At 49.9% G+C, this 56,891-nt stretch carries 41 protein-coding genes (1 of these 41 cut by a window edge); 36 read left to right on the top strand and 5 right to left on the bottom strand.

The window, feature by feature from the left end:
- Nucleotides 1-460 precede the first annotated feature (460 nt).
- Nucleotides 461-1,207 (bottom strand): SDR family oxidoreductase, encoded by a 747-nt coding sequence (locus NLX73_RS15830; RefSeq protein WP_254326645.1) that lies wholly within the window; start codon nt 1,205-1,207, stop codon nt 461-463.
- A gap of 182 nt (nt 1,208-1,389) precedes the next feature.
- On the opposite strand from NLX73_RS15830, the gene NLX73_RS15825 reads away from it, so the two are divergent.
- Nucleotides 1,390-1,935 (top strand): TetR/AcrR family transcriptional regulator, encoded by a 546-nt coding sequence (locus tag NLX73_RS15825; protein WP_254326644.1) that lies wholly within the window; start codon nt 1,390-1,392, stop codon nt 1,933-1,935.
- 437 nt (nt 1,936-2,372) lie between these two features.
- On the opposite strand, the gene NLX73_RS15815 is transcribed toward NLX73_RS15825, so the two are convergent.
- Complete coding sequence (locus NLX73_RS15815) at nt 2,373-2,831, bottom strand: hypothetical protein (RefSeq protein ID WP_254326643.1); 459 nt, start codon at nt 2,829-2,831, stop codon at nt 2,373-2,375.
- A gap of 423 nt (nt 2,832-3,254) precedes the next feature.
- Here NLX73_RS15815 and NLX73_RS15810 point away from each other — a divergent pair, with 423 nt between their 5' ends.
- Nucleotides 3,255-3,719 carry a phage tail protein gene (locus NLX73_RS15810; RefSeq protein ID WP_254326642.1) on the top strand — a complete coding sequence of 155 codons (465 nt, stop codon included), beginning with the start codon at nt 3,255-3,257 and terminating at the stop codon, nt 3,717-3,719.
- Between the two features lie 457 nt (nt 3,720-4,176).
- Here the strand turns inward: NLX73_RS15810 and NLX73_RS15805 are convergent, their stop codons facing one another.
- On the bottom strand, nt 4,177-5,007 hold the full coding sequence (locus NLX73_RS15805; RefSeq protein WP_254326666.1) for an SDR family oxidoreductase: 831 nt from the start codon (nt 5,005-5,007) through the stop codon (nt 4,177-4,179).
- Nucleotides 5,008-5,053: 46 nt separating this feature from the next.
- Nucleotides 5,054-5,806, bottom strand: coding sequence for an SDR family oxidoreductase (locus NLX73_RS15800; RefSeq protein ID WP_254326641.1), 753 nt, complete (start codon nt 5,804-5,806; stop codon nt 5,054-5,056).
- Nucleotides 5,807-5,951: 145 nt separating this feature from the next.
- On the opposite strand from NLX73_RS15800, the gene NLX73_RS15795 reads away from it, so the two are divergent.
- Together NLX73_RS15795 and NLX73_RS15790 are read left to right on the top strand one after the other, a co-directional pair.
- The gene (locus NLX73_RS15795) at nt 5,952-6,629 is read left to right on the top strand and encodes a TetR/AcrR family transcriptional regulator (RefSeq protein ID WP_254326640.1); all 678 of its coding nucleotides are present in this window, start codon (nt 5,952-5,954) and stop codon (nt 6,627-6,629) included.
- Nucleotides 6,630-7,036: 407 nt separating this feature from the next.
- Entirely contained in the window at nt 7,037-8,308 is a 1,272-nt protein-coding gene (locus NLX73_RS15790) for a collagen-like protein (RefSeq protein ID WP_483311704.1), read from the top strand.
- A gap of 245 nt (nt 8,309-8,553) precedes the next feature.
- Here NLX73_RS15790 and NLX73_RS15785 read toward each other — a convergent pair whose 3' ends face one another.
- On the bottom strand, nt 8,554-9,405 hold the full coding sequence (locus tag NLX73_RS15785; RefSeq protein ID WP_254326639.1) for an aldo/keto reductase: 852 nt from the start codon (nt 9,403-9,405) through the stop codon (nt 8,554-8,556).
- Nucleotides 9,406-10,130: 725 nt separating this feature from the next.
- Between NLX73_RS15785 and NLX73_RS15780 the strand changes: the two genes are divergently transcribed.
- The 32 genes from NLX73_RS15780 to NLX73_RS15625 form a co-directional block, all read left to right on the top strand.
- Complete coding sequence (locus NLX73_RS15780; RefSeq protein WP_254326638.1) at nt 10,131-14,159, top strand: DUF5695 domain-containing protein; 4,029 nt, start codon at nt 10,131-10,133, stop codon at nt 14,157-14,159.
- 135 nt (nt 14,160-14,294) lie between these two features.
- On the top strand, nt 14,295-15,593 hold the full coding sequence (melA, locus tag NLX73_RS15775) for an alpha-glucosidase/alpha-galactosidase (protein ID WP_254326637.1): 1,299 nt from the start codon (nt 14,295-14,297) through the stop codon (nt 15,591-15,593).
- 13 nt (nt 15,594-15,606) lie between these two features.
- Entirely contained in the window at nt 15,607-17,433 is a 1,827-nt protein-coding gene (locus tag NLX73_RS15770; RefSeq protein WP_254326636.1) for a cache domain-containing sensor histidine kinase, read from the top strand.
- A gap of 16 nt (nt 17,434-17,449) precedes the next feature.
- Entirely contained in the window at nt 17,450-19,042 is a 1,593-nt protein-coding gene (locus NLX73_RS15765) for a response regulator (RefSeq protein ID WP_254326635.1), read from the top strand.
- A 123-nt stretch (nt 19,043-19,165) separates the two neighbouring features.
- Nucleotides 19,166-20,521: an ABC transporter substrate-binding protein gene (locus NLX73_RS15760; RefSeq protein ID WP_254326634.1), complete on the top strand. Its 1,356-nt coding sequence runs from the start codon at nt 19,166-19,168 to the stop codon at nt 20,519-20,521.
- A gap of 33 nt (nt 20,522-20,554) precedes the next feature.
- On the top strand, nt 20,555-21,460 hold the full coding sequence (locus NLX73_RS15755) for a carbohydrate ABC transporter permease (protein WP_235307454.1): 906 nt from the start codon (nt 20,555-20,557) through the stop codon (nt 21,458-21,460).
- Complete coding sequence (locus NLX73_RS15750) at nt 21,457-22,383, top strand: carbohydrate ABC transporter permease (RefSeq protein ID WP_190298712.1); 927 nt, start codon at nt 21,457-21,459, stop codon at nt 22,381-22,383. The genes NLX73_RS15755 and NLX73_RS15750 overlap by 4 nt, the downstream gene beginning before the upstream one ends.
- A gap of 165 nt (nt 22,384-22,548) precedes the next feature.
- Nucleotides 22,549-23,658 (top strand): M24 family metallopeptidase, encoded by a 1,110-nt coding sequence (locus NLX73_RS15745; protein ID WP_254326633.1) that lies wholly within the window; start codon nt 22,549-22,551, stop codon nt 23,656-23,658.
- A 67-nt stretch (nt 23,659-23,725) separates the two neighbouring features.
- Complete coding sequence (locus NLX73_RS15740) at nt 23,726-25,252, top strand: Ig domain-containing protein (RefSeq protein WP_254326632.1); 1,527 nt, start codon at nt 23,726-23,728, stop codon at nt 25,250-25,252.
- 47 nt (nt 25,253-25,299) lie between these two features.
- Entirely contained in the window at nt 25,300-26,508 is a 1,209-nt protein-coding gene (locus NLX73_RS15735; protein ID WP_254326631.1) for an NAD(P)/FAD-dependent oxidoreductase, read from the top strand.
- A complete protein-coding gene (locus NLX73_RS15730) occupies nt 26,505-27,506 on the top strand; it encodes a proline racemase family protein (protein ID WP_254326630.1) in 1,002 nt (333 codons plus the stop codon). The genes NLX73_RS15735 and NLX73_RS15730 overlap by 4 nt, the downstream gene beginning before the upstream one ends.
- Before the next feature lie 63 nt (nt 27,507-27,569).
- Nucleotides 27,570-28,457: a dihydrodipicolinate synthase family protein gene (locus NLX73_RS15725; protein WP_254326629.1), complete on the top strand. Its 888-nt coding sequence runs from the start codon at nt 27,570-27,572 to the stop codon at nt 28,455-28,457.
- Nucleotides 28,458-28,472: 15 nt separating this feature from the next.
- The gene (locus tag NLX73_RS15720; protein ID WP_254326628.1) at nt 28,473-29,909 is read left to right on the top strand and encodes an aldehyde dehydrogenase family protein; all 1,437 of its coding nucleotides are present in this window, start codon (nt 28,473-28,475) and stop codon (nt 29,907-29,909) included.
- A complete protein-coding gene (locus tag NLX73_RS15715; RefSeq protein WP_254326627.1) occupies nt 29,902-30,216 on the top strand; it encodes a (2Fe-2S)-binding protein in 315 nt (104 codons plus the stop codon). The genes NLX73_RS15720 and NLX73_RS15715 overlap by 8 nt, the downstream gene beginning before the upstream one ends.
- A complete protein-coding gene (locus NLX73_RS15710; protein WP_023987257.1) occupies nt 30,213-30,548 on the top strand; it encodes a (2Fe-2S)-binding protein in 336 nt (111 codons plus the stop codon). Before NLX73_RS15715 ends, NLX73_RS15710 begins: the two co-directional genes overlap by 4 nt.
- Nucleotides 30,545-31,768, top strand: a complete 1,224-nt coding sequence (locus NLX73_RS15705) for an NAD(P)/FAD-dependent oxidoreductase (protein WP_254326626.1) — start codon at nt 30,545-30,547, stop codon at nt 31,766-31,768. Before NLX73_RS15710 ends, NLX73_RS15705 begins: the two co-directional genes overlap by 4 nt.
- Nucleotides 31,769-31,853: 85 nt before the next feature.
- Nucleotides 31,854-34,154 carry a glycoside hydrolase family 127 protein gene (locus NLX73_RS15700; protein ID WP_254326664.1) on the top strand — a complete coding sequence of 767 codons (2,301 nt, stop codon included), beginning with the start codon at nt 31,854-31,856 and terminating at the stop codon, nt 34,152-34,154.
- A 436-nt stretch (nt 34,155-34,590) separates the two neighbouring features.
- Complete coding sequence (locus tag NLX73_RS15695; RefSeq protein WP_250267575.1) at nt 34,591-35,532, top strand: copper amine oxidase N-terminal domain-containing protein; 942 nt, start codon at nt 34,591-34,593, stop codon at nt 35,530-35,532.
- Nucleotides 35,533-35,537: 5 nt separating this feature from the next.
- Nucleotides 35,538-38,774 carry a DUF5704 domain-containing protein gene (locus tag NLX73_RS15690; protein ID WP_254326625.1) on the top strand — a complete coding sequence of 1,079 codons (3,237 nt, stop codon included), beginning with the start codon at nt 35,538-35,540 and terminating at the stop codon, nt 38,772-38,774.
- A 373-nt stretch (nt 38,775-39,147) separates the two neighbouring features.
- Nucleotides 39,148-41,619, top strand: a complete 2,472-nt coding sequence (locus NLX73_RS15685) for a rhamnogalacturonan lyase (protein ID WP_254326624.1) — start codon at nt 39,148-39,150, stop codon at nt 41,617-41,619.
- A gap of 313 nt (nt 41,620-41,932) precedes the next feature.
- Nucleotides 41,933-43,432: a nitrogenase cofactor biosynthesis protein NifB gene (nifB, locus tag NLX73_RS15680; protein ID WP_254326623.1), complete on the top strand. Its 1,500-nt coding sequence runs from the start codon at nt 41,933-41,935 to the stop codon at nt 43,430-43,432.
- A 6-nt stretch (nt 43,433-43,438) separates the two neighbouring features.
- Nucleotides 43,439-44,305, top strand: a complete 867-nt coding sequence (gene nifH, locus NLX73_RS15675) for a nitrogenase iron protein (RefSeq protein WP_061831012.1) — start codon at nt 43,439-43,441, stop codon at nt 44,303-44,305.
- A gap of 88 nt (nt 44,306-44,393) precedes the next feature.
- Entirely contained in the window at nt 44,394-45,842 is a 1,449-nt protein-coding gene (gene nifD / locus NLX73_RS15670; protein WP_254326622.1) for a nitrogenase molybdenum-iron protein alpha chain, read from the top strand.
- A complete protein-coding gene (gene nifK / locus NLX73_RS15665; protein WP_254326621.1) occupies nt 45,839-47,368 on the top strand; it encodes a nitrogenase molybdenum-iron protein subunit beta in 1,530 nt (509 codons plus the stop codon). The genes nifD and nifK overlap by 4 nt, the downstream gene beginning before the upstream one ends.
- 79 nt (nt 47,369-47,447) lie before the next feature.
- Nucleotides 47,448-48,809 (top strand): nitrogenase iron-molybdenum cofactor biosynthesis protein NifE, encoded by a 1,362-nt coding sequence (gene nifE / locus NLX73_RS15660; protein WP_069291235.1) that lies wholly within the window; start codon nt 47,448-47,450, stop codon nt 48,807-48,809.
- Nucleotides 48,799-50,106 (top strand): nitrogenase iron-molybdenum cofactor biosynthesis protein NifN, encoded by a 1,308-nt coding sequence (gene nifN / locus NLX73_RS15655; protein ID WP_254326620.1) that lies wholly within the window; start codon nt 48,799-48,801, stop codon nt 50,104-50,106. Before nifE ends, nifN begins: the two co-directional genes overlap by 11 nt.
- Nucleotides 50,103-50,492 carry a NifB/NifX family molybdenum-iron cluster-binding protein gene (locus tag NLX73_RS15650; protein WP_069291237.1) on the top strand — a complete coding sequence of 130 codons (390 nt, stop codon included), beginning with the start codon at nt 50,103-50,105 and terminating at the stop codon, nt 50,490-50,492. Before nifN ends, NLX73_RS15650 begins: the two co-directional genes overlap by 4 nt.
- 103 nt (nt 50,493-50,595) lie before the next feature.
- Nucleotides 50,596-51,360: a HesA/MoeB/ThiF family protein gene (locus tag NLX73_RS15645; RefSeq protein WP_254326619.1), complete on the top strand. Its 765-nt coding sequence runs from the start codon at nt 50,596-50,598 to the stop codon at nt 51,358-51,360.
- On the top strand, nt 51,338-52,474 hold the full coding sequence (locus NLX73_RS15640; protein ID WP_254326618.1) for a homocitrate synthase/isopropylmalate synthase family protein: 1,137 nt from the start codon (nt 51,338-51,340) through the stop codon (nt 52,472-52,474). The genes NLX73_RS15645 and NLX73_RS15640 overlap by 23 nt, the downstream gene beginning before the upstream one ends.
- A 241-nt stretch (nt 52,475-52,715) precedes the next feature.
- Nucleotides 52,716-54,452 (top strand): ABC transporter ATP-binding protein, encoded by a 1,737-nt coding sequence (locus NLX73_RS15635; protein WP_254326663.1) that lies wholly within the window; start codon nt 52,716-52,718, stop codon nt 54,450-54,452.
- On the top strand, nt 54,433-56,271 hold the full coding sequence (locus NLX73_RS15630) for an ABC transporter ATP-binding protein (protein WP_250259226.1): 1,839 nt from the start codon (nt 54,433-54,435) through the stop codon (nt 56,269-56,271). The genes NLX73_RS15635 and NLX73_RS15630 overlap by 20 nt, the downstream gene beginning before the upstream one ends.
- 186 nt (nt 56,272-56,457) lie before the next feature.
- Nucleotides 56,458-56,891, top strand: the 5' portion of a protein-coding gene (locus tag NLX73_RS15625; RefSeq protein WP_250259225.1) for a DJ-1/PfpI family protein. Its footprint extends 223 nt past the window's final position; only the first 434 of its 657 coding nucleotides appear in the window; the start codon lies at nt 56,458-56,460; its stop codon lies beyond the right edge, outside the window.

The following is a 56,891-nucleotide window of genomic DNA, read 5'->3' as shown; positions in this document are numbered from 1 at the left end:
GCGCGCGACTCAAAATCGTGAGGGAAACCGTGGAGGTTCGAGTCCTCTCACCGGCATCTATTTCGGGATGTAGCTCAATGGTAAAACTCAGCCTTCCAAGCTGGTAGCGTGGGTCCGATTCCCATTACCCGCTTTATATAAATGAAAAAGGAGAGATGGCTTATTTTTATGCCATCTCTCCTTTTTTACTTTTAAACTATTTCTATCGACATCACAAGCAGTAGAAACCCCAAGGCAATCTCCTCCGTTCTTTTGCGTTATTAACATGCACTATGGATAGGGCGTACAACTAACGAGGAACGATAGTTAAATAACACACAATGTTGAGCAGGCGCTTCAAGTCTGCTCTTTTTATAAACTAAAGGGCAGGTTAGTTTTAAGTTTACTTCACCAACTCAACACAGAAAGCGCAAAAGTCTGTCGGGAAACTCGACAGACTTTTGCGCTTTAGAAGATGAATTTACCAAGGTTGACTTGTTGGTCCAATTGTAAACTCATTAACGTTCGTATCTTCTGGCTGATCAATCGCGAACGCAACAACATTGGCAACACGATCAGGTGAAATACTATGTTGTTCATACAATGCAGTTGCACCTTTTAAAGTATTCTTATCCGTGATGGTAGTCAACAATTCTGTATTTATTGCTGCTGGATAAATAGTTGCTGTACGGATGTTTGTACCTTCTTGGGCAGATTCCATGCGTAATACTTCCATTAAACTGCGAACAGCCCACTTTGTTGCGCTATAAACCGCAGTGCCCGGATAAGACTTAAGCCCAGCTACCGACGAAGTAGTGATGATATGTCCAGACTTTTGCGATGTGAATGTTGGCAATACTGCTGCGATACCATTCAATACACCTTTAATATTAACGTCGACCATGCTGTTCCATTCGTCAGTTTTTAATGCGGAAAGTGGTGAATTAGGCATTAGTCCAGCGTTCAAGAAGATTGCATCGACACCACCAAAAGTGTCTTTAGCTATTTGAACAAGTTGCTGATTATCATCTGGATTAACAACGTCTGTGACGCGATACGCCGCTTGACCACCTTTTGATTTGATTTCTTCAGCCAATTTTACTAAACGATCTTCACGTCTTGAACCCAGTACAACTTTTGCGCCTTTCTGTGATAACAACTTAGCTGTAGCTTCCCCAATTCCTGAACTTGCACCTGTAATTATAACCACTTTATTTTCAATTGCCATTTCGTTTTCCATCCCTCCATATATGTTAAACCACTATTGATGCATTCTCAACATCTGTCTATAATTTATACAACAGAGATAAATAATTCAAGGCACGCGGCTCGTTAATTTAGTCTGTTTTGTTGTTTAGACAACAATTCATCAAAAATTGTCGACTAACTGAAGAGAGGCATGGTAATGACATGGCTAAAGTGGATAGAAGAATTGTTAGAACTCAAGATGCAATAAAAAAAGCATTTCTTGAATTAATGTCAGAAAAAAATTTCGATAGCATTACCATTCAAGATATTGCTGACAGGGCAAATATTAACCGTGCAACTGTTTATCTTCATTACTTGGATAAATTTGATCTATTGGATAAGATCATAGAAGAACATATCAATAACATGGTTAACCTATGTGAGTTGGAAGCTGATATGAATTGGATTGAATCGACTGTACACTGCATGGAATATCTTGAAAGGCATTATTTGTTTTTTTCGACGATGTTGGCGAGTGAAGGTGCTCCGTATTTTCGCAAAAGGTTTGTTCAACATAATATCGAAGAGTTCAAAAAAGATGTGGATATAACAAAAGGCAAAAATTTTGGTCAAAGCGAAGATGTAATTGTGGAATTTGTTGCAAATGCATATGTAGGCGTTGTGGAATGGTGGTTAAAAAATGGCATGCCTTATCCAACGAAAGAAATGGCAGAAAAAGTAGGGGATTTGTTAGAGAGAATTTTATAGACTTGTCAATAAAAAATTTGTATGTGAAGGGATCGCTTCTTAAGCTAACGAGTAACGTTAGTTAAATAAAGAACAGCGGTAGTCTAGGACTTTCTCCTTTTTCAGTCCAAGGCTACCGCTATTTCTATATTCAATCCAGTCTAATACTATTTTTTTATCAGACACACCGGCTTTCAGAACGGCATCAGAGGTGGGGAACTCCAATAAGGTTTTCAACGACACCGCAGAATGAAGATCCCCGATAAACACCCTTGTATTCAGGAGACATCTGATCCAATGCGGCTTGGAACTGCAGCTTAATTTGAATATATAGACCGGTAAACGCGTCATGCTGTCGCGTTAAGTTTCAAAGATTCAAGCAACTGAACGCCCCTTGTTTTATAATGCTCAAAGTCTTCTTTGTAGAACTAGGATCATCATCGGTTGTCGTGTAAAAGTTATGAACGGTTGACCTTGGCTTCAAAACGCTTTTCCAACTCGTCCCAGTTGGGTGTAGGGACCCGGGTCTGTTCCTTCCAAAGGTGAAACACGCAGCTCAAAGCTACGATTTCCCCTACGGATCCGTCAACCAGCCGGCTGATCGGCATCCTATGATAAATTTTCATAAAAAGGCGCATCAACGCGGGTCGTTTGTGGATTAGTGAAGCTTGCGCGGCCGGCGTTAGTGGATACCGTAAGGCCTCTAACACGCGAAAGCCTTCGTCCATAGCCGCGATCATCTGCCGCAACAACTTGTCGTCCCCGGCGATTTTTTCCATTTGGCGCTCGTGTATAACCGTTATAAAGTTTAGCGCAATTACAGGCACGATATAATTCTTCAACCGTGCATCTATATTTTCATGATAGATAGGTATCGTACTTATTTGGTTTACATATGCGGGTACGCCCCCTTCCATGCAGAGGGTCTTCCCAAACAAACATGGACTAACGGCCACCATCATGTATGCAAATGTCTTGGCTTGTGAATCTGAACCTCCTTAATGGAGTAGAGGGCACAGGCCGAGAGTTTTTTGTTAGGACATACTCTGACTCCTTAATTTCCCGACCTAGAGGAACTATAGGCAGCATCGTATTATCTCGCTGGTCGAATATTTAAAGCGGTGTTTGTGAATACCAGTCTATATGAACACTATTTAACAAACTAACAAATTCGCCATTCAAAATCTTCTCTTGAATCAATTTTGGTATACTATGTGGTAGATAAAAGAATTAATTTGAAGTCTAGCTAAGTGTGTTTCTACAACAACTTGAGAAATGAATTTGATTTTGGTGAAATGCGGAAGCTGTTAGGGCGTAAAGAGAGAAGAGGAGGAATGGAAATGTCGTATCTCGTTGATTTTAAAGATGTATCTACGGTTGGTTTGGAGTCTTCACCTGTAGCAGAAGCGCTTGCTGGTTTACGTGCTAATGAGGCCCGTTATTTTATGAACAAATACAAGCATGAGTTTACGGTTGTACCAGCTAGCCAAAGCCAGGAGAGCCTTGATTATGTGAACCGAATTTTGAGAGAAGAACGTGATATTGCGTTTGCGGCTAAACCTTTAGAAACGTCGCGTTTTCAAGTGGAAAATATCCAATTTACCTACGTTTTTTATGAGGATGGTCTTGCAATCAACGTCATGTATACGGTGGATGACCCTAAGAAGCGGGCCGTTGGTTTTAAGCTTTCTGAGGGGATGGAGGTACCAAAGGAGCTAGAAGGGAAGTTTAAGTTTGCTAGACAGAAGTCTAAACTAGCTGGAACAATTCGGGGTTCGTTTTTTGTAATTAAAGGACAATATTAAAGTAAGCAAAAGCGCAAATGGAGGAATCCAGCCCCTTATTCTCTTTACAAAAAAATGTGAAATTAAAGCAAGGGCTATCCCGCAAAAGGATGGCCCTTTTTTGAAAGAATGATGAAAAGCTACCGCTTATCGTATGATTATCAAACAGGAAGATCGCGGGTAGTCTCTGATAAGGAGACTATTTTTTTGAAAACTTGCCCCCTCAGCCAACGCGGCGAACCATACCATAAGTGAAGATGAAAAATTTTCTTGTGGGAAGTGACCTAACAATACGATTAGCCAGAATAGTTTGCTGCGAATGAAGGTAACAACATTTAGTGTGGTATGCACTTGTGTTGATCTTGTTTTAATATCCAAACTTCTATTTCATACATGTTGTTGTTAGTCCATGTCTTGCTTCGCTTTTCTCAAGTGCTTTATTAAGCGGCCCATGATCGATTCTCGATCTCGTCTCCAATCAGTCGTTGAAGTAGTGAGACTGTTCGAGGTCGTGGATCAGTGCAGGTTGCACAGGCCGCCATCCCAGAAGTTCCTGAGTTGCAACGCTTGATCTCGGGATATCGAGCGCTGCAAGTGTGCTGAGGAAGCCGAAGTGGGTGTCTGCTTCTTCACGTGAAATGCTGACTACAGGCACGTTCAGGTGTTTACCGATAACACTTGCGATGTCGCGAAATGGTACGCCTTCATCTGCGACCCCATTTAGTCGTGAACCAGCGGGTGCCTTTTCTAACGCAAGGCGGTATAGATATGCGGCGTCAAGGCGGTGCACAGCCGGCCAGCGGTTGCTCCCCTCTTCCACATAGGCTGAGAAACCCTTCGTTTTGGCAATGTTGATCAGTCTCGGCACAAATCCTGTGTCACCCTCACCGTGTACCGAAGGGCAAAGCTCTACGATCGATGTCCGCACTCCGCGCTCAGCCAGCAATAACATTACGTTTTCTGCTGCCACTCCATTGGCGTGCGTGGTGATCACGAACGGCTTCCCGGACCCTTCCAGCGCCGCCCCCATCGCTTCGACGGCGTGCAGATCTGCTGTGAGTGCCCTGGCGAAGTTCGAGAAGTCGTGATTGAATGCCAGATGAATAATGCCATCCGCAGCAGCCGCACCACTACGAAGGCTGTCGAGATCGTCAATGTCACCGCGGTGCACTTCGGCCCCGGCCTCTTTTAGTTTCGCAGCGCTATTGTCTGAGCGCACAAGACCGACGACCTGATGACCCGCATCAATGAGTTCACGGACGACAGCGGAACCGATGTAACCTGTTGCTCCTGTTACGAAAACACGCATCATGAAATCCCCCTTAAGCTACTAACCATTAATGTATAAATTATAATTACCACGCGATGGGTCCATCCTCATCTGAGAACGTTCCTGTTGGACCGTCCGCACCAATCATCGCAAGCCGGACTGCTTCACGCGCCCCTTGTTCAACACTACGAGTGCCAGCAAAATTATTGAGCGCGGTCGATGTAAAACCTGGACAGGCCGCATTGACCTTGATGTTTGTCGATTCAAGCGCAAAGGCAAAGGCAAGTGTCACCGCATGAACAGCCGATTTTGATGCCGAATAGGCCCCAAACATCGCACGATGTGAGTTTTCCGGAATGGAATTCCAGCTAAGGGAGCCGCCGGTGCTGCCCATGTTGACGATGCGTGCTGCCGGAGCCTCACGTAAAAGTGGCAACATGGCCTGGGTGACAGCAATGACACCAAAAACATTAGTTTCATAAACCGAACGAATGTCTTCGAGCGAAGCAACGGTCAAAAGACCGCTCGTCGCGCCACTGCTCGGAAACGGATCGTCCGGTTTACCTGCGTGTGATATGGCCGCATTGTTCACAAGTACATCGAGACGACCAAATTCGTTCCGAATACACTCTGCTGCAGCAACAATGGAGTCCTGATTGGTAACGTCGAGCTGGAGAGCGTGCGCATCCGAACCGATGCTTTTGGAGGCAGTTTCTCCATTCTCGAGGCTGCGTGATCCAACGAGCACGGTGAAGCCGTGTTCCGCTAGATCCTTCGCAATCTGTAAACCTATTCCTTTATTGGCACCGGTGATCAAGGCTACGGGTTTGTCCTGCATGGTCGTAATCTCCTTTTTGGTATGGGGCACCATCTATATATTTCCCGTTGGATGTGGGATAATGGTATTAAATCACACAAAAACGAAACTGTAAAGTTCCGGAACTAATTAGTTTCTAAATATATATTTAAAAGGAGCTAAGTTTATGAGTAAAATAAAAAAGGAAATGTCTGAGAGGGGCGAATTATCTGAGGTTGTGGCAGAAAAGCCTGCGCAAACATTGGGCCGCAAGAGAGATCACACGCGGGATGATAAAATCCTCGAGGCGGCAATCGCCATCCTCGCCGATACGAGTTTCGATGGTATGACAATGGACATGGTCGCGGCTCGAGCAAAGGCTGGGAAGGCGACGGTTTACCGCCGCTGGTCTTCCAAGGCGGAGTTAGTCCGAGACGCCTTGGCATGGATGAATCGAAATCATCTTGAGCTCGAAAGCTTGCCTGATACAGGAACCTTGCGCGAAGATCTCCTCGTGCTTTTGAAGCCGCAATCGATCGCGGAAGAAGAACGCAAATTTCGAGTCCTAGCGGGCCTAGGCTCCTTTTTGCAGCATCCGGAATTTGCCGAAGCAGGAACAGCCGGGATTTTCGAGCCATGGGTTGTTGTAAACCGCGAGCTTATGAACCGAGCCGTCGTCCGCGGTGAAATTCCTGCTCACGCGGACATTGAGATGGCTTGCCAGGTCATTACTTCAATGGCTTCTTTTCGTGGACTCATCCAGCGCAAACCGTTCGACAAGTCTTTCTTCACAGCGCTAATCGATGGTATTCTACTGCCTGCACTCAAAAACCCGCGAACAGCTCCAAATATCATGGACCGATGATGACCAGGCGCTTACCAGAAGAATCTACAAGGTGGATCAATGATGTGAGCAGGATTGGTTTCAGGATAGTGAGCCTAGGAGAAAAATATTACGGAGTCGAACGCTTTGTTGTATTATCACAGAAATGATTCAATTAACGGGAACGATACTTGAATTTAGAACAGGGAGCACACTGCCACTGTGAGGTACAAAAAAAGAACCAAATGTGATTTTGGTTGACGCAGTGAAGGACGATTTAAATTATGTAATTATACTGAAAGAGTGGTGTGGTTTGTGGTATAACATCACCTACTTAACACCCAATATTCTAAAAATGGATTTTAGTCTAGCGAATAACCGGCTATTCGTCCATGCCTAAAATAAACAACTCGCGTACACTGAACCATATTTATAGGGAGGTGTCGTTGTTGAGTTGTCCGGATAAAAAAAAACGTGCAAAAAGAAAACCACAAATGTTTGCCATCCAAAAGAAAAGAAAAAAGAAGCTGTTGAGTTTTCTGGATAAAAAAAAATCGTGCAAAAAGAAAACCGCAATTGTTTGCCATCCAAAAGGAAAAAAAAAGAAACGACGTCTTCTAGTTATTAAAAAAATAGTGCGGGTACCGTGTCCCCCACCTAAAGGTCAGCAATTACTTCAAGGACTTGCGGGAGCAATTGCAGAAGCTGGACCTCAAGGACTTGTAGGAGCACTTGGCCCCCAAGGATTGGCAGGGCTTGCAGGAGCGATAGGCGCACTTGGTCCCGAAGGACTTGCAGGAGCACTTGGCCCCCAAGGATTGGCAGGGCTCGCAGGAGCGATAGGCGCACTTGGTCCCGAAGGACTTGCAGGAGCACTTGGCCCCCAAGGATTGGCAGGGATTGCAGGAGCGATAGGCGCACTTGGCCCCGAGGGACTTGCAGGAGCACTTGGCCCCCAAGGATTGGCAGGGATTGCAGGAGCACTTGGGGCGCTTGGCCCCCAAGGACTTGCAGGAGCACTTGGTCCCCAAGGACTTGCAGGGATTGCAGGAGCGATAGGAGCACTTGGCCCCGAAGGACTTGCAGGAGCACTTGGCCCACAAGGACTTGCAGGGATTGCAGGAGCAATTGGTGCAGCTGGATTGGCAGGAGCAACAGGACCAGCAGGACCAGCAGGACCAGCAGGACCAGCAGGACCAGCAGGAGCAGTAGGACCAGCAGGACCGGTAGGACCAGCGGGACCAGTAGGAGCAGCAGGAGCAACAGGTCCAGCGGGACCCGCAGGGCCGGCAGGTGGAGTATTAGGCTTTGCAGATTTCTTTGCCTTGATGCCTCCTGATAATGCAGCAACTGTTGCTCCCGATACAGACGTAAGTTTTCCGCAAGATGGTCCAATCAGTGGGACTGCAATTACCCGTATAAATGCGAGCTCTTTTAACTTGGCTACAATTGGCACTTATCAGGTTTTGTTTCAGGTAGGTGTAAACGAACCGGGTCAACTCATTTTAACACTCAACGGCGCTGATCTGGCTTATACGGTGGTCGGGCGTGCAACAGGTACTTCTCAAATAGTAGGAATGGCTCTTGTGCAAACAACGGTCATTAATTCAGTACTCACAGTGCGAAACCCTGCTGGCAATGCCGCGGCACTCACGATCACTCCATTAGCTGGAGGAACAAGACCAGTTTCCGCGCACCTTGTTATTACGCAGGTTGCATAGAGGGAAAGAAATGCAGTATTTTTCGATAATAATGCCAATATCAACGATAGTTCAATAAACACGAGGAGACGGCAGACGATAAAGTGGCTGTCGTTTTCTCAACTAACGAGCAGATTAGCTTAATAAATACATTGATACCACAAACGAAAAAGAGGAGTAGATATCCTTAGGGCATCTACTCCATACTTTTAATTGTTGGTTCTTTTGGCGTAATCAAAACCTACGGGTGATCTTTTGAAAGATGGTTAGATATCGAGTTTACGGGTACCGATCCATTTCACCATGTCAGGATCGCGATGTGAAAAGAACAGGCTCTGTTTCGTATCTAACGTAGTAATCGACTCCATATCCTCCTGGCTTAGCTCAAAGTCAAAGATATTGAAGTTTTCGATAATTCTTTCTTTACGAACAGACTTTGGAATCACAACAACTTCTCTTTGTGTCAACCAGCGTAAAACCACCTGAGCAACGGATTTATTATACTTTTCAGCTATAGAAACCAATACTTCATTCTGGAACAAGTTATTTTTCCCTTCAGCAAAAGGCGCCCAGGATTCGATCTGAACATTATTCTCTTTCATGAATTTTGCATTTTCGATTTGCTGGTTGAATGGGTGCGTTTCAACCTGATTCACGGCAGGAACTACTTCATTATGAATAATCAAATCGATCAGGCGATCCTCATGGAAGTTACTAACGCCGATTGCACGGACCTTTCCTTCACGGTACAATTCCTCCATAGCGCGCCAAGAACCAAACACATCTCCATATGGCTGGTGAATTAAATACAAATCCAAATAATCCAACTGCAATCTTTCCAGTGATTTTTCAAATGCCTTTTTTGTACGCTCATAACCCGTATCCTGAACCCAAAGTTTCGTAGTGATAAATAACTCCTCTCTTGTCACGCCACTACGTTTGATCGCTCTGCCGACGGCTTCTTCATTTAAATAAGAGGCAGCGGTATCTATCAGCCGATAGCCTGCCATAATAGCGTCATAAACGCTTTGTTCACATTCATTTGCATCTTGGATCTGATAAACACCAAAACCGAGTACAGGCATCTCAACCCCATTGTTCAAAGTTACTTTTTGCATATAAAATCCTCCAGTATTTTTAATTATTATGTGTAAATCAACTACAATTCATATTCATAACAGACACCCACTTCACATCTTTATTATGCACCAGATGACAAAGCGATCGTTATCCCGTTCGTGCCAAATGTTTGCCTAATCCTCTCACTACCACCTATTTAACAGATAAATATGGACTATAATCAAACTTTAAAGAATGACGGCACGGGGAGGATCAAATGTCTGAAAATAATCACTAAGCAGCAAATACCCCATACCCTATCCCAGAAATTCTTTACATACGCAGACTCCAAATTCTACCTTAGGAGCGAATCTATTAAATAAATACCTTCGCATCTGGAAAACCCAACGTAACGATTCCCCACTACAGCAACTCAAAATAAATTTCTCAATTTCACGGTGTCCGTTTGTATAATCTGATCACACCCCGATATATCTAAAAATGCCTCCCTTGCTCTCTATCTAAATTTCCTGTCTCTCCATCCTCTGTAATCTTAATTCAGATAAATCTGTCGTAGCTTGGTTGATTGCCGATCTAACAGTATCCCTCTATTAGGTTGAAATCCTATATAAATCGGTTGAAAATGTTGATTTTACCAATGGACAAGGATTTGTACAATAGAGTTGTAGCGCTTACATTTCCAAGGAGGTTGCGGCGAAATGAAGAGACTTCAGCTGATTGGCAAACAAATCAAGACCCCGAGATCCAAAAGGAGGCCGTGTTGATGAAATTTAAGGGAATATTGGCGGCATTTTTGTTTTTAACCACAGCGTCTGTGTTGTTTGGGACGCATACGGCAGAGGCCCATGAACTATCCAATGACAAGCTGACGATTCAGACAGGCGAGCATGGCGAAATTTCATCCATACGTATCAAGGGAGATGCTTTCCCGACAGAGTATGTCATGAACGCAACGGTAACACCTGAACAGAACACCGCAGATCATCAGTGGCTAGGGGAGCTGATGTTCACGTACCGATTGGATGGAGGCAGCTGGACGAAGGCATGGACGAACAAGTCGGCAGACGCACGTAAGATCACAACCAGTGGGAACCGTGTCACTGTGACGTACGAGAATTCTACTCATGCAGAAGGCATACGCAATTTTAAAGTCATCGAAACGTATTCGGCAGAGTCGAACGGTTCGGTGTTGTGGAATATACAGGTGCAGAATACAAGTGGGAAAAAATTGGAGATTGGCGATTTCGGTTTGCCTCTGCCTTTTAATGAGCAGTGGACCAACGGTGATGCGATCTACGAAACTAGAGTGGTGACGCATTCCTTTGTCGGCAATAACAGCTCCTACATCACAGCTGGGCGTCCCAGCGGCATTGGTTCTTCCCTGCTGCTGATCCCTGATTCCACAACAGGTGCGGGTTTTGAATATCAGGATCACTGGCGGGATGAGGAGCATCCGGGCAGTAAATGGGCGTGGAACCCGGCTAATGAAGGCAAATGGCTGGAAGGACTCAATGTATTTTATATTCATTCCAATGTCATCAAGTCCACCAACCGGGGGTATTTGCCCAATACAAGCCTAATCCTGAATCCCGGTCAAAGCAAAAACTATGGTTTCAAGTTTCTAGCGGTGAAGGACGAGCATGATGTGAAAGATACGTTGTACCAAGAAAACTTGGTGGATACAACAGTCGTACCGGGTATGATCGTGCCTACGAATCAAAAGGCGAAGGTGGACCTGCGCTCCAAGCAGGCGATCAGCAAAGTAACCTATCCAGACGGAACCGTTATTCCGCAGACGGATAGCAAGCCCGGAGGACATCACATTTATGAACTGAAATTTACTAAGCTGGGTCCAAACTTCATAACGGTAGAATACGGCAACGGTAATAAAACGGTGTTACAATTCTATGCCATCGAGCCGATTGATCTCGCGCTGCAACGGCATGCTACATTTATGGTCGACAAAACCCAATGGAATGTACCGGGTGATCTGCGCGACAAGGTATTTGACGATTGGATGATGCATACCAAATCCAAACGCAACATTTTTAACGGCTATTGGGGCTGGGGGGATGATTGGGGTCTGACCCACGGGCAGTTCCTAGCTGAGAAAAACACACTGTCTCCCGTCGCCAAAGAGGTGCGGGCAGTAGACGATTATTTGGAGACAGCGATCTGGACGAATCTGATGAACGGACATCATGAGGATTATTTAATTCATGATTTCTTGATGCCAGAGCCTAACGATACACCGACCTATCGAGGGTATGCGTATCCGCACGTATACAACACGTATTTCAGCATGTACAAGATTGCCAAGGAATACCCGGATCTTGTCACTTACAAGCATCCAAAGGAAACCTATTTGCTGCGGGCTTATAACATTTTCAAAGCATTGTATGAAGGTCCAGTCGCGTACAACTGGGAAACAGGTTTGATGGGCGAACTGACCACACCGGATATTATTCAGGCACTTCATGATGAAGGCTATGATGATGAAGCGAATGATCTTAAGGAAAAAATGGATCGTAAATATAACAATTTTAAAAATACAAAGTATCCTTACGGTTCTGAATATAGCTATGACAATACAGGGGAAGAGGCTGTATATACGTTAGCCAAGCAGAATATAGATACAGAGGGCGAGCAAAGTAAAGCCCTGGAAATGATGAGTAAAATTAATGCCAAAACCCGTGCGGCACGCGGTCATATGCCCGTATGGTACTACTACACCGATCCGGTGACGATTACCGGGGAGAACTGGTTTAACTTCCAGTACACGACTTCGCTTGCTGGATATGCGATGGATGACTGGATTCGCCATCATGAGGACAATCACCGTGAGGAACAACAACGGTTGTCTTATGCAGCTAAAATTGCCAATGTTGGAGCGATTAACTCCGGGCAAATCAGCTCGGACCCTGAGAACATCGGGGCGGTCGCATGGACGTATCAAGCGGAAAAAGGCAATAACGGCACGAACGGCACTGGCGGCGGTAAAAATGTTCCGCTCTTTAATGGCTGGCGCGGCATGAGCGGTGAGGCTGATCTCGGATTGTTCGGTGCGCTCAAAACGTTAAGTGCTGATATCGCGATTGATCCTATTTTCGGATTGACGGGCTACGGTGCAGAGGTGAGCAAAAACGGCAACGTGTATACGATCAAGCCGCTGGACGGCCTGTTCAAGCGCATCAATCTGATCACGGAAAAGCTGTATATCGAGCTGGAAAAGGACCAATATACAGAAGCCAAGCTGGCAACATCCAAGGATTACGTATGGCTCCAACTGAAAAATCAAACACCGGGTCAAGCCCATTCCACGTACGTTACATTTGACGGTTTGAAAAAAGGAACGTATTTGGTTAAAGTAGGCGGTCAATCACAAGGGAAGTTTAATGCGTATGCGCCTTCCAACAAGCTTAAATTGGAGATTGGTACAGCATCCTCCTACACGGTAGAGCTGACACCAACCACACCTGATCCGAACAAAGCACCTGTCGTGGATGCCGGCAAAGATTCGAAGGTAAAGCTGCCGGATCAGATCATTCTGAAAGGCACGGCTACGGATGATGGGCTTCCGCAAGGAAAGGTGACAAACGAGTGGAGTCTGGTTGAAGGACCACAGGGCGCGAAGGTCACATTCAGTAACAAAACATCGCTGCGCACGAAGGTGGACGTTTCCGAGCCGGGAACGTATGTGTTCAAGCTGACAGCCAGCGATTCTCAGTTGTCAGCGGAGGCTAAAGTAACGGTGGTAGCTGAGCCAGAGGCACCGTTACTTGAACAGCTTGCAGTTTACAAGTTTGATGAAACAAGCGGTTCTGTAGTTGCGGATTCATCAGACAGCGGCAATGATGCTGCCGTGAAGGGGACGGCTGCATGGGCTGCGGGTAAAACAGGCAATGCTGTCAGTCTGAACGGCAAGGACAGCTATGTGCAGCTTCCGGCGGGTATTGTCAGTCGGGCACAGCAATTGACCGTATCCGGTTGGGTTAAAGCGAACACCCTGAGCGATTATGTGCGGATTTTTGACTTTGGCTCCGGGACGAATGAATATATGTTCCTGACGCCTAAAGCAGGAAATACCATGCTGTTTGCCATTACCAACCAAGGCAACGGGCAGGGACAGGAGCAGACGATTGAAGGCCCTGTACTGCCGACAGGCGTATGGAAGCATGTTGCGGTCACGCTTTCGGGTTCCACAGGTATTTTGTACGTGGATGGAAAAGAAGTGGGACGCAATACCAACTTGACCTTAAATCCTATCAGTCTGGGTCAGACCAAAAATAATTTTATCGGCAAATCTCAGTACCCTGATCCATATTTCAATGGTCTGGTGGATGAATTCCGTATCTACAGCCGTGCTTTGAATGCAACCGAGGTGGCAGGTCTGGCCTCCGGTACAGCACAGAATCTGGCGGCAACTGAGAAAATTACCGCGTTAAAAGAAGTAAATGTAACGACACATGTCGGTGAAAAACCGGAACTGCCAAGCGTCGTGGAAGCTACGTACGGAGAAAGCTCCACTAAATGGGTGGCTGTGGAATGGGAGGATATAGCCCCTGCACAATATGCTGCTCCAGGTTCGTTTGAGTTGAAGGGCAAAGTAGAAGGGACAGAGTTAAAGGCAATTGCGAAGGTAACCGTGATTGAGGCAGGAGGGGCTGCGGCTCCATCGGTAACACCGGTTAGCCCGGAGACTTTAGTAACCCCGCCAACTACGACACCCTCGGTAACATCTGCCTTACCGCCTCGGCCTATCAGCTCCGCTAAACCAGCGGGGGGATCCTGAATGGGAGGCAACAACGCATAGTTATGAGTAACCTTTCCCATCGTCACTTTCCTCCTGTAAAGGGGAGAGTGGCGGTGGGTATCCTTGCATTTGGAGTGCAAAGCTGCGAACAAAAATGTGAATGGGGGAAAAAGTATGAGCAAGATTACATTTCTGGGTGCAGGCAGTACGGTATTTGCTAAAAATGTGCTTGGCGATTGTATGTTGACGCCTGCATTGCAGGGCTTTGAACTGGCGTTGTTTGATATTGATCCCATGAGGCTGAAAGATTCGGAAAATATTTTATCCAATTTGAAAAAAACAACAGGGAGCACCTGTGTGATTCGCTCCTACACTGACCGCAAGGAAGCACTGCGTGGGGCGACCTATGTGGTAAACGCCATCCAGGTAGGCGGCTATGATCCGTGTACAATTACGGATTTTGAAATTCCCAAAAAATACGGCCTGCGCCAAACGATTGCCGATACGGTCGGCATTGGCGGTATTTTCCGCAATTTACGCACAATTCCAGTGATGCTCGATTTTGCGGCAGATGTGCGCGAAGTGTGCCCGGATGCATGGTTTCTCAACTACACGAATCCGATGGCAGTGCTAACGAATGTGATGAACGTTCATGGAGGTGTCCGTACGGTAGGGCTGTGTCATAGCGTGCAGGCGTGTATACCGGAACTGTTTAAAAGCCTCGGGCTGGAGCAGGAAGGTGTAAAGGCAAAAATCGCAGGCATCAATCATATGGCGTGGCTGCTCGAAGTGAGCAAGGACGGTGTAGATTTATATCCTGAGATTAAAAAACGAGCCGCCGCTAAGCAGCAGGAAAAGCATCAGGATATGGTGCGCTTTGAAATGATGCTGAAATTCGGCTATTACATTACGGAATCGTCCGAGCATAATGCGGAGTATCATCCGTATTTTATCAAACGGGCATACCCTGAGCTGATTGAGCGCTTCAATATTCCTTTGGATGAATACCCGCGCCGCTGTGTGAACCAGATTGCACGATGGGAAACGATGCGTGAGGAGCTTTTGGGTAATCAGGATCTGCGTCATGAACGGTCAAATGAGTATGCCTCTTATATATTTGAGGCGATCGAAACGAATCAGCCTTTTGCCATTGGCGGCAATGTGATGAACACAGGCTTAATTACCAATCTGCCGAAGGAAGCCTGTGTGGAGGTACCTTGTCTGGTGAATCGTAGCGGGGTTACGCCAACCTTTGTCGGGGATTTGCCACCCCAATGCGCAGCGCTGAACCGGACGAATATTAATACCCAGCTGTTAACGATTGAAGCTGCAATCACCGGGAAAAAGGAGCACATTTATCATGCCGCTATGCTGGACCCGCACACGTCCGCAGAGCTGTCCATGGATGATATTGTTTCTCTGTGTGATGACCTGATTGCAGCCCACGGGACATGGCTCCCAGCCTATGTGTAAGGGAGGCAGATGAATGGGAGGCCGTGGTCGTCAAAAGTTCGCCGGGATTCCTACAATCCGTGGGAAATTCATTGTACTGACGCTGGTACTCACCGTCATTCCGATGGTGGTACTGACCTTTACCTTTTACCGGATCGCGGCCCATTCCCTTGGTGAGAAGTCGGAGGCACTGGCTATGCAGTCCCGGCAAATGAGTGAAAATTACGTCAATGCGACGCTCTCCGATTTGAATGATCTGACCAATTCCATTCTCAGCAATCCTGATGTGCAGTCTACGCTGGAGACCAAGCCGGAAGATGATTATGAATATTTACGGAACGATGAAACACTCAGTATGGTGGTCCGTACGCAAACCCAGACCAAGCCGTATATCACGTCCTCTCTCATATATGCCGCCAATGGCGGGCTCAAGCATTCTCTCTATCAAGGGAATGTTTCGGTCCGTTTTGGCGGCCTTCCTACATTAGAGGAAGCACGTGTGTACTATCGCCGCCTACTCGCCGAGCGGCCCATGATGTGGATGGCTCATTCGCCGTTTGAATCCGGACGCGGGATAGCGGAGGATCGGATCTATGTGGGGAAGCTGCTTCGAAAAACGACTGGAGATTATGCACCCCTCGGATTTTTGCTGCTGGAAATCGACAAGGCCAGTCTGTTTCGGGGGCTTACTTTTCATGAAACAGACGGCAATACCCAGATGTGGGTGCTGGATCAGGAGGGCGAGCCTGTATACCGATTGCCGGAGCAGGGTGTTGCGGACCAAGCGCTATTGCGGCAGATTGCCAAATCGGCTGTGGATAGGCCTGTGCTTACGAAGGACTGGAGAACATGGAACGGCCGCCAGACGATGATCTCTTACGGCCCGTTAAATGAAGGACAATGGACGTTGCTGCAAAAAGTTGATCAGTCCGTGCTGTTCGAGGATGCGCGGAAAATCGGCGCCTGGACCATCTGGACTTTTTTGATTGCATTGATGCTGGGCTGGATGTTGTCTTATCGGCTAAGTGACACGATTCGTCGCCCCCTGCTTCAATTGAGCCGATTGATGGCGGTCGATGGGAGTGTGAGCGCTACAGGCTCAGCCCAAGCTTTCGAAGCTCCTACTTCCGTTGTTTTTAATCCTAAGGATGAGGTAGGGCAGATCGGGCAGCGTTTTCTTCATATGATGCAAAAAAATCATGAACTGTACGGTCAGGTCTACGAAGCATTGCTGTCGCGTAAGCAGGCTGAGTTTCGCGCGCTTCAGGCGCAGATTAATCCGCATTTTTTGTACAACACGCTAGAATCACTGAAGGGAATGGCATTGGCGAATGGGCAACGGGATATGGCAGAGGTAATCGGTGCCTTTGGTAAATGTTTTCGCATTTCGCTAAGTTATGGCCGAGAGCAAATCAGTTTGGGACAGGAAGTCGAGCATGTAAGCGCCTATGTGAAGGTGCAGCAGTTCAGATTTAGGAATTCGTTCGAGTGGATTTGCGAGGTCGAGGAGGATATTTGCGGATTTTATGTACCCAAACTGATCCTCCAGCCACTCGTTGAAAATGCTATTTACCACGGCTTAAAAGGGCGCACCGACCGTGGCTATATCATGTTATCCGGTACAAGGGAAGGGGATATGTTGCGTTTGACGGTCAGTGATGATGGGGGCGGTATTGGAGCCGAGCGTCTGAACGATATCCGGAAGTCGCTGGATGCGGAACGGGGGAATGCTATTGGCTTTGGGTTGCGCAATGTGCATGAACGTCTTCGGCATTATGGTCCGCAATATGGACTGTCCGTGACAAGCGAACCGGGTCAGTACACCTCGGTTACTTTACTGGCACCCATTCGAACCGAATAAGAAAGGGGAGGATGGCATGTACCAGCTGCTGATTGTGGACGACGAATATCATATTCGGGAAGGACTGAAGCTGATGGTGGCGGAAAGTGGCCTGTCAGTGGAAGTCAGTGATGTGGCGGAGGACGGCGCAACGGCATTACGTTTGTATACGGAGCAGCGACCGGACATGATTTTACTGGATATTAATTTACCGGATATGAGTGGACTGGACGTAGCAAAAACCATTCGGGAAAAGGATCAGCAGACCCCGTTATTATTCCTGACAGGGTATGAATCTATGACGTATATTCGTCAGGCAGTTTCGCTTCAAGCGGTCGATTATTTGCTCAAGCCGGTGACCAGCGGGGATTTTGAAGCAGCATTGAGCCGGGCTGAGGATCGCATTGCGCAATGGCGAAGAAGCGAGGAGGAAGCCATTCACCGCCATCGTTCATTGGAGCCATTGTACAGGGAGCATCTACTGCTGGATTTGCTCCAGCAGCGGCGTCCTGCAGCCGAGGTCATTCGAGAGATGGACGGGCTGGGATTTTTCGGCGAGACGAGTGGGCCGCCTTATACTGTGCTGTGCTGCGAGCTGGAGGAGGCGTCGCAGCAGGAAGCAGCCAACACTAGCAAGCCATACGGTTCCATGCATAAAAGCAGCCATGTATTCGCCGGACTGGCGGGGGAGGCTGCGGCAGCAGCCGGGGCGAAGGCGCATGGTGCGGCGGTTTCCCGCGATCGGCGTGTTGTGCTGCTGGCGACGGCATCTTGCAGGGTGGCGGAGCGGACGGCACAGCAGATTCGGCAGGCCGTGCAGGAACGATTGAGCCAGGGCGTGTCCATCGGGATTAGCCGTCCCGTACAACGGATGGTGCAACTTCCCGAAGCGTATGAGGAAGCTGTGCAAGCGGCGGAGCATCGGGGGTGGGTGGGCTATAGCCAGATCATTCCCTATGAGAGCATTCAGGCGGCCGAGCCGAACAGCAATCAATTACTGGAGAAGGAACTGCTGATGATTACGGAAATTCGAGCGGGCAATGATGCTGCCGTACATGCGATTTTACAGGAATGGTCAGGACAATTGGCGGGCTTGCCTGTCAAGCAGGTGAAAATGATTGTCACTCAGCTCGTCCTGTTCGTCATGCGCATCGTCCAGAGTGATGCATCTGTAGGACAAACGTCCATGCAGGAACAGGACCCGTTGTTGGAGCTGTCCCGATTGCGCCATGGGCCCGAGATGATAGATTATGTATCGCGCTATTTTGTCCGAGTGGGCCGCCATGTCCGAGAATCACGCGAGAAGGGCATTCCACGCAAATTCCAACGGGCCAAGGAATGGATTCGGGAGCATCTTCAGGAGGATGGCGGGCTGAACCGTCTGGCAGAGTACATGAATATGAGCCCCAAGTATTTGAGTGCCCGTTTCAAGCAGGTTACAGGTGAAAGCTTCGCCGACTACCAGACGCGTGTTCGCTTTGAGCGAGCCCGAGAACTGCTGCTGGACCCGAATCGCAAGGTGGCGGAGGTAGCGGAGATAGTGGGATTCACAGATACGAACTATTTTAGCATTGCCTTTAAAAAGCATACCGGACTGACCCCGACGGAGTTTCGTAAAACATTTTTGTAAACGCGCTGTTAAAAAAATCATACCAAAACAAAGAGAGTCTGGAGTCGTTGGGTGGTCGGCTCTGGGCTCTCGGCGCATAATAGGCTTGTAAGGAGAAACCAGTTCAGGAAGGGGCCGGTTGATTTGCTGAAACGAAGGTTACGGACATGGATGGCTCTCGTGATGACGGCGATGTTGACAGGGCTGACGGCTTGCAGTGGTAACGCTGGCGAACCGGCTAATCCCAATGCGGTCGAACTCAAGTTCATGTACTGGGGAAGCAATGACGAGAAGCAGGCGATGGAAAAAATGATTCAAAGCTTTAATGCATCCCACACGAGTATCCGGGTGAAGGGCGAACATGTCCCTGGTGACTACACGACGAAAATTAACACGTTAATGGCTGCCAATCAGCTTCCTGATATCGCCTACCTGGGCGATTCCCTCACAATGAAATGGGCAAGTGAAGGCAGACTCCTGGATTTATCCTCTTATTATGACGAATATCCCGAATTAAAAAACAAGCTCAAATCCTCCTATCTCTACAGCGAACCTGGCAAGTCTATCGGAAATTACACCGCATTGGAAGTGATGCAGTTATTTTACAACAAGGAGTTGTTTACAGAAGCAGGGGTACCCGTCCCTCCGGCTGATCCTCAAAAAGCGTGGACATGGGATGAATTTCTGGAAATTGCCAAAAAGCTGACCAAGGATCAGAACGGCAAGCATCCGGGAGACAGTGGATTTGATCCGAAAAATATTGTGCAATACGGCTTTGCCTTCGGCAATGACCGCAGCTCCTGGGGGCCGCTTTTAGCGAGCAACGGTGGAGGTTTGACTGACAAAACAGGCAAGAAGTACACCCTGAACAGTCCTGAGTCGGTGGAGGTTTTTCAGAAGTTGCAGGATCTGGTTTTCAAGGAGTATGTTTCTCCTGATTTGATCCAGCAGCAGGACATGCCGTCCAATACGATTCGGCTTCAGACAAGAAAGGTCGCCATGGTGGTGGACGGAACATGGTCTCTGCTCGATTTTTCGAACAACAAGCAACTGCAATGGAGTATCGGCGTTCTGCCGAAGCTAAAAGAGCCCAAAACGATGATCGTTGCGGGAGCCACGGTCATTTTCCAGAGCACCAAGCACCCGAAGGAAGCGCTCGAATTTTATTTGTACCATAACAATCCCGAAAAGGTGGATTTGTTCAAGTCCGGTCTGTGGATGCCTATCGAGGAAAAATATTATACCGATGAGCAGGCCATCCAGTCATGGACTAATAATGCCGCACATCCACCGGAATTTCAAAAGGCTGGCATTGAGTATGCCAGAGATTATGCGATCAAGCCGTCCACTTCGACCCTTCGCAACTGGCCTGATATCGGTTCCAAGCTGACCCCAGGGCTGGATCTGATTTGGACGAACAAGAAGACTCCGCAGCAGGCGCTGGATGAACTGGAGCCCATCATTCAGCCATTGCTTCAAGGAGTATACCCGGATGAATAATGCGGCGGGACAGCTGCGAAAGGAGAACAGCCCATGAAGCGACCAAAATCAGGAATGATGCGCATGGAGCGAAACTGGGGTCTGCTATTCGCGCTTCCTGCCATCCTCGGATTAATGATATTTACAATTGGACCGATCGCGGCCTCGTTCGTATTCAGCTTAACCGATTGGACGATTGGCGGACAGATGACCTTTATCGGATTGGACAATTATCGAACCATTTTGACCGAGGATGCTACCTTTTCCCAATCCATGTTCGTGACCACATATTATGCACTGGGCAGCGTACCTCTAGGCTTGGCGGCAGCTTTTATCATTGCGCTGTTATTAAATCAAAAGGTGAAGGGTTTGTCGGTGTTCCGTACGATTTATTATTTACCTACCATTGTGCCGAGTATTGCCAACACGATGCTGTGGCTATGGATGTTCAACCCGGATTTTGGTCTGTTAAATTCGCTGCTGGAGGGCGTTGGACTGCCAGGGAGCAAATGGATTTATGACGAGAGCACTGCAATACCCTCGCTGATTATGATGAGCACCTGGGGGATCGGGAACACGGTCATTATCTTTTTGGCGGGACTTCAGTCGGTTCCCACCCATCTGTATGAAGCAGCTGAGGTAGACGGCGGCAATAGGTGGCATAAATTTTTTCACATTACCATTCCTTCGATGACACCGACCATCTTTTTCAATCTGGTCATGTCTTTAATCAGCACCTTTCAGGCCTTCAATCAGGCGTATGTCATGACCAACGGGGGACCTAACAATTCAACCCTGTTCTATGTGTTCTACTTGTGGCGTACGGCCTTTACGGAGACTAAAATCGGCTACGCCTCAGCGCTGGCCTGGATCTTATTTTTCGTCATCATGGTGCTAACCGTTCTGATTTTCTCCACATCCAAAAAGTGGGTTCACTATGAAGGAGGGGAACGTTCATGAATCAGGTCACATCTTCTGTCAATCCTTCAGAAACACCACAACATCCGTTGCCACAGCCTGAACGCTCCCGAAGTCCTGCTACCGCCACCCGTTCCAAACCATTCCCAATCAGCCGTGTTGTACTGTATGTCGTTTTAATTATAGGTAGTGTTTTAATGCTGTTGCCATTTGCATGGCTCATTCGCAGCTCTCTGATGGGGACATCCCAAATTTTCGTGTTCCCGCCAGAGTGGATACCCTCTCCTTTTCAATGGAGCAATTACCCCGAAGCGCTGACTTCGGTACCGTTCGGCAGGTATTTTATGAATACGTTCATGATTGAGGTATGTGTGCTGGCAGGAGTGATGTTGACCTCAATTGTATCGGCATTTACCTTTGCCCGTCTGCGCTGGCCTGGACGTAATCTGATTTTTTCCCTGCTGATCGGGTCGATGATGCTGCCTTACGCGGTGACGCTGATTCCCACTTTCGTGATGTGGCGTGAGTTGGGCGGGCTGAATACATTTCTGCCGCTGATTGTTCCTGCATGGTTCGGTGGAGGGGCGTTTAACATCTTTTTGATGCGACAATTCATGCTGACGATCCCACGCGATCTGGACGAAGCGGCTTATATGGACGGAGGTACGCCTCTGACTGTACTATGGCGCGTCATTATTCCTTTATCTTCGCCTGCATTAATTGTGATCGGAATATTTACATTTATTGATGTGTGGAACGATTTTTTGGGCCCGATTATTTACTTAAGTGACGAAAAGCATTTTACGTTAGCGCTGGGGCTGGCGACTTTCCGGGGATTAAACAATACCAATTGGCCTTACCTGATGGCGGCTTCCAGCACGATTTTGGCTCCCATCGTCCTGATATTTTTTATCGGACAACGCTATTTTATCGAAGGCATCACATTGACAGGGATTAAAGGCTAAAAGGAAGCTGGGACGCGCTGATATGCTTGAAAAAGAGACGGAGAATTGGGCGCAGGACTTACGGGAATGCGGCAGCGAGAAGAGCATACATGTGTTCAAAGCAAGTGGAGAGTGTGTTCCAAGGCATATGCCCTGAAAAGAGATGTGGAATAAGGAGGCGTACGAGTGAAAGAGGAAGAGAGTCAAAAGACAAAACCGTTACAGGGTGTTCCTGGCAGACTGGCCCGGTTACGCTCGGAATTCCCGGCTCTAGAGATAGATGCACTGCTTATCACACATGGACCCAATCGACGTTATATGACCGGATTTACAGGCTCCGCTGGAATTGCGCTTGTTACGCAGGAAGAGGCTTTTTTAGTGACGGATTTCCGCTATATGATGCAGGCAACAGATCAGGCAGTGGAATATTCAGTTATTCGGCATGAGGCGCAAATCTTCCACACCGTGGCTGATCTCACAAGTAAATTGGGTGTCCACAGACTGGGTTTGGAGAGCCGACATGTCACACTTCAACAGTCGGGACAGCTTCAAGCCGCGCTGGGCTCGTTGGAGTACGTACAAACGGAGGATGTCATTGAACGGCTGCGCGATGTGAAGGACGAAGAAGAGATTCGCACCATTAGCGAAGCTGCGCGTATTACCGATGCTGCCTTCACGGAGGTGCTGAATTATATTCAGCCTGGGGTTACAGAGCGGAGGATTGCGGCGGAACTGGAATATCAGCTCCGGCTCGCAGGCGCGGAATCAGGCGGTTTTGCGTTCATTGTCGCTTCAGGCGAGCGTTCGGCGCTGCCGCACGGACTGGCCAGTGACAAGGAAATTGGTCAGAACGAGTTCGTCACAATGGATTTTGGCGCAAATGTGCGTGGTTATCTATCCGATATCACGCGTACCGTATTCGTAGGCCAGCCCTCAGAACAACATGAGAAATTGTATGCCATTGTGCTGGAAGCAAATATGAAGACGATTGCAGGGCTTCGCCCCGGCATAAGCGGTCGGGAGGGAGACAGTCTGGGGCGGGATGTGATTGCCTCTTACGGATATGGGGAGCAGTTTGGTCACGGTCTGGGTCACGGCTTTGGTCTCGAAATTCATGAGCAGGTACGGCTGTCCCGCGAAAGTAAATCTGTGCTCGTACCAGGTCATGTCCTTACTGTGGAACCGGGCATTTATATTCCAGGCTTCGGCGGGGTTCGGATTGAGGACGATGTGCTGATCACAGATGACGGTGTCAAGGTTCTGACCTCCTCACCCAAGGATCTGCTTTTATTGTAAGAAAGTAACTTTCCAGTTCAATTGATCTGGTCTGCAAGTCATCCAAAAACGAGATGGAGGAGATGAAATGAACACGTATAAAAGATGCACCAAAATATGGCTGACCACGCTGGCAGCTTCTCTCATAGTGGCTTTGACACCAGCTATTCCTGGGCAACAGACGGCTTATGCCGAAGCGGAGTCGGATGTAAAAGTCATCGACATCTTTAGTCGGACGGTGAACGATTATGGTATAGATCTGGTTGATTGGCAAGGATATCTGGCCAACCCGTATGTAAAGCTTAAAGTGAAGCCGCCAGCAGATGCTGCTTTTCCGTTAACGGTTACGTTAAATGCGCAGGGCACGTCCCGGCTGATGATGGATCTGCCAAGTACGTTGTCGGCGCAAGGTGCAAGCAAAACGCTGACTTTTGCCAATGCACAGGAGGAAAAAGATTTCCGGCTAGCCATCCATCCTGACCGGATTGGAGGAAACGGTGAAATAGAGAACTATACGCTGTCTATGTCCGTTGCTGGAAATGATGGTCACACGACTACTCAGTCCATTCCGATTCGCGTGCTGGATCAGGACGATAATAAAGAGCCCACCGTTCCCCTCCATTTTGACTATAGATTCGATACGATCAGGCCTTATTTCAATGATGCAGCTACCAAAAAAGCCGCAGAACTGGCGGTAAAGGACTGGTTCTATTTCTTTGATCTGGCTCCTTTCGATGAGGTTCCTGCCAACGCGGAGGTAAACCATCTGCCAGGAGACGATTGGCAAAATGAAATACAGGTGACAAATGACAAACCCTATAAAGGCATGTGGGTGTTTATGAGAGGGCTGAACGGGCCTTATTCTACGGGCTTTCCAGCCACGAACGGCAATTATCATACACGTAACGGTGTGACCGTCCCGGGGAATCTGAACCGTTCCTATAGTTTGATTCTGGATTTCTATGATGATGCGATTCCATTCACATCCGTGGACGATGAAGAATGGTATCAATCCGATCTGTCCAAAGTGACGGATGTGCATGGGCTAATCATGCATGAATTCGGTCATGCAATTGTATTCAGCGACACATTCCCAGGTGTCAAAGCGCTGAAGGAAGCAGCGGGCAATGACCCGGATATTATGGCTTATCAGCACAGACCAGCCGCGCTGGATGACAGCTATCATCTCTCTGGAGAGCTTGCAGAAGTCGACAGATTGAGCGGACAAAATGGAGGCTGGCGCCATCTGTTTCCGACCCGCCGTTGGATGAACACGAAGCTTTCGCTACTGGTAGCAGAAAAAGCAGGCTGGCCGCTGCGTAAGGACCTGACTCCTTTCCTCGCGCCAGAAATCATGACGAAGGAACTGCCAGCACCCGTCAAAGGCAAAGCGTACACGGCCAAGCTGGAGGCCAAAGGAGGCGTACCGTTTTACGATTGGACGGTGACAGGCGGTCAACTGCCCGCAGGCTTCACACTGGACCGCTTTACAGGAACGATTAGCGGAACAGCAGACAGCGGAGCAGGCAACAAGACGTATACGTTCACCGTACAGTTGCGGGATTATGATGAGCTGAGCAAGCCTGTGACACAAAGCTTTACGCTTAAGCTGTAAAAAATACCTCTCAAACAGATTAAAACGGTCGAAGGGAGGGGAAGCGAATGAAACATGATGCCGCGGATCTGGTCATTGTAGGCGGTGGAATCATCGGTACAGCCATTGCTTATTATGCGGCTAAGTCCGGTATGAAGGTCATGCTGGCTGAGCGAGGGGAGATTGCTGGAGGCACTTCGTCCCGTTGTGATGGAAATATATTGGCAATCGACAAAGAGCCCGGGTTTGACAGTCGAATGTCGTTGGTATCGCAGGAGCTGGTGGCAGAGCTGGCTAGGGAACTGGAGGATGAGTTTGAGTATCGTGCGCCTGGCAGTATTCTGGTCTGTGAAAACGATCAGGAGATGCAAGCAGCTGAGCAATGGGTATCCCGTCAGCAGCAGGAAGGACTTCCGTTTCGCATGCTGGATCAGCAGGATTTGCGAGAGGAATGGCCGCATTTAGCGAAAGATTTGCCGGGCGGACTGGAGTGTGCGACAGATTCCACTGTGAATCCGGTGTTGATGACGTATGCACTGGCCGAGGCCGCGCGTCGGATGGGAGCGAGGCTAATGCCCCGCACACCGATACAATCTGTCCTTAAGGACGAAGGGGGAAACGTCTGCGGGGTAGAGACGCCCAATGGCGCTATCCATGCAGGTGCAGTGGTATTGGCGGCAGGTGTGTGGACACACAGCATCGGTCATTCACTCGGTTTGGACCTTCCGATCATGCCGCGCAAAGGACATATACTGGTGTCTGCCCGAATGCCTTCCATTGGTAACCGCAAGGTAATGGAGTTCGGCTATCTGATGAGCAAGTTTGGCGGTCAGCGGAGTGTGGATGAGCTTTATGAAAAATACGGTGTAGCGCTGGTATTCGAGCCAACCGCATTCCAAAACATTCTGATCGGCAGCAGCCGTCAGTTTGTCGGTATGGACACAAGTGTCGATCAGCAAGTGATTCGCTTAATCGCCCGCAGAGCCATTCGTTTTTTTCCTGCTTTAGCCAATGTACCGCTGATGCGGGCGTATACCGGCTTGCGTCCATGGACACCTGATCATTTGCCAATTGTATCGGCAGTGGACGAAGTACCGGGGCTGTATATCGCTTCTGGTCATGAGGGGGATGGCATTAGTCTTGCGGCGGTGACGGGTAAGCTGGTGACTGAAATGGCACGGGGTGAATCCACTTGCATTCCGGTGGAGCCGTTGCGATATGACCGATTTGGCGAGGCTTTTACCAGCCACGAGGTTCACGGGGAGGTAACCGGATGAGTGTACCGGGCAGAATTACTACCATTGATACCCATACCGGAGGCAATCCGACGCGGACGGTCATTCACGGCGCGCCTAAGCTGGTAGGTCATACGATGCTGGAAAAAATGACTTATATGGCAGCACATCATGATGATTTTCGCCGTTTGCTGATGTTCGAGCCGCGAGGGCATGAGGTGATGTCTGGCTGCATTTTAACAGAACCTTGTCATCCAGGTGCAGATATGGGGGTGGTCTTTATAGAGACTGGCGGCTATTTACCGATGTGTGGTCACGATACGATTGGAGTATGTACAGCGCTGATGGAAGGTGGGCTGATTGCTGAGGATAAAAAATCGATATTGCTGGACACTCCGGCAGGCCCGGTTCAAGTGCGGCTGGAGGTGGATGCGGGCAAGGTGCGACAAGTAACGTTCACAAACATCCCTTCTTTTGTGTATCGCCGTGAGGTGAAGGTCCAGGTAGAGGGTATCGGGCAAGTCACGCTGGATATTGCGTATGGAGGCAACTTTTACGGCATTGTAGAGGCGGCTTCCATCGGTCTTGCACTGGAGCAGAGCAATGGGGCCGAAATTGTACGAACAGCGGTACAGATTCGGGAGGCAGTAAATGCTGTTGTTGAGGTAGTACATCCTGAGAATCCGATTATTCAAGGATTGACACATATTGAATTTTACGGGGAGCCTGTGGCTCCACAGGCCGATTGCCGCAATGTCGTCGTCATCCCACCGGGAGGGATCGATCGTTCCCCTTGTGGTACAGGAACCTCGGCCAAGGTAGCGGTGCTGCACGCCAAGGGAAAACTGGGCTTACATGAGCCGTTTGTACATGAAAGCATCACAGGCTCTATGTTCCGGGCTGAAATCGTGGGCGAGACGCAGATAGGTCCTTATCCGGCAGTCATTCCACAAATTACAGGCTCGGCTTGGGTGACGGGACATCATCAATTTGTGTTGGACCCCGAGGACCCGCTTAAAGAAGGTTTTTTGCTGATGTGAGCATTTTGCATCAAACCCGAATGCTCAATATGAAAATAAAGAAGGGAAAGGGTTGGTGAGCATATGGCGCGTTTTGAAGGTGTATATGTGGCCTTGGTTACACCGTTCACGGCAGAGCTGGAGGTAGACCATAAGCGTCTGACCGAGCTATGCGAGCATCTGATTGCAAACGGCATTAGCGGACTGGTTCCTACGGGATCGCTGGGAGAATATGCGGCTTTGTCCCCGGAGGAACGGTCGCAGGTTGTGCATACCGTAATTGACGCTGCGGCAGGGCGTGTCCCGGTTGTTGTCGGCTCGGCGGCTCCGTCCACCAAACAGGCGGTGCATTGGATTCAGCATGCGAAGGATGCCGGGGCTGCGGGTGTCATGGCACTGCCGCCCATTAATTACAATCCACTGCCTCACGAGGTAACGGCCCATTATGAAGCATTATCGGAGGTGGGCTTGCCGATCATTGCGTATAACAATCCCCATGATTACAAGGTTGACTTGACTCCAGATATTCTTGCGGACTTGTCGCGAATTGAAAATATCGTAGCAGTCAAGGAATTTTCCGGTGATGTACGGCGTATTCACGCTATTTTGGATCAGACAGAGCTGGAGGTCATGGTCGGAGTAGATAATCTGGCGATGGAGGGGGCATTGTTCGGCGCGACAGGCTGGATTTCGGGGGTACCGAATGCGCTGCCGAAGGAAGGGGTAGAGCTGTTCCGACTTGCGCAGGCGGGAAATATGGCGGAAGCGTCCGCGTTGTATCGCAGGCTGCTGCCGCTGTTCCACTATGATGCCAGCCCGCAATTGGTACAGTCCATCAAATATATGATGGAGCTGGCTGGATTTCCGGTCGGCCCGACACGTCCGCCCAGACTTGCGCTGCCGCAGTCGGATTATGACCGCATTCGCGAAGCATTTGAGGTGGCGGTTCGTCCAAGCGAAGTATCATCCTGAATGGAGGTGAAGACGATGGAGAGCCGAAATTGGATCGGCGGTGAGTGGCTGAGCCCTTCCGGCGAGGAAATGGTGGTTCACAATCCTTCGGCCTTGAAGGAGGAGGTGGGAGTCGTCCATTTTTCAGAGACGGGCGATATTACACAGGCCGGGGATGCGGCACGGCTGGCTCAGACGGGCTGGGCCGCGCTAAGTCCCGCAGCGAGGGGAGCTTATCTGTTCAAAGCAGCCGGGTTACTAGAGGCAGCATTACCTGAATTGGCTGAGCTGGCTAGCCGTGAGATGGGCAAGCCGATTACCGAGATGCGCGGAGAGGTCATGCGAGGTGTCCATCTGCTCCGGTACTATGCGGCAGAGGGCGTACGTTCCATCGGCACAGTTATCCCTTCGAATGAGCCGGGAGTGCTCCAATACACGAAGCGTATTCCGCTGGGGGTAACGGCTGTCATTACGCCGTGGAATTTTCCGGTAGCTATTCCGCTATGGAAAATCGCCCCTGCACTCTTGTGCGGAAACACGGTCATCTGGAAGCCTGCCGAACATGCTTCATTAACTGCAGTACGGGTCGCCGAGCTATTCGAGGCGGTGCAGCTTCCGCCCGGCGTACTGAACTTAGTCATTGGGCAAGGTAACCGCATCGGCGATGCCTTACTGGAGCATCCGGTACTGGATGCGGTCAGCTTCACGGGTTCTACTGCTACAGGTTTGGGCATTGCGGGACGGTGTGCACGCCGTAATATCAAGTACCAGACCGAAATGGGCGGTAAAAATGCCGCTGTGGTGCTGAAGGACGCGGATGTAGCACAGGCGGTGGCGATGATTGCCAGCGGAGCTTTCCGTTCAGCCGGGCAAAAATGCACGGCCACCAGTCGGGTGATTGTGGAACAGTCTGTCTATGAGACGTTCACGGAAGCCTTACGCCAAGCGGTGGGAAAAATTCAGATCGCTCAGGCGCTGGACCCCAGTGCGTATCTTGGACCTGTGGCATCCGCAGGTCAGTATGAGAAGGTCATGTCCTATATATCACTCGCCCGCCGGGAAGCCGACATTTTGGCTGAAGGCGGAGCCACCGCCGGGACGGAGAACGGGTATTATGTGCGTCCACTGGTCGCGACTGGACTGAATTCGTCCCATCCTTTGATTCAGGAGGAGATTTTTGGGCCTGTGATGGGGGTCGTCCAGGCGGACGACTTCGAGGATGCGATTCGACTGTGCAATGATTCTATTTATGGATTAAGCGCCTCTCTATTCACCCGCGATTTACGGCTGGCTCACCGGTTTCTGGATGAGGCGAACGCCGGTATGGTCCGGGTTAATCAGGAGACGGCTGGTGTTGAATACCAGGCTCCATTCGGCGGTCTGAAGCAATCCAGCTCACATACTCGGGAGCAGGGCCAGGCGGCGCTGGACTTTTATTCAGCGATTAAAACCTGCGCGATTAGCTATGAGTAAACGGGTGACGGGACGAAGTGAGACGATTGGGAGTGCATCAGGTCATTTGCTCGTATGTCGCTGCGAAGAAGTGAGTATCGCACAGATGGAGCAGGCCTGCCGCATGGGCGCGGACACCGTGCGCCAGCTTAAAATGACTACACGGGTGACGATGGGGGCATGTCAGGGTAGGGTATGCCGACAATTGGTGGAGTCATGGTTTTACAATCAGGTTCCTGCCGCCCGCCGGGAGGCGGAGCTGTTATCCCAAAGGCCTCCCGTGCGTCCCATAACGTTCGGGCAGCTAGCAGAGGGAGGTTCTTTATGAGCCGCATGCGTATTGTAAATCATCCTATTTTGGGACCAAAGCCGGAACGGCGGCAGGTATCTTTTATTTTTGACGGTCGTCCCATGCAGGGATTGGCTGGAGAGCCATTGGCAGCAGCACTGCTGGCCAGCGGTGTCCGTTTGCTGAGAAGGCATGAGGAATCCGGTACGGCCAGAGGTGTATACTGTGCCATTGGGCATTGTAACGAATGCCGCCTGACGGTTCATCCGTTCGGTACCGTCCGTTCCTGCCTGACCAAGCTGGAGGAAGGTATGGTGGTGGAAACCGGACGGCAGCTTTCGAATGAAATCACAGGGAGAATTGTGACATGAATGAAATGGCGCATCTCATCGTCATTGGGGCGGGTCCCGCCGGATTGTCCGCAGCGGTATCGGCTGCTGAGCAAGGATTGCCAGTCACGGTACTGGATGAGTTTACAGAGCCGGGTGGACGTATGCCTGGGCAATATCATGAGGAAGGCAGTCAAGGCTGGTGGGTTGGAAAACACGTTTCGGATGAGTTGATTACCCGTTGCGTGGAGCTTGGGGTGGACATTCGCTGCGGCGTTTCCGTACATGGCATGGAATATACGACAACGTGGGAAATTTCCACTTCCTGTGGATTGTTCACTGCGGATTACGTATTGCTGGCAACTGGAGCTGCCGAAATTCCTGTTCCGCTGGATGGATGGACATTGCCAGGAGTAATGTCCATCGGGGCTGCGCAGGTGATGACCAATGTTCATTACGTCAAGCCGGGAGAACGCGGCATCATAGTAGGCATGAATGTATTGTCGATGGCGATTGCCCGCGAGCTGTCCGTTGCCGGGGTAAAGGTGGCGGCGATTACACTGCCGTGCGCCAATCCGTTGGCTGGTGCAGCCGCAGATCCGACAGCCTCCGCGAAGCTGCTGCTTCAGCTATCGGGGCTGGCCCCGGCCGCCTGGATGCGCGCCGGCGGCAAGCTGGCAGCTGCGATGCGGATGGAGAAACTCATCGCGTGCTGCTATCCCCACAGAGGCTTCCGTCTGTGGGATATCCCGATCCGTTTGCGGACGGCGGTGCTGTCCGTCAACGGGCAGGACCGGGTCGAATCCGTGACCCTGGTCCACGTTAAACCGGACGGCTCGCCTATTCCCGGCAGCGAGCGCGTCGAACCCGCCGACTTCGTGGCGCTGAGCGGCGGCTTGTATCCGCTCGCTGAGCTGGCGGCGGTAGCCGGGTGCAAATTCGTGTACAGCCCTGAGCTAGGCGGGCATGTTCCACTGCATGGTGAGCGAATGGAAACCTCGCTCAAAGGGCTGTACGTTGCCGGCAATATTACCGGCATCGAAAGCGGGCTGGTCGCGATGGCCCAAGGTCGATTAGCCGCCGCTTCCATGCTCCATGCCGCTGGACTCGGCGGAGCAGGCGGGGAACAGCGGGTACAGGAGGCGATCCGTGAGGTCCATTTTGCGCGTAAGCATGCGCTGATTCAGTTTCATCCCGGCATTACAGAGGCGAGAATGCAGCTGTACCAGCAGTGGGGGCAAACCTCTGGCAGCGGCGCGTAACGGCTCGTTGTGTCTGATATGCGTTTTTTATCCCAAATTCGCCTTAAAGGAGGAACGGAAAGTGACTCTTAAAGCAAAAGCCCATATGAAAGCAAGGCCGTTCGCACTGAACGAGGTGGTATTGGTTGAAGGTCCCTTCAAACAGGCGATGGAGCTGAACCGATCTTATCTGTTGGAGCTTCAACCAGACCGCCTGCTGGCGCGTTTTCGGGAATATGCCGGACTTACGCCCAAAGCGCCTCAATATGAAGGCTGGGAAGCGATGACTATTTCCGGTCATACACTGGGACATTATTTGTCCGCTTGTTCCATGATGTATGCTTCAACAGGCGATGAGCGTTTTAAAGAAATCGCACATTACATTACGGATGAACTGGACGTTTGTCAGGCGGCGCATGGTGACGGATATGTATCCGGTATTCCAGGGGGAAAGGAACTTTTTGAAGAGGTGTCTGCTGGAAATATTCGCTCGAAGGGCTTTGACCTGAACGGTGCCTGGGCCCCCTTGTATACACTACACAAGTTATTCGCTGGCCTGCGGGATGCGTACCATTTGACAGGCTGTAATAAGGCATTAGATGTGGAGCGTAAGCTGGCGGACTGGCTCGAAGGAATTATGAAGCCGATGAGCGATGAGCAGATGCAGCAGATGATGTTTTGCGAATATGGAGGCATGAATGAGGTATTGGCCGATTTGTATGCGGATACCGGGGAAGAGCGCTACTTGTGGCTGGCTGAGTGCTTCTGGCACAAGCTGGTGCTGGACCCGCTTAGCTCGCAGGAAGACTGTTTGCAGGGCATTCACGCCAATACACAGATTCCAAAGCTGATCGGGCTTGCCAAGGAATATGAGCTCACGAATGACACGAAACGCCGGGCAACGGTGGAGTTTTTTTGGGAGCGGGTGGTGGATCATCATTCGTATGTCATTGGGGGGAATAGTTTTGGAGAATATTTTGGAGCGCCAGATGGCTTGAATGATCGCATCGGGCCTCATACGACGGAGACATGCAACACCTATAACATGCTTAAGCTGACCAATCATCTGTTTCAATGGAATGTTTCCGCCAAGGAAGCGGACTTTTATGAGCGAGGTCTATTCAATCATATTTTGGCTTCGCAGGACCCGGTTCACGGGGGCGTAACGTATTTTCTGTCGCTGGCGATGGGCGGGCACAAGCATTTTGAAAGCAAATTTGACGATTTTACGTGCTGTGTCGGCACAGGGATGGAAAACCATGCGAGCTACGGCAGCGGCATTTATTTTCACGATCACGATAAGCTGTATGTCAATCAGTTCATTGCCTCCACGCTGGAATGGAAGGACAGAGGTGTTACGCTAAAACAAAACACTTCCTATCCAGAGACGGATCATACGACGCTGGAGATTCAATGCGATCAACCAGCTCCATTTACGCTACTCATCCGCTATCCATATTGGGCTGAACAAGGAATTACCATTCGTGTAAATGGCAAGGAACAATCGGTTGCATCGGAACCGGGCAGCTTCATCTCTATCGCCAGAACATGGATTGACGGTGATGCTGTAGAGGTGACAATTCCGATGTCGCTGAGACTGGAGCAGATGCCGGATAACCCGGATCGGGCGGCTGTCATGTATGGACCGCTGGTGCTGGCAGGCGACCTGGGACCCTTAGAAGATCCTAAAGCCAAGGATTTCCTGTACACACCCGTATTCATTCCTCTAACGGAGGAGCTAGATGCCTGGATACAGCCTGTGGAGGGCAAGACGAATACGTTTCGTACCTTGAATGCAGGGCATCCCCGGGATGTGGAATTGTTTCCTCTGTATAAAATGCATGACCGTACGTATTCCGTATACTGGGACATTTTTACGAAGGAAGCGTGGCAGGAGGCGGAACAGGAATACACAGCAGCACGCGAAAAGCTGGCGATTCTGGAGCAGTGCACGATTGATTTTGCCCAACCCGGAGAAATGCAGCCGGAGCGGGATCATAACTTCCAGGGAGATGCTTCGACTCGCACCGGATATGTGAATAACCGACCTTACCGGAATGCGGGAATTGATGGCTGGTTTTCTTTTGATTTAAATACAGATCCATCTGCTCCGATGCTGTTGGTCATTACCTACACAGCTACGCTGGAAATGCCTAACTGCGGTTTTGATATTTTGATTAACGGTCATCTGCTTGAGCATTTTAGTGAAGGTTTTGATGAGGCTGATAAGTTTTACAATATTAATGCCGCTATTCCGGCTGCATATCTGGAGGGGAAGGATCAAGCGACAGTGACCTTCAAGGCCAAGCCGGGACAGCGTATTCGCAGATTGTTTGGGCTGAGGATGGTCAACAAGGACGTGTATGAGCAACTCTATCAAGCTGGAAGTCCAGGTATACATGAATGATCTTTGAAATGTTTCGTGAGAGAAAAGTAACGTTTGATTTTTAGTCCGGTATGATTTATGATGTAAGAAATATTGGATGATGCTGGAATAATCCATATGGTGGTATGATCTGATATATTCATAGTTTTTTTGCGCGTGAAGCACACGGGCTGTTTCTTCCTTCATAGGGAAGAGGCAGCCCTTTTTTGTTGATATTTTGCGGGAATATAACTTTTTTAAAGAGTCAGTTCTATGATTTAGGGGGAGGGATTGCTCAATAGAGTCTATTTTTTGGAATACTCTATATTAGAAGCTTTTCTTATAGATTTTGTAATAGGGAAACTCTATAATATATAAGTTGTATCCAGTATTTTCCGAAAGTGGGGATGCGATAAGTTTATGAGGTTAGAGATGATATACATAGTTTAAAGTTTAAGCTGACAAAGGGGATAGAGAGATGAGTATGAAGAAATGGATGTTGAGTTTGACCGCAGTCACGTTGCTATGGGGCGCGACAAGTACGATTCCAACGACGGAGGCAGCAAGCAGCACCAAACCCATTGAAGTCTTGTTAAACGCGAAAAAAATACAGTTTCCAGATGCTAAACCTTTTCAGGATAGTAACGATTATGTGATGGTACCGATTCGTTTTGTATCCGAAGCGCTAGGGGCTAAGGTAGGCTGGGAGAAAACAGGCGGCCAATTGGCTGTGTCGATTAAAAATGATGCACATGCCGTTAACATGACAGTGGGTCAAAATACCGCTACCGTGGATGGACAGACCAAAACGTATGAGACAAAGATTATTTTAAAGCAAAACCGTACTTTTGTGCCGCTGCGGTTGGTAAGTGAGGGTCTGGGGCAAACGGTAGAGTGGGATAAGGTCAGCCGCTGGGTCTGGATTGGGAAGAAGGAAATTGCTGCGCTGGAGGATACGGGGCATAAGGCGGTGAGTATCGAGCCGTATAAGAAACTATTTGCTAAAGACCCGTTTTTGCTTAAAAATCTAAATGGTCAAGAATACACAAAAACTATAATTTTTAAGTATTCGGATCTTCCAATCAAATTATTGCGTGATGTGTATTCAGTTGAACCATACACCTTAAAAGGGGTTCCTTACTTGAAAGTCAGAATTAAAACTATATCTACAGCAAGCCCATTGTTCTATGTCACTAAGAGTAAAGATACGAGATACCGTTATCCTATGGATGAACTTACCCAAGATAACGGGGATGGGACAAAAATGATTTTCTATAAAATTTATTCTTCGGCTGACGAAATGTACTATGGCATCAAAGATTACAAATCATTTAAACTCCAAGACATTCAATACATTGGTTTTTATGGCGCATCGATAGATTATATACCGCTAATGATCAGCCCTTGGAAAGGTAACTAAAGCACATGAAGACCGCACAACGCATTCTGGCCGTATTGCTGGTGGGGGTACTGCTATTCTTGCAGCTCCCACCTTTTTTTTTTCCTACCAACAAGGCAGCAGCCGATACGGAAATTACGCCACTGTCCTACTATCCAGACAAGAATGATCGCTACTTTGTCGGCATGATGTACTTCGATATGTGGAAGAATACCGCAGGGACTTGGGTCACAGATGGTGGTAAGCAACCCAATAAGGATATGCAGGGTGAAGCCACATTTACCTACAAGTTTAATTTTCCAGGTCGTAAGATTAAGAATGTCGAAGCAAAATTGTATGATCCAGCAGCAAAAGCTAACCAAGACAATCCTGATTATATAAAGTATTTTACAAAATCTCGGTCAGATACCTATGGAGACTATCTGACTTCAATAAGTGGCGGCCCCAAAGGGGGGACTAAGGATTCGGATGTTCGACCTTTTGGAAAAAAGGGAATAGGAACTGATACAACGATAATCCCAATCACAGTAAATATACGGTTAAACGCTGATAGACCTAGAGATATAAAGCTGGAGAGCTGCTCTAACTGTGCGAAGGAAGTAGAAGCCTACCGTATTTTCCAGCCGATCCTGTTCAAGATCGAACTGGAAGGCGGCCTAACCGTGAAGCATTATACTGTAACAGACAAGCCGCTAGATAAGGTGTTTCCACCACGCAACGAAGACCTGAAAGTTGGTCAAACGTATGACTTCACTCCAGGAAGTGATGAAAATTACGAGTACGTGGGCTACAAGAAAAGCTCCACCGGAGCGCCTCCAAGTGGCAACATTACGCCCGGCCAGCTCAAGCCATTGACGTATGACGGCAAGTTTGAGCAGTACACGGTCAATCTTTACTACAAAGAGAAGGGGCCGCCTCTTGACACGAAATGCACCCGACCTACACCTAGCGGTAGCCAGTCGGACAAATACCTCGACCCAATGGCTTCAGGTGTTATTAAAGCCGATCAGCGAGGCGCGTCACGTTTTGATGTAGCCAAGGGTATTCCAACTTCTGAAAGCCTGTACGGAAACGTGCTGGCCCGGAATTACCTGTTTCAAAACACCTACCAACAGCTCAAAGGCGAGTGCACCTACAACGTCAAGCTGAAGCGCACGTATGATCTGGAATGGGAAGATATCAACGATACCCGGCACATGAAGGTCGTGGAGTATTACAAATACGAAATTGTGAAACCGTACTCCTACTGGGTGATCGACAACCTTGAGGTGTACGGTATTAAGAACGCGCAGCTACGCAACTATGCACTGCCGGGAGGTAGTATTACGATTCCACCACGGAATTACACGCCTCCGTCTGTAGAATCAGCGACCAACGGAAAATACTATCCGGCTCCTTCTCCGGGCATCATCGATGGGGGTTCACTTTATATTTATGGCGGCAAGAGTATGCCGAAGGTGCCCAATGAACAAAGATCACTGGAGCCTGTGGCCCAGAAGGCTACACCAGACGTAGAAGTCGAAAACGATACTGTGAAATTCAACGGTCAAACGATCATGGACCACCAGCGTGTCAAGGAAAAGGGGCCGACTCCTGGCAAAATCCCTGAACCCGTAAAAATAGGGTCGGATACCCTGTACAGCCCGGGCCATATGATTGAAAAGCACAAGATCAATAAACCCAATACGCCCAGCAGCGGTGACATCACTTACGCTATTCTCAAGGGAAATATCAATGGAGGTGCGGATAAAACGTTCCCGATACAGGGAATCAATACAGTGACTGTCCACACTCCCGTAGTGAATCTGTCTAGTGTGTCTGACGATGCTGCTCATAATCAGAAAACCCAACCTACGAAGGGACGATCCGCGCTTATTTTGGAGCGCCCTTTCCGGGTGACGATCTCGACAGCAGGTCCGCATTTGAACATTCCTGGCTATGGTGATCGGGAGTATGCCAAATATGTACGAACCAAGCAGGTGAGATTTCCATTCGATGTGTACGACAAAAGGAAGACACTATTTTATCCACGAGGTACCTGGATCGACATTCCGGTGCTGCAGCTCGACACAGACTTTTATTTGCCCGTATGGGTGGATGAAGGCAACTATACAGTAGAGTTCCGTACCATTGCTGAAAATGCACCGGACGGATTCACCGAACAGCGCCATGCCAACACGGATATCGCCCATCATGTAGCCAATGATGTGGTGAATATTGAGGTCATCGGACGGATGTATGATTTTCATATCACGGATATTGCTGATTACCATTGGGAGCGGGTATTTCGGCAGCGAAAAGGAAGCCCAATGCATAGCGGCCTGTCCTATTGGACGGGGCTTGGCAATATTGACGGGTTGCCTAGAGGGAACCCGGAGCCATTCACCTTGCCCGTTCGCCCCGGTAGTCACCCATATGAAGGTTATACAAATGTGGCGGTCAAGACAGGCTATCATTTCAAGTTTGACCTCAAGACCAAAGGCAATATGTTTAGCGCCAAGGACGGTATTCGCATCACGCCATCGTTCTATTGGGTGAGCAAAGATGGGCGACAGCGGGAAGAGGTAGATCTGTATACACATTCCGGCAGTCGAAAATTTATCCGTTTGGGATCGGCGGAGGACCGGGAAAAGCGCTATGTTATTTTGAATGAACGGCTACGCAATGTGCCGATGGAGGAAATGCAGGACGCGGCAGCCTACCAATACAAGCATGAGCTGAGTGAAGCACAACAAAGCCAGTTGACACTGGAACGCTATGTTTCTCTGTATGCCCACCGTATTGCACGCAGCAAGACCTGGATTGGACGTTACGACTGGCTGGTGCTGCCTGCGGCTGTGCGTACCTTGATTGGTCCAAAGACAGACCTGCCAGATGGGGTCAACGTGGATCGCGCTAATGCGTCGATTCAGCGCTGGTATGGCGAATATAGCCTGCCTGCTGATGTTTACGCAGTCACCAAAGGCGCGGATTTGCGCGAGGTCAGTCGCCGTCAGGAGCTAAACGAGCACACAGATATATTCAAGAAAACGGGCTTTATCGTCGTCCGCTTTAATGTGGAGTCACTGCGTCAGGGGGACGCTGAGCATCCGCATTTACAGTATATAAATGGCCCGCTGTTGAACCAGTGGCAACTGGAGGGTTACCGCCGAGAGATAAAAGACCCATACGGGCATACCTTTCATTTACAGGACGGGGATGTAGTATTTTATCATGCGGATCAGTCCAGTCGGGACGATTTCAGTTCATTTGTCCCTCACTAGCTTGTAGTAATCAAGACGAATCCTAATCCATAGCTAGCGCGAAAAATACGAAAACGGACAATGGGAACAATCCACTGTCCGTTTTTTATATTTCCTTTTGAGTTTATGCGAATATGATTTTGCCTACTTCCTCTGCCTTCATGGGGAGTTTGGCGGTGTTCAGCCCTTAACATGCCGTTTTCATACAGGCTTGGTGAGGGCTGTTTTATTTGGAATGAGTAAACAACACGGATTTGTGTAGAGAAATCCTCGGATATTTAAACGCGTTTGGGGGAACGGCAAAACTATAATAGTAAGGAAATTTAATTTATGTAAGCGCAATCATTTCAGGGATTTGCTTGTCATTACAATACAATTGAGGAGGACGACCTGGATGGCTCAAGGGAAAGGCGCATGGCGAAAGAGAAGCTTGACCGCCGCGTTGGCAGCGATGCTGGCGATGACGGGGACAACTGGAGGAGTGGCTGCGGAAGACTTATCCGAACCCACACTGCAGGCGGAATCAGCAATTGCAGTAGAACAGAACCGTAGCGGGAGCATTCAGCTGGAAAAGCTGGATCGCGGACTGGTAGCTGCGGTGACGCAGGAGGGGGTATTTTTAAGCTGGCGGTTATTGGCTCAAGAAGTGAACGGTTACGGTTCAACGGGGCTGACAGGAGCAGACTTTAACGTATATCGTGACGGTAAAAAGATCGTGACGGTGACTGACAGCACCAACTATGTGGATAAGGAAGGAACCGGAAATGCGGTGTACAGAGTAGCTTCAGTCGTAAAAGGCAAAGAAAAGGATCGTAGCGCCAAAGTGAAGCCATGGCAACAGGGTTACTATGAACTTCCTCTTCAAAAGCCTGCCGATGGTGTAACACCAGCGGGTGAATCCTATACCTATTCGGCCAACGACATGAGTGTGGGGGATGTGGATGGAGACGGGCAATATGAATTTTTTGTAAAATGGGACCCGTCGAACTCCAAGGATGTATCTCAGAAGGGGTATACCGGAAATACGTATGTCGATGCGTATACGGCCGAAGGTAAGCTATTGTATCGGATTGATCTGGGCGTGAATATTCGATCAGGTGCACATTATACACAGATGATGGTGTACGATTTTGATGGCGATGGTAAAGCCGAGCTGATGTTCAAAACGGCTCCAGGGACCAAAACGATTTCTTTTGATAAGAAGGGCAAGCCGAAAAAAGAAAAATATATTACTCTGCCACGTGAGGATCGCAAAGCAGGGATTACACATGAGGACGATTACCGTTTGAGCCGCTCGGATTATTATGGGCACGTGGTGAACATGTTCATGAACTGGACGAAGCATGAAGAAGTGGTCAAGGGACAATGGCCTGCTACGCTGGAGGAATGCTTTGGCATCGCTCCGAAGTACAGTTATCCGTTATCCCGAAAGGATGCGGAAAGCCTAACAGACTACTTTATGGATGTATATGCCCCATCACGGAGCGACAAAAACAAGCTGAGAGAGTTCGAGGGCTTTATTGTTGATGGACCGGAGTATTTGACGATTTTCAAGGGGAAAACGGGAGCTGAGCTGGATACCATCCGCTATGAGCCGGAGCGTCATGACGATGGACTCATGTGGGGCGACTACGCTATGGCCCGAATTGAACCCGCCAACCGCGTGGACCGCTTCCTAGCAGGGGTGGCTTACCTGGACGGGCGCAAGCCGTACGCTGTATTTGCACGCGGCTATTATACGCGTTCCACCTTGGCTACCTACACATGGGATGGTCGCCATCTCCAAAAACATTGGATGGTAGACAGTGGCTGGGCACCAATGACCAATCCATTTAACGATAGTCCGCATGGGCGTGATGGAACGGACCCGAAATTTGGCACCTTGACCACACAGGGAGCGCATTCTTTGAGCATGGTGGATGTGGATGGTGACGGCAAGGACGAAATCGTATACGGTTCTGCCACGATTGACCATGATGGCAACCTGTTGTACAGCTCATTTGATGTCATGCCTCCTGAAAGCGCAACTCCGGGCCAAACCGCCAGATTGGGACACGGTGACGCGCTGCATGTAACCGATATTGACCCGGATCGCCCCGGCAAAGAAATCTTTATGGTACATGAAGGTGGCACTTACGCTCCATATGGCTATTCTTTGCGGGATGCCAAAACAGGTGAAATCATTTACGGCGCATATTCCGGCAAGGATACAGGTCGGGGAATGGTCGGTGACATAGACCCGGATCAGCGAGGTCTGGAGACCTGGGCCATAGGCCTGTGGACCGCAGCGGGTAAACAGCTGGATACAAAGATGCCGGGTACCAATATAAGTATCAAATGGGCAGCTGATATGACCACACAAATCGTAAACGGTGCAATTGATGTAACCCCAACCATTGAGGATTGGAAACGAGGTACATTGTTGACCGCCACTGGAACCAAAACGAACAACTATACGAAAGGAACGCCATCGCTGGTAGCCGACATTTTCGGAGATTGGCGCGAGGAAATGCTCGTCCGTACAGCGGATAGCTCAGCAATCCGTATCTATCTGAGCACAGAACCTACGACGCATAAATTATACACGTTGATGCATGATCCGCAGTATCGCATGGATGTGGCACGTCAAAATACCGGGTATAACCAGCCGTCCTACACGAGCTTTTATTTTGCATCCGATATGGATTGGGCGAATGTGCCGATTCCCAAGCTCTACACGCCAAAAGCCTTAATAGAGGAAGAGAGCAGTGACGAAGCGGATGAAGTAGAGGCAGCAGAGGTGGATGAGGCAAAGGCAGCAGAGGTAGATGAAAAAGAAGTCGATGGAACGAAAGTCGATGGGACGGAAATAGATGTGAAGGAATGATAAGCGGAGACTATTTCCCAAAATATATAATAAAAAAATAAAATTTCTTATCTCAAAAGGAGAGCCGTATTTACGGACTCTCTTTTTTTACGTCTTGATGTTATTGAGAATATAAAATGTAACCGCGCACATGTAAAGTGTACGATATATTACTTAACGTAAAATTTGACACATATGTGAAATGAGGATAAATGTCGGGGATTTCATGGAGAAGCGAATTGACTGTATTTGTCCCTGTCTCTAAGATGTAATTATATTCCAGACAAAAACAGAGAATTGTGTAAGGGAATATAACGTAGAGAGGAGGGAATGAATGGATTCTTTAGCTGATCTCTCGGAAACCCCCTTAGTCTTGGAAACCCTCAGACGACATCCCTGTTATAACGAAGAGGCACATCGCTATTTTGCGCGCATTCATCTTCCAGTAGCCCCGGCATGCAATATTCAGTGCCATTATTGCAACCGCAAGTTCGATTGCGTCAATGAAAGCCGTCCCGGCGTTGTTAGTGAACTGCTTACGCCGGAGCAGGCGGCGAGCAAGACCTATGGCGTAGCGGCACAGCTGATGCAACTGTCCGTTGTCGGCATTGCGGGACCTGGAGATCCGCTGGCCAATGCGGAGGCAACCTTCGATACCTTCCGCCGGGTCCGTGAGACAGTTAAGGATGTCATATTCTGTCTCAGCACGAATGGCCTTACCTTGATCAGGCATATCGACAGGATTGTAGAGTTGGGTATCTCGCATGTCACGATCACGATCAATGCTGTAGATCCAGTGGTGGGGAGCCGCATTTATGGATGGGTCTACGATGAAGGAAAACGCTATGCAGGAGAGGAGGCCGCGCGGCTGTTGATTGACCGCCAGCTGGCAGGCTTGAAGATGCTGGCTTCGAGAGACGTATTGTGCAAGGTAAACTCGGTGCTGATTCCCGAAGTCAATGATGCCCATCTGCCAGAGGTAGCCAGGGTGGTCAAGGAGCACGGCGCGGTACTGCACAACATTATGCCGCTCATCATCGCACCCGGCAGTCGATATGAGCAGGAAGGGATGCGGGCCCCCCGTCCCCGTCTGGTCCGGCAGCTGCAGGAGCAATGTGCTGAGGCGGGAGCTGTCATTATGCGCCATTGCCGTCAGTGCAGGGCGGATGCGATTGGACTGCTGGGCGAGGATCGCAATCAGGATTTTACATGGGAGAACATTGCGGCTGCTCCTCCCATGGATGAAGGGGCAAGGGCACAATTTCAGAAAGAACTGGATGAGAAGGTGAGAGTGAGAATGGAACGCAAGGAGGGACAATCGCACCACAAACAACCGTCAACCGGGGGTGGATGTAGCTGCCCGTTATCGGAGGATAAGCCTGAAGCAAGCTTTACCTCAAAGCCAGTCCTAATCGCTGTGGCCAGTCGTGGCGGAGGGAAGGTGAATCAGCATTTCGGTCGTGCCAAGGAATTCATGATCTATGAAAGCGACGGGACTATCGTAAATTTCATAGGCATTCGTAAGGTGCAATCCTACTGCCATGGGAAAGCCGATTGCAATGGAGACAAGGTCGAGACGATGAAGGAGATCCTTTCCATGGTGCATGACTGTGCATTGCTGCTGTCGTCCGGCATAGGCGAAGCCCCCAAAGAGGCATTGCAGGAAGCTGGCGTGCTGCCTATTGTATGCGGCGGGGATATTGAGGAATCCGTTCTGGAATATGTAAAATTTCTGCGTTATATGTATCCTGTGCAGAGCAATAAGGGAAGTAAGCGCAATAAGGGAGTTAAGGGTAATCATTCGGATTTACCCATTGAACATTTTGGAGGCTGAGAAAATATGAGACAAATTGCGTTTTACGGTAAAGGCGGTATCGGCAAATCGACAACCTCGCAGAATACACTGGCTCAGCTCGCGACCAAATTCAAACAAAAAATTATGATCGTAGGCTGTGATCCCAAGGCAGACTCCACCCGTCTTATTCTGAATACGAAGGCCCAACAGACAGTGCTACATCTGGCTGCTGAAAGGGGCACGGTAGAGGATTTGGAGCTGGAGGATGTTGTCCAGAAGGGCTTCGGTGACATTCTGAACGTGGAATGCGGCGGGCCAGAGCCTGGTGTCGGCTGTGCAGGACGCGGCATCATCACAGCCATTAATTTTCTGGAGGAAGAAGGGGCCTACGAAGGGCTGGATTTTGTTTCCTACGATGTACTGGGGGACGTCGTGTGCGGGGGCTTCGCCATGCCGATCCGGGAGAAGAAGGCGCAGGAAATCTACATTGTATGCTCAGGAGAGATGATGGCTATGTACGCTGCCAACAATATTGCGCGCGGAATATTGAAGTATGCCAACAGCGGCGGGGTGCGTTTGGGCGGCTTAATCTGCAACAGCCGGAATACGGACCTGGAAGCGGAACTGATTACAGAGCTTGCAAGAAGACTGAACACGCAGATGATCCACTTTTTGCCGCGTGACAATGTTGTGCAGCACGCTGAGCTGCGCCGTATGACTGTTACCCAATATAACCCGGAACATAAGCAGGCTGCGGAGTATGAAGAGCTGGCAGGTAAGATTTTGAATAACGATATGCTGACGGTTCCTACTCCTATTTCCATGGAAGAGCTAGAGGAGCTATTGATGGAATTCGGCATTATTGAGGATGAAGAAACCGCAATTAACAAAGCAGAGGCGTCTGGGCAGTAGGCTGTAGCCAGAAGGCTTAATGACGGAATCATCGTGTGATGGTGGGGGGAGCTGAACGCACAGCTCGCAGGAGGGAGGAATAGGCCAAATGAGCAGTATTGTGGATAAGGGAAAGCAGATCGTAGAGGAGATACTGGAGGTATATCCCAAGAAGGCCAAGAAGGACCGGACCAAGCATTTTGAGATCGCGGATGAGGAACTTGTGAACTGCGGAACCTGTTCCATTAAGTCCAACATGAAATCACGGCCCGGCGTTATGACAGCAAGGGGCTGTGCTTATGCAGGCTCCAAGGGTGTGGTATGGGGCCCGATTAAAGACATGGTACACATTAGCCATGGTCCCATCGGCTGCGGGCAATACAGTTGGGGTACCCGACGCAATTATGCGAATGGGGTATTGGGCATCGATAATTTTACCGCCATGCAGATTACAAGTAATTTTCAGGAAAAGGATATCGTGTTCGGGGGAGATAAGAAGCTGGAGGTGATCTGCAGGGAAATTAAGGAGATGTTCCCGCTGGCTAAAGGCATCTCCGTACAATCTGAATGTCCGGTCGGACTGATTGGTGATGATATCGGGGCTGTGGCCAAGAAGATGACAGAGGAGCTGGGCATTCCGGTCATTCCTGTACGCTGTGAGGGTTTTCGCGGAGTGAGTCAGTCTCTGGGGCATCACATTGCTAATGATGCTATCCGAGATTTTCTAATGGGGCGCCGGGAGCTAAAGGAGTGCGGGCCTTATGATGTCTCCATTATTGGGGACTACAATATCGGCGGTGATGCCTGGGCCTCGCGCATTTTGCTGGAGGAAATGGGACTGCGGGTCATAGCGCAGTGGTCGGGTGACGGTACGATCAATGAGCTGGGGATTGCCCATAAATCCAAGCTTAATCTGATCCATTGTCATCGTTCCATGAATTATATGTGCACAACGATGGAGCAGGAATACGGAATTCCCTGGATGGAATATAACTTCTTTGGCCCGACCAAGACGATGGAGAGCCTCAGGGCGATTGCTGCCCGCTTTGACGAGACGATTCAGGAAAAATGTGAGCAGGTCATCGCCCAATATATGCCGCAGATGGAGGCGGTCATCCGTAAATACCGCCCACGTCTGGAAGGCAAAAAGGTGATGCTTCTGATTGGCGGACTGCGGGCAAGGCATACCATTGGTGCCTATGAGGATCTGGGTATGGAAATTGTGGCTACAGGCTATGAATTTGCCCATAAGGATGATTACGAAAAGACGTTTCCCGATGTAAAGGAAGGTACTGTTTTGTACGATGATCCAACGGCCTATGAGCTGGAGGAATTGGCCCAGCGGCTGAATATTGACTTAATGGGTGCCGGAGTCAAGGAGAAATACGTGTATCACAAAATGGGCATTCCCTTCCGTCAAATGCACTCTTGGGATTACAGCGGGCCTTATCATGGTTTTGACGGCTTCAAGATTTTTGCACGTGATATGGATATGACCATCAATAGTCCAGTATGGAGCCTGCTGCCATCTCGGCAGACTGCGGAGGTGTCGGTATGAGCGAGGGTCTGAACATTGTCGATCACAATCAGTTGTTTCGGCAGGATAAATATGTGCGCCAGCGTGAGGATAAACGGGCTTTTGAGGCCCCTTGCTCGCCAGAGGAGGTTACCGCCACCCTGGAGTATACCAAGACCAAGGAATACAAGGATAAGAATTTCGCTCGTACAGCCGTAGTTGTGAACCCGGCCAAGGCTTGTCAGCCGCTGGGAGCGGTCATGGCTGCGCTGGGCTTCGAAAAAACGCTCCCGTTCATTCATGGCTCACAGGGCTGTACAGCTTATTTCCGCAGCCATCTTGCCCGCCACTTCAAAGAGCCTGTTCCTGCCGTCTCCACCTCGATGACCGAGGATGCCGCCGTATTCGGTGGGATGCGCAACCTCATTGACGGTATAGAGAACTGCATTGCCTTGTATCAGCCGGAGATGATTGCGGTATGCACGACCTGTATGGCAGAGGTGATCGGGGATGATCTGTCTGCCTTCCTGGCCAATGCCCGTCAGGAGGGAGCCCTTCCCGAGGATATGCCGGTTCCTTTTGCCAATACCCCCAGCTTCTCCGGTTCACATATTACAGGCTATGACGTCATGCTGCGCTCTGTGCTGGAGACGCTGTATAACAAGTCAGGCCGGACGCCGCAGCCTGGTCATGAATTGAAGCTGAATGTATTGCTCGGGTTTGACGGGTATACAGGCAATTTTGCCGAAATGCGGCGCATGCTGGGGATGTTCGGCGCTACGTATACCATTCTGGGTGACCACAGCAGTAATTTTGATTCAGGGGCTACTGGAGAGTACAGCTACTATTACGGGGGAACGCCGCTTGAAGATGTGCCCAAGGCCGCAGATGCTGCAGGCACGTTGGCGATCCAGCAGTACTCTCTTCGTAAAACATTAGGTTATATGAAGCAAACCTGGGGGCAGCAGGTGTCCTCCATCTCCACACCGCTGGGCATCCGGGCTACAGATCGGTTGCTTGAGGAGATTAGCCGCCTGTCTGGAAGAGAAATTCCCGAGGCATTGAAGCAGGAGCGCGCCCGAATTGTGGATGCCATGATGGATTCGCATGCTTATCTGCACGGCAAACGAGTGGCTATGGCGGGAGACCCGGATATGCTCATCGGCCTGATTGGTTTTTGTCTGGAGCTGGGCATGGAGCCGGTGCATATTGTTTGCTCCAATGGGGACCGGAAATTTGAGAAGGAAGCAGAGCTTCTGCTGAAATCCAGCCCTTACGGTGCAGAAGCCACGGTTCATTCCGGTCAGGATTTGTGGCATATGCGTTCGCTGCTGTTCCAGGACCCAGTAGACCTGGCTATTGGTAGCTCCCACCTGAAGTTCGCGGCGAAAGAAGCGAAAATTCCATTGCTGCGTGTGGGCTTTCCGATCTTCGACAGGCATCATCTGCATCGTTATCCGATTATCGGCTACCAGGGTGCGCTGAATCTGCTTACCCAATTCGTGAATACCGTACTGGATGTCATGGAGGAGCAGGCTCCGGATCATAGCTTTGATCTAGTGCGCTAATTGATGTATCGCGTAGATGGAAGTTGACAACTTGGCTTGTAATTTCAATGGATTCTATCTGAAATAAGGGGGGTTGCGGATGGAGCCGGCTGTGTCTAACGGAAGGCTGGAGGTATCCTGCGGCAAAAAAATTCCCAAAAGCACGCCCTGTCCCCGGCCTGTGCCGGGGGAGGCTTCGGGTGGCTGCTCCTTTGACGGGGCCCAGATTACACTGATCCCCATTGCAGATGCGGCTCATCTGGTGCACGGGCCGATTGCGTGTCTCGGCAATAGCTGGGAGAGCAGAGGCAGCCTGTCCAGCGGCCCGGAGCTGTCGGCGTATGGCTTCACTACTGATCTTGGAGAACAGGACATCATTTTTGGTAGTGAACAAAAGCTGCATGAATCGATCCGCTACATTGTCAGCCGCTTTGCTCCTCCCGCTGTATTCGTCTATACCACATGCGTCACAGCCCTCACGGGTGAAGATATCGAGGGAGTTTGCAAGGCTGAATCAGAGCAGCTGGGAACGCCGATCATTCCGGTGAACAGCCCGGGATTTGTGGGCAGCAAGAATCTCGGGACCCGGCTGGCCGGAGACGTGCTGTTCCAGCATATTATCGGCAGCACCGAGCCGGAACAGACAACCTCCCATGATATCAATCTCATTGGGGAATACAATATCGCCGGCGAGATGTGGCATATCGAGCGGCTGATGCAGCAGGCGGGAATGAGTATCCTGTCCCGAATTACCGGAGACGGTCGGTTCCGTGAGGTGGGATGGGCGCATCGTGCCAAGGCCAATATGGTCGTATGCAGCCGGGCTTTGCTGGGTCTGGCAGTCCAAATGGAGCGTAAATACGGCATTCCTTATTTTGAAGGTTCATTTTATGGAGCAAAGGAGACGAGTTATTCCTTGCGACAGATGGCTTACCTGACCGGAGATCGTGATGTGGAGCGACGGGTGGATAAGCTGGCCGCACGGGAGGAAATGAGGCTATCGCTGGAGCTCGAGCCCTACCGCAAGCAGCTGAAAGGAAAGCGGGCAGTGCTCTATACCGGGGGTGTAAAGAGCTGGTCTGTCATTACGGCTTTGCAGGAGCTGGGCATTAAGGTGGTTGGTGTAGGCACGAACAAAAGCACTGCCGAGGATGTATCCCGGATTGCTGACCGTATCGGAGATGATGCGGAATACATCCCGGAAGGCGGCGCCCGGCAGATTCTCAAGACCGTACGGAGCCGCAAGGCAGACATGGTCATTGCCGGGGGCCGGAACATGTATATGGCGCTTAAGGAACAAATTCCTTTTGTGGACATCAATCAAGAACGGCACAAAGCCTATGCGGGCTATGACGGGCTGTTATCTCTGGCGAAACAGCTTGTGCATACGCTACAGCATCCGGTATGGGAACTGACCGCCAAATTGGCTCCATGGGAGGAGGAGACGGAATTTGCCGATTAAATCCGCCACGAAGCCTGTCAGTGTCAACCCGCTCAAGGTAGGACAGCCTTTGGGCGGCGTGCTAGCTCTGCAGGGAATGTATCGCTCAATGCCTTTGCTGCACGGCGCTCAGGGCTGCTCGGCCTTCTCCAAGGCGCTGCTGACTCGCCATTTTCGAGAGCCGATTGCCGTTCAGACCTCTGCGCTGCAAGAGATGGACGTTATATTTGATGCAGACCGGAATCTGGAGGAGGCACTGGATCATATCTGGTCCAAACACCATCCAGATGTCATCGGCGTTATCAGCACGGCCCTCACCGAGGTGGCAGGCGTTGATTTTCAGTCTAGGGTAAAGGCGTTCAAGCGAGAACGGGCCTTGAAGGACAGTTTGCTGTTTTCTATATCGCTGCCTGATTTTCACGGCTCTCTGGAGACGGGCTACAGCAGTACAGTAGAGTCGCTAATGGATGCTGTACTCGGGTTAGCCGGAGGCAAGTCCCCCAAAAAACAGCGCCGGACGCAGGTCAATCTGCTGCCGGCTTCTTATCTGACTGCCGGAGATGTCATGGAAATCAAGGATATTATCGCTTCCTTCGGCCTGGAGGTTATCACACTCCCCGATATCTCCACTTCCTTGTCCGGCCACCTGCTGACAGGTTTTTCCCCTTTGACGAGAGGGGGGACTCCGCTGGATTCAGCCTGCCAGATGCTGGAGTCTTCCTGCACCATTGCCATTGGCGCGAGCATGGAGCGTCCGGCGCGCAGGCTGACTCATGCCGCAGGCATTCCCTACCACTTGTTCACGGGTCTGTCTGGCTTGGCCGCGAGCGATGTGTTCATACATTTTCTGCAGAAAATCAGCCGCGAGCCAGCCCCTGTTCGCTTCCGCTGGCAGCGTGAAAATCTGTTGGACAGCATGCTGGATGCCCATTTCTATTATTCCGGCGCTTCCGCTGTAGTGGCCCTAGAACCGGATCATATGCTGTCGACCGCAGCCTGGCTGGAGGAGATGGGAGTGGAACTGAAGCGGCTAATTACACCCTGCACCACGCCCGCACTGCAAAAGACAGAACGGGAAGTCTGGATCGGTGATCTGGATGATGCAGAGGAGAGCGCGCAGGGCGTTGATTTGTGGATCAGCAATTCACATGGAAGAAAGGGAGCGGCACGGGCTGGCGCCTCATTCGTGCCGGCAGGCTTGCCGGTGTATGACGAGCTGGGCGCCCACACATCCGTAAGCGTCGGATACCGTGGAACCATGGAGTGGGTGAACAAAGTAGGCAATGTATTGCTTGCCGAGGGGGGGAAGGGAGGATGAAGGTTGCATTTGCGACGGAAGACGGTGTGCTTGTGAATGCTCATTTTGGACAGAGTCCCATGTTCACTGTATTCGAAATCCGGCACTCAGGCGTTCAGTTCCTGGAGCATCGGCGGATAGCCCTGGGAAGCGATGAGAACGAGGCGGGCAAGATCGCCAGCCGAATTGGCTTGATTGAGGATTGTGCATTGATCTTTCTGGTACAGATTGGCGCTTCGGCCGCCGCACAGGTTACCAAGCGGACCATTATGCCTGTGAAGGTGGCCTTCGGTAGCACCATTGAGGAGCAGGTCCAGCGTCTCCAGAATATGCTGGCTCGCAATCCGCCCATGTGGCTTGCCAAAATCCTGCACGCTGAGGAGGGCAGCGGCAAAGCCGAATCATGAGCCTTCAGTAAGGAAGAATAACCGAAGAACAACCAGATATGGTGTCAAGATCCTGCGGACCGAATATCTTAATGGCGGGGCCGCACATGGAGGAGGTGGACGAATGGTACAGCTGCTGGAAGACAGTAGATACGGACGCCAGTTGAAGCTGTTGGGAACGGAAGGTCAGAACAGGCTAAAGCAGGCTACTGTTATGGTTGCTGGCATCGGAGGATTGGGAGGGACAGCGGCCATGTACCTGGCCGCTGCCGGAGTGGGAAAGCTGATATTGGCCCATGAGGGCGTAATCCATCTGCCCGATATGAACCGGCAGGTGCTGATGGACAGCGGGCGAATCGGGGAGGAACGGATGGAGACGGCATTGCAGCATTTGCATCGTATTAACCCAGAGACCCAACTTGAGGGCCACGCCCACAGAATCACGGAAGAATCTTCTGGACCATGGGTAGAAGCGGCGGATATCGTGATTGATGCAAGGTATGACTTTCCGGAAAGATATGCGCTGAACAGACTATGTGTTCGACATGGCAGACCGATGATAGAAGCGGCCATGTACGCCTATGAAGTCTCATTGATGACCATTGATCCCGGTAGGACGGCATGCCTGGAATGTCTCTACCCGGAAGGAGGACAGCCCTGGGAGCCTCTGGGATTCCCGGTTCTGGGAGCTACCTCCGGTTTGATTGGCTGTATGGCTGCACTGGAAGCGGTCAAATGGATTACAGATGCGGGCAATCTGTTCACTGACCGTATGTACCGTATGAATGTGCTGGATATGAGCAGCTGCACCATAGCAGTCAAACGCAACCCGTGTTGTCCTTGCTGCGGAACGGGAGGGGATATAGATGAGTCAGTTGCATATTTGTGATACGACACTTCGTGACGGAGAACAGGCTCCGGGCGTTGCCTTTTCGGCCGAGGAGAAAACTGAAATTGCCATCATGCTGGACTCGGCGGGGGTGGAGCAGGCTGAGATCGGAATTCCGGCAATGGGAAAGGCGGAGTGCAGGTCTATTGCCAGGATTGCTGCTCTCGGACTTCAGATGAAGCTAATGACCTGGAATCGCGCGGTGTTCACGGATATTGATGCAGCTGAATCGACAGGCGTCGGCTGGGCCCATATTTCGGTTCCCGTGTCGACGGTGCAGATGAAGTCCAAGCTGGGTATGAATCCTGAGCAGGTGACAGAGCTGATCCGCAAGTCTGTTGATTACGGTCAGTGTAAAGAATTGACTGTTTCCGTAGGCTTTGAGGATGCTTCAAGGGCAGATGACCTGTTCCTTGAGCAGTTGGCGAATCAGCTCTACAGGGATGGCATCCGGCGCTTCAGATATGCCGATACGCTGTCTGTTCACCATCCCGCTGCGATAGCTGCCCGTATAGACAGGCTTGTATCACGCGTACCGCAGGATGTGGAGCTTGAGATTCACTGTCATAATGATTATGGTCTAGCGCTTGCCAATACCCTGGCAGCTTTGCAGGCGGGAGCTGTCTGGGCCAGTACCACGGTGTCAGGACTTGGGGAAAGGGCAGGCAATACGGCGCTGGAGGAGGTGGTGATGTCGTGGAGGGACCTATATCAAGGAACCTGCAGCGTCCGTCCCGAACTGCTGAACCCGCTGGCTGCACTGGTGTCCAAAGCCTCCAACCGAATCGTTCCCGAAGGCAAGCCAATTGTGGGAGACATGGTATTCGCCCATGAATCCGGCATACATATCAACGGTCTGCTAAAGGAGCGTGCCGCCTATCAGACCCTTGATCCAACCGAGCTGGGCACTGACCATTCGTTCGTACTCGGCAAGCATTCGGGCAGAAGTGCAGTTCAATATATGCTGGAGCAGGAAGGAATCGAGGCAGGCTCCGGTGAAATCAAGTTTGTGCTGGAGCGACTTCGCCTAGTCGGTGAAGATCCCAAGCGTGTCATCCATAGCGCGGATTTAAGGCGCTGGCTGCAGTATTATCCGGCAGAGCTGCCAAAATAACCGAAAAGGCGTTCCCATCCGGTAAGTGTGACCGTGACTGGAACGCTTTCTTGTATATCTTTTAATTTCACAACCGGAGTCTCCAATTTGCTGGTTAAACGAAGCCGTTCAGAAGGGTATAATAAAATATAGTGCTGTATAAAGTGCGTATATATGGTTTTACAGCAGGTCTTGATTCATATAACCATGACACGCTGATCTGGAAGGACGGCTATGGGCAATTGGAGGAATGCTTGTGGGAATGATGTTTTCTTTTCTAAAAAAATATCGGGTTCCAGCCATCGCAGCGCTCGTGATGATGTTGCTGGAATTGACGGTAGAGCTATCGCAGCCATATTTGATCTCTAAAATCATTGATGAGGGCATCCGACAGCAGGATTTGTCCGTCGTCTGGTTATGGGGCAGTGTACTGGTGGGGAGTGCCGTTATCGCTTTTATGGCGGGCATATCCAGCTCTTTTTTTGCTTCACATGCAAGTCAGGGCTTCGGCTATGATTTGCGGGAAAAGCTGTACCGTAAAGTGCAATCCTTTTCGTATCCTGTGTTTAAACGTTTTGCCACTTCGTCGCTGATTACGCGTCTGACCGGGGATGTCACGCAAGTACAGGATACGGTGTTTATGAGCCTGCGGTTTATGACACGGGTTCCGCTTGTAGTCATCGGCAGTATTGTGATGGCACTGGTTGTACATTTCAGGCTTGGGCTGCTATTGGCGGTTATGGCCCCGGTGCTGTTCGTGTTTGTGCTGGTGATGATGCGGCGAACGGTCACTTTATTTAAGGGTGTCCAGCGTCGCCTGGATGACGTTAACGGAGTGATTCAGGAGAATCTGACAGGCATCCGACTCATCCGGGTTTTTGTGCGGATGCGGCATGAAATCGAACGTTTTGCCCATTACGGAGGCGAGTTGATGAAAGGGACGGTGTCCGCTCTACGCTGGACAGAAACGACGATGCCGTTCATTTTGTTTACGATGAATGCAGGGATTATTGCAGTACTTTGGTTTGGACGCGGCCAAATTTCCACTGGGGATGCCAGTGTAGGACAGGTGGTTGCAGTCGTCAATTATTCACTGCGGACGATTGGGGCCTTGTCTGCCTTGTCGGGTATCGTTGTTGTATTTTCCCGAGCTACTGCATCTACCGGGCGGATTCGAGAGATATTGGACACAGCTAATGAAGATGGGTCAGAGATGGAGTCTGTTTCAACACATCATACACGGATTAAGGGACAGGTGGAAATGGACCGGGTGAGCTTTCATTATCCGGGCAGTGATCTGGCTGTACTAAAGGATATCTCTTTTAGGGCGCGACCGGGCGAGCGGATAGCTATTATGGGGGCCACTGGCTCGGGAAAATCTTCACTTGTGCAGTTGATTACACGTCTGTATGAAGAAGATGAAGGTCATGTGCGCTTTGACGGAAAGGACGCTCGTGAACTGGATGCGTCCATATTACGAGAGGCGATTGGCTATGTCCCTCAGGAGGTACTGCTATTCACCGGCTCGATTCGGGATAATATTGCTTGGGGGCTGGAGAATGCGAGCCTGGAGCAAATTGAGGAAGCCGCACGCATGGCGCAAATCCATAATATGATTGAACACTTGCCGCAAGGCTATGACACGATGCTCGGGCAGCGTGGCGTCAATCTGTCTGGCGGACAGAAACAGCGGCTTTCGATTGCCCGCGCACTGGTGCGCCAGCCGGCAGTGCTGATTTTGGACGACAGCACAAGTGCGCTGGATGTAGGGACAGAAGCAGCACTACTGAATGCACTCGATGGTCTGTCCTGCACGACATTTCTCATTACGCAGAAGATCAGCTCGACCGCATCGGCAAATCAGATTTTACTGCTGGATGAGGGTCGCCTGATGGCAAGTGGAAGCCATGAGCATCTCATGGATAGTTCGGATCTGTATCGGCGTATCTATGAATCACAATATGGAAAGGAGGAGTCGCATGTTCAAGGAACTCATTGAACCGTTCCGTCAGCCTACACCGCCGTCTGGTGTGCTGCGAAATCCGGCGGGAGCTGAAGGACGCCACAAGGCCAAAGCGAAGAACTGGTTTGGCACCTTAGGACGGATATGGGCTTATCTGGCTCGCCGTAAGGCCAAACTGATGCTGGTACTGTTCATGGTCCTGCTCAGCTCCGGGCTAGCTCTGCTGGGTCCATATCTGGTCGGCGTAGCGGTGGATGATTTTCTCGAAGGTCCGGGTGGACGCATGTGGATTTATTTTCTCATCGGATTAGGAGCTGTATATCTGCTCAACTCGCTGACCTCCTGGCTGCAAAATATCTGGATGATCGAGATTGCCCAAGAGACGGTGTACCGCATGCGTTTCGATCTGTTTTCACATTTGCATCGACTACCAATTCCTTTCTACGGCAAACGTCAGCAGGGAGAGATCATGAGCCGTTTGACCAATGATATCGAAAATGTCAGTTCTACGCTGAACAGCTCCGCCATTCAGATTTTTTCGAGCATATTGACGCTAATCGGTACACTCACGGTGATGCTGTGGTTAAGCCCGCTGATGACCCTGCTAACTTTTATCGTGGTGCCGTTAATGGCTGCCGGGATGCGCTGGATCACACGTCGTACCGGGCCCTTATATAAGGAACGCCAGAAGAATGTGGGCGAACTGAACGGATACATCGAAGAAACGCTGTCCGGGCAGCAGATTATTAAAGCATTTTCGCAGGAAAAGAGAGTCATCCATGGTTTTGGCGAGCGTAATGACCGTATTCGGCTGTCGGGTTTCTGGGCCCAAACGATTTCAGGCTTCATACCGAAGCTGATGAACGGACTGAATAATCTCAGCTTTGCTATTGTAGCGGGGATCGGTGGGATTTTGGCCATTCGTGGCTCCATTACTATAGGTACAATTATTGTATTCGTAGAATATGCCCGCCAGTTCACCAGACCGCTGAACGATTTGGCTAACCAGTGGAACACCCTGCTGTCTGCCATTGCCGGAGCTGAGCGTGTATTTGAAATATTGGATGAAGATGAAGAGTCCAAGGATGAACGCGGGGCAGTGGAAGTAGGGCATGTAGAGGGGGCGGTGCGGTTTACGGATGTTTCCTTCGGTTATGATGAGGGAAGCGCTACGCTGGAAGGTATTTCTTTTGAAGCCAAACCTGGTGAAATGATCGCACTAGTCGGCCCGACCGGGGCAGGGAAAACGACACTGATCCAGCTCCTTTCCAGATTCTATAGCCCTGACAAGGGAACGATTACGCTGGACGGGCGCGACATTATTACCATCCGGCGTGAAAGCTTGCGTTCCCGCATGGCATTTGTGCTACAGGACTCCTTCCTGTTTCAGGGGACGATTCGTGAAAATATCCGCTTCGGCAGACTGGACGCCACCGATGAGGAGGTTGAACAAGCATCGAAACTGGCCAACGCCCATTCCTTTATCATGCGGATGAAGGACGGATACGACAAGGTGCTGGAAGTGAATGGCAGCGGCATCAGTCAAGGGCAAAAACAGCTGCTGGCTATTGCCCGTGCTATTTTAGCCAACCCTTCTATCCTTGTACTCGACGAGGCAACCAGCAGCATCGACACCATTACTGAGATGAAGATACAAGAAGGACTGGAGCGGCTTATGCAGGGTCGAACAAGTTTCGTCATCGCGCATCGGCTGAATACCATTCGTCAGGCTGACCGGATTCTGGTCTTGAAGGATGGCCGTCTGGAGGAGCAGGGTTCTCATGATGAACTGCTGGCTCACAAAGGCTTTTACAGTGATTTATATTATGGTCAGTTGAGGAAGCAAAGCTCTTAAGCGGCTCGCGATTAACAGCTTTGCAGGTATACTTAAAAAGGGCTACCCCGGGGTGGTCCTTTTTAAGTATACCTTATTACAGGTACCTACTATTAAAGGTTTACATCAGAAATATACCCATACCCCGTATATGTATGTTAGTATGGATGTGCAAGAATAAAATCCCACTTCAAAGGAGAGAGCATCATGAAAATCGCAATCATGCTTTTCGATGGAATTACAGCGTTAGATGCAATAGGTCCATACGATGTGTTTGCTGCTACACTGAAATGTGAAGTGAAGTTTGTCGCTAAGCAAAAAGGGTTAATCAAGCTGGACTCAAATATGGGTTATTTGCATGCCGATTACAGTTTTTCTGAAGTTAATTCAGCTGATATTCTTGTTGTTCCTGGATGCAGTCCGCCAAATTATAAAACCCCAATGAATGACGAAGAAACGTTAAATTGGATTCGCCAAATACATGAAACTACAAAATGGACCACGTCGGTTTGTAACGGCTCTTTGATTTTGAGCGCAGCAGGCTTGTTAAATGGAACCGTAGCCACCAGTCATTGGGGTTCCTTAGACCTGCTCCAATCTCTTGGAGCCATTCCAACAGATGAGAGAGTGGTTCGTCAGGG

It is taken from the genome of Paenibacillus sp. CH40 (genome assembly GCF_024213605.1).
GTDB classification, from domain to species: domain Bacteria; phylum Bacillota; class Bacilli; order Paenibacillales; family Paenibacillaceae; genus Paenibacillus; species Paenibacillus polymyxa_B.
Note: the sequence above shows the minus strand (reverse complement) of the source record. Positions and strands in the feature narration are given on the sequence as shown.

What these genes read in the sequence shown, in the direction of transcription:
- NLX73_RS15830 (WP_254326645.1), bottom strand. Translation starts at nt 1,207, where the DNA reads ATGGCAATTGAAAATAAAGTGGTTATAATTACAGGTGCAAGTTCAGGA.
- NLX73_RS15825 (WP_254326644.1), top strand. Translation starts at nt 1,390, where the DNA reads ATGGCTAAAGTGGATAGAAGAATTGTTAGAACTCAAGATGCAATAAAA.
- NLX73_RS15815 (WP_254326643.1), bottom strand. Translation starts at nt 2,831, where the DNA reads ATGGAAGGGGGCGTACCCGCATATGTAAACCAAATAAGTACGATACCT.
- NLX73_RS15810 (WP_254326642.1), top strand. Translation starts at nt 3,255, where the DNA reads ATGTCGTATCTCGTTGATTTTAAAGATGTATCTACGGTTGGTTTGGAG.
- NLX73_RS15805 (WP_254326666.1), bottom strand. Translation starts at nt 5,007, where the DNA reads ATGCGTGTTTTCGTAACAGGAGCAACAGGTTACATCGGTTCCGCTGTC.
- NLX73_RS15800 (WP_254326641.1), bottom strand. Translation starts at nt 5,806, where the DNA reads ATGCAGGACAAACCCGTAGCCTTGATCACCGGTGCCAATAAAGGAATA.
- NLX73_RS15795 (WP_254326640.1), top strand. Translation starts at nt 5,952, where the DNA reads ATGAGTAAAATAAAAAAGGAAATGTCTGAGAGGGGCGAATTATCTGAG.
- NLX73_RS15785 (WP_254326639.1), bottom strand. Translation starts at nt 9,405, where the DNA reads ATGCAAAAAGTAACTTTGAACAATGGGGTTGAGATGCCTGTACTCGGT.
- NLX73_RS15780 (WP_254326638.1), top strand. Translation starts at nt 10,131, where the DNA reads ATGAAATTTAAGGGAATATTGGCGGCATTTTTGTTTTTAACCACAGCG.
- melA (WP_254326637.1), top strand. Translation starts at nt 14,295, where the DNA reads ATGAGCAAGATTACATTTCTGGGTGCAGGCAGTACGGTATTTGCTAAA.
- NLX73_RS15770 (WP_254326636.1), top strand. Translation starts at nt 15,607, where the DNA reads ATGGGAGGCCGTGGTCGTCAAAAGTTCGCCGGGATTCCTACAATCCGT.
- NLX73_RS15765 (WP_254326635.1), top strand. Translation starts at nt 17,450, where the DNA reads ATGTACCAGCTGCTGATTGTGGACGACGAATATCATATTCGGGAAGGA.
- NLX73_RS15755 (WP_235307454.1), top strand. Translation starts at nt 20,555, where the DNA reads ATGAAGCGACCAAAATCAGGAATGATGCGCATGGAGCGAAACTGGGGT.
- NLX73_RS15750 (WP_190298712.1), top strand. Translation starts at nt 21,457, where the DNA reads ATGAATCAGGTCACATCTTCTGTCAATCCTTCAGAAACACCACAACAT.
- NLX73_RS15740 (WP_254326632.1), top strand. Translation starts at nt 23,726, where the DNA reads ATGAACACGTATAAAAGATGCACCAAAATATGGCTGACCACGCTGGCA.
- NLX73_RS15735 (WP_254326631.1), top strand. Translation starts at nt 25,300, where the DNA reads ATGAAACATGATGCCGCGGATCTGGTCATTGTAGGCGGTGGAATCATC.
- NLX73_RS15730 (WP_254326630.1), top strand. Translation starts at nt 26,505, where the DNA reads ATGAGTGTACCGGGCAGAATTACTACCATTGATACCCATACCGGAGGC.
- NLX73_RS15725 (WP_254326629.1), top strand. Translation starts at nt 27,570, where the DNA reads ATGGCGCGTTTTGAAGGTGTATATGTGGCCTTGGTTACACCGTTCACG.
- NLX73_RS15720 (WP_254326628.1), top strand. Translation starts at nt 28,473, where the DNA reads ATGGAGAGCCGAAATTGGATCGGCGGTGAGTGGCTGAGCCCTTCCGGC.
- NLX73_RS15715 (WP_254326627.1), top strand. Translation starts at nt 29,902, where the DNA reads ATGAGTAAACGGGTGACGGGACGAAGTGAGACGATTGGGAGTGCATCA.
- NLX73_RS15710 (WP_023987257.1), top strand. Translation starts at nt 30,213, where the DNA reads ATGAGCCGCATGCGTATTGTAAATCATCCTATTTTGGGACCAAAGCCG.
- NLX73_RS15705 (WP_254326626.1), top strand. Translation starts at nt 30,545, where the DNA reads ATGAATGAAATGGCGCATCTCATCGTCATTGGGGCGGGTCCCGCCGGA.
- NLX73_RS15700 (WP_254326664.1), top strand. Translation starts at nt 31,854, where the DNA reads ATGAAAGCAAGGCCGTTCGCACTGAACGAGGTGGTATTGGTTGAAGGT.
- NLX73_RS15695 (WP_250267575.1), top strand. Translation starts at nt 34,591, where the DNA reads ATGAGTATGAAGAAATGGATGTTGAGTTTGACCGCAGTCACGTTGCTA.
- NLX73_RS15690 (WP_254326625.1), top strand. Translation starts at nt 35,538, where the DNA reads ATGAAGACCGCACAACGCATTCTGGCCGTATTGCTGGTGGGGGTACTG.
- NLX73_RS15685 (WP_254326624.1), top strand. Translation starts at nt 39,148, where the DNA reads ATGGCTCAAGGGAAAGGCGCATGGCGAAAGAGAAGCTTGACCGCCGCG.
- nifB (WP_254326623.1), top strand. Translation starts at nt 41,933, where the DNA reads ATGGATTCTTTAGCTGATCTCTCGGAAACCCCCTTAGTCTTGGAAACC.
- nifH (WP_061831012.1), top strand. Translation starts at nt 43,439, where the DNA reads ATGAGACAAATTGCGTTTTACGGTAAAGGCGGTATCGGCAAATCGACA.
- nifD (WP_254326622.1), top strand. Translation starts at nt 44,394, where the DNA reads ATGAGCAGTATTGTGGATAAGGGAAAGCAGATCGTAGAGGAGATACTG.
- nifK (WP_254326621.1), top strand. Translation starts at nt 45,839, where the DNA reads ATGAGCGAGGGTCTGAACATTGTCGATCACAATCAGTTGTTTCGGCAG.
- nifE (WP_069291235.1), top strand. Translation starts at nt 47,448, where the DNA reads ATGGAGCCGGCTGTGTCTAACGGAAGGCTGGAGGTATCCTGCGGCAAA.
- NLX73_RS15650 (WP_069291237.1), top strand. Translation starts at nt 50,103, where the DNA reads ATGAAGGTTGCATTTGCGACGGAAGACGGTGTGCTTGTGAATGCTCAT.
- NLX73_RS15645 (WP_254326619.1), top strand. Translation starts at nt 50,596, where the DNA reads ATGGTACAGCTGCTGGAAGACAGTAGATACGGACGCCAGTTGAAGCTG.
- NLX73_RS15640 (WP_254326618.1), top strand. Translation starts at nt 51,338, where the DNA reads ATGAGTCAGTTGCATATTTGTGATACGACACTTCGTGACGGAGAACAG.
- NLX73_RS15635 (WP_254326663.1), top strand. Translation starts at nt 52,716, where the DNA reads ATGATGTTTTCTTTTCTAAAAAAATATCGGGTTCCAGCCATCGCAGCG.
- NLX73_RS15630 (WP_250259226.1), top strand. Translation starts at nt 54,433, where the DNA reads ATGTTCAAGGAACTCATTGAACCGTTCCGTCAGCCTACACCGCCGTCT.